Genomic DNA, 47,768 nt, shown 5'->3' with positions numbered 1-47,768 from the left:
GTTTTGCAAGCTTGGAATTTTGCTGCCTTACTTCATTGAATTGCTGTATCAATTCTTTCTGGTTTCCATAACATTGATTGAACAATAAAATCTCCGCTCTATCTTTCATTACCTGCTCTTGTTTTTGGTCCTGCAGCTTATTGGAAAATCCACGAGTATTGCCCCCCTTCCACCACATCTATTTAAACGTAAAATTGAATGGGGAATGAGGGTCGGGATTGCTGGTATTTCCACCATTAATGCAGATACCAGTAAAATGTGGGCGTTATTGATGAATTCGGTCAGGGGCAGTAATACAAAAGAAATATACGAAGCCTTACTGACTGAGAAAGAAAGATTTTTATTTTCTCAACAAGCTCAAATAAAAATGGCGATGATAAACGTTCAATGCCTGCATTGGGGTATGAGTAAATGGAGAATGGAGAATTGCTTTGTGCACTTCAATATTACGGAGGTGGTATGTTGGGAATGAACAAAAATATAATTTGTATATACAAAGACCTTGACGCGAAATTTAAATTGATACTTGCTGCATCAGCAACAGCCAATTTATAAATAAAAGTTACAGTTCCGGGTAATTAAATTGATAGGCATAAAAAAACACCTTTTTATTCAGTAATTACTGCTGTATTTTTGGCGCTTTCTATAAAGTACATATCCACGTCGCCTTTGTCCTTGGCTGCAATTTTTCCCCGGTACAGACAGGCAAAATTGTCCTTTATCAATTCATAAGTAGTTCCTGAAATATTTACTTTACCAGCCTCACCACTGCTCTCCATCCGGGAGGCAATATTTACCGTATCGCCCCAGATATCGTAGGCAAATTTTTTGGTACCTACAATACCCGCCACAACTGGGCCCGTATGTATTCCAATGCGCAATTCAAGAAAAAGCCCATCGCCGTTGCTTTTTTGCTGCTGCATAAATTCCTGTATTTCCAGCGCAGCCAGTGCTACATCACCTGCATGGGTATTATTTTCTTCGGGCAGGCCGCCGGCACATAAATATGCGTCGCCAATTGTTTTTATTTTTTCAAGATAATATTTGCTAATTACCTGGTCAAAAAAACTAAAATAGCGGTCTATTTCTCTTACCAGTTTTTCCGGATCAAGCCTTTCAGATAATTTGGTAAATCCTTTAAAATCTGTAAACATCACTGTTACCATGTTAAACCGTCTCGATTTTGCGGTGCCTGTTTGTTTCAATTCTTCGGCTGTTTCAAAAGGAAGAATATTCAGCAGCAGGTTATCTGATTTTTGTTTTTCCAGGGTAAGGCTTTCGTTTTTTAATGCCAGCAATTTTTCCTGTCTTGCATTTTCTGATTTATAATAATACATAATCATAAAAAGAATAACAAACATGGTAATATGATTGGCTACATAAATAGAATTGGCCTCGTCGCTGTAAAAAAATATGGGCTTTAAATGCGTAAAAGAATATTTTGCAAGGCTAAAAAAAAGCATGTTCAGCAAAAAATAAAGAAACACCACCCGTGGCTTTTTAAAAAACAACATGGCCGTAACGCTACTGGTAACAAAAATATATTCCACACCAGTTACTTTGCCGCCGCTCACACTTTGCTCCAGGTAAAAAAGAAGGTTAAAAATTGTAAAGAAGTGACATGCCAGGCTATGCTTTTTGTAATAGTTTATAATGATGGGCATGGCATATCCAATAACCCCGGCAACACTTTCATAAAATACAAACCTTACTTTTTTATCAGTGGCATATGTTATAACATAAATAAAAAATATTGCAAAGGCCCAGCTGCAAATGCCATTAATAAGCCGGGTTCGTTTTTTATCAAAGTCGCTTGTATTATTGTCTATACCGATATTTATAAGCCTGTTCCAGAAATGCTCTGCTTTTTTTACCAGGGTGTTGGCAAATATTTTATTTGTTGCCTTGTTGAGATCGCCATCCATTTTTTTTGTTTAAAATAATATAGTGTGAATGGTCAATGGTAAATGGTCAATGGTGAATATTTCACTAATGATCATCCTTTCTCCACCAATCGATGCTTCATCTTATTCTTATCTTTCATTCGCATGCAAAGATAATCCTATAAGCAAGGTATAAATCAGCTGCAACATTACTTAAGTTAATCCAAGGCGCCCCCGCCAGTAATCCGTTAAAAAAATCTTATGCGGATCCATTTGATCTCTCAGCGTTTTCCAGACGGACCATTTTGGATAGCAGTCAGTTAAATTAACTACTGCAGGAAGCGCCTTACCCCAATGTGGCCTGAAAGGGATATTGTTTTTATTTAATAGATCCCAGAATTGCTGAAAATAATCAGCCGGTATAACTTTAGATTTTTGAAAGTATAAAATATTTATCCTTACAGCGTCATTGCCATAAGCAGGGCTTAGCCAGCAATTACTTTTTTTTGCACCTAAAATTTCTACGGTATAAAAACTAGTGGCACTATATCCCTTTGTGTTATAATCATTTTCCAACACATTTACCAGTTGCATCGCCTTATCTGCAGACACCCACATTTCGCTGTAAGCAAGGTTAAATAAACTGCCGCTGTATTCAACTTTATCCATCGGTAAACTGTTAAGCCAGTTATCCCAAAATATCTGCGGCGGATTGGCGATTGTATTTACAGGAAAATAAAAATCCGTCAACAATGGATAAAAATAGGGAAACACTATTTCCAGGCCCAGTTCAAGCATCTTTTCTTTAAAGCTACTTTCGGCTCTGCTGTTACCATGCAGGGTGTATATCCAGTCGGGCCAGGTGGCTATTAGCTGAAACCCCGTAACAGCAACCGCTTCGGACGGAAGTGTACTGCCTAACAGTGCCGGAAACATGGGTTGATATGGTTTGGGTTTAAAACTGTCCACGCTTCCGGTGCCTGCAGTATAATCACCAGGCTGCATGGTTTTGGCCTTCCAGCTAATGGCACGTTTTAGCGATTTAACGGGCCACCATAAAATGCGTGAAAATTCTGTTTTCCTGATATACGTTTCTAAAGAAGGTTTATCAGTTGTGCCCGGCCCAAAAAAATCATAGGCACAATCTGCAACTGGGGTAGTAGCCTGTTCGCCGATAATATCAAATGCCGGTACACATTGCAGTGTAACCTGTGTAATAATACCCAGCAAGCCCATTGAAACCGGGATAGCATAAAAAGTATCATCAGTATTATCAGTTTTATTGAAAACATTTATTTTGCCTGTGCCATCAATGATGCGGATTGACAAAATACATTCATCAAAAGAATGCTGCATGGTTCCGGCAGAAGAACCTGTTGAAATAAAACCGGCAACCGTTTGGTGAATGGCCCCGCTTACATTAGGTATTGCCAGCCCTTTTTGATTTAACTGAAAAAATAAATTTTTATCCTGCGATAGTTCCGAAACACCGGAAGGATCAAACGGATCTGTACCAAGATTACAACCACCGCCCACCGTAACCTGGCTGTTACCCTCACCAAATGTTACGGTCCTCATCTGGTCCAATTCAATATTTATATTATTACCAAAGGCGCCGGTAGCAGCATTATAGCCATCGGCATACACGCCCTCAACAACAGATTGTGCTGCTCCCCTAACCCTTACCTGTAATTTATTTTGTATAGTATATTCAACCAGTTCAACAATATCGTTTTCATTTGCTGGATGGTATAAGCCATTGGCTGCAGGCTGTATCATAATTCATCATTTTATTCAATTGTAAAAAAACTTTTAACATTCCCACAATAGTTTAAGGAGTATCAATGTCAAGGTGATCCCGCCAGTAATCATTTACAAAAACCTGTTGAGGGTCCAGTTGCGTTCTCAGGTCTCTCCAGTTTTTCCATTTTGGATAATTGGCCTGCAGGTATTTTACGCCCTGGTCGCCTTTACTGTCGGGCAGGTATTTACCCCAGTGCGGACGAAAATTATATTTTTGTAAAAGAGTCCAGAATTTTTGATAAAATTTTACGGGGTCGCCGGTATTGTTGCCAAACCAAAAAACATCTATGCGTATCACATCCAGTTTGTAAGATGGACTCAGCCAGAAGTTATTGCTTTTGGCAGGATAAATTTCGAAGCTAAAGGCCCCGGTATTGTCTGTGCTTTTATTATAAAAATCAAGCAGATCCTTCATCACCTGTTGCGATTGCGATATATCTATCCACATTTCGGTAAACCAAACAGGCATCAGTTTATCACTCATCTGGTTATCCATCGGCAAGCCTGTCCACCATTCATTTGCAAAAAGCTGCGGGCCTTTATTTTTATTATCCGGTTTATCTACCGTAACAAATATATCCAGTATTTTAGGTAGCAATAATGGGTAAAACATCAGGTCAACAGCTGTCTTAATTACATTATATTCTAGGGTGTCGCCCAATAGTTCCTGCAGCTAATCGGGCCACCTGCCGATGGCTGTAAATAAAAAATCAGCGCCCATTGTAGCCAGTGCAGGACTATTAAAAACATAAGGTACTTCCTCATAAGGTTTTAAAAGTTTTGGCTCCTCGCCTCTTTTTTCATAGGCATTTTTGGCCCAGGCGTTTGCCTGCAGTTCAGTTGCCTGGCTCGCTTTCCATACCACCATTTTATGTACACCTTCCTGAGGCCACCACATTAAACGGGTATAATCTGTTGTTTTAAAAAATGTTTCCAGGCTGGGTTTTGCATCCTTACCCGTAATGTCGTTGCCAAAAAGATTTATTTCGCAATCTGCTTCATACGTGGTGGCTTCATCGCCGGTGATGTAAAATTTTGGTACACATTTAAAAGTAGCGGAAACAATAACACCGAACAAACCCATGGTAGCAATGGCTGCGCCGTAAAATGGATCATCCTCATTGCCATCCGCCGGTCTGCTGAATGTTTTTAAAGTAGCCACCCCACCTTCGCAGGTAACAATATCAACACTCATTAAAGCATCTTCAAAAGAAAATTTGGTTGAGCCGCCGGATGATGCAGTGCTTAAAAAACCGCCAATAGTTTGATGTGTAATGCCCCCAAGATCGGGAAGGGCGAGCCCCTTGTTATTGAGCTGAAACAATAAAGAATTCTCTTTATTGGAAACGCCCAAAGGATCCCAAGGATCGGGGCCAAGATGACAACCTGCATCAACTTTTACCAAATCATTTTCTAAAAACTTTATACCATACAGGTTGCTGAGCATTACATATTTGTAGGGCCTGCGGCCTGTTGAACCTTTTTCCAATGTATTGATAAGCGGGAAAGAGTGCGCTGCTCCACGAACACAGATGATTTCGCTTTTGGCTACGGCATCATTTACCAGCCATAGTACATCGTCGATTTTTGTTGGCAAGAAATAGTCTAACCCATTTACTTTTTGAGGATCCATTTTATTAAAGTTTACCTATAAAAATAATAATGACAGGGTAAACGGAATAGCTTGTTAAATGTAGGAATTATACCATACAAAGCGCTAAATATTTCAAACATGTTTTACAGTAAGAGAATCTATTTCACAAGAATTTGAAATGCTTAATAATGATTCTAATGTTACAGGATTTAAATTGCTTAATAAAAATGACAAACCTATAGTTCAAATACCAAAATAAATTTTACTGCTACTGTGGAAAATCCACGATTGTTGCCCCCCTTTCCATCACGCCAATTTAAACGGATAAATGAATGGGGAATGGGGTCGGGATAGCTGGTATTTCCATATCTGGTGTTATAAGGATTCATTCAGCAAACAAAGCAAAGGCCGATTCTTTGCCTTACCGTAATGAAATGGCAGAATATAAAATAAGGAAACTGTTTACCTATTGTGTAAATAAAAATTATAAAAATCTGGATGTAGTTAAGCTAACAGATCAGGTTAGTAAATTATAAAACATTCTTTCTACTTTAGTATATTAACTATTTTAAAGGCAATTGATAAACACTACAGAACGGCAGATAAAAATGCACAGATTCAGTAAATAAGCGTGCACAACTTCGGCAAATATGAATGCATGATCCGTTATTAAAAGTTACAGCTTTGGAGGCCACTAAAGGTCAATAAAAATGGATACAAAAATAGTTGAAGAATAGATCACGAATTGCGAAGTTCAACGATTACACAGGTAGAGATTACGTCATCGGTCAATAACTAATGTTTTAGCATTGAACAGGAGAACGGTAACAGGGTATTTATTGCTCAGTGAAGCTGATAGGAAGCTGATTAACTTAGTACGTATGGAAGTAAATTAAAAATAAAAAATTAGTTTCCTCATTAAACAACCATCATATGATCAAACTATTTTAGCTACCTTCATTTTTATTAAATAAAAATTGATTGTGATGAATTTTAAAAATAAGTTAGCCTTTACTACAAAAATCCTGTTTTCAGTTTTTCTCGGTGCCGCCTTATTAACTGCAAATTGTTATGCTCAAACAAAAGCTGCCGACAATGCTACAGGTGGTACTCTTATCACATTAGGAGGTACACCTACGCTTACTGTGGGGAAGTTACCAGCTGTTGGAACGCAGGTTAAAGATTTTAATTTAACCGGACTTGATCTTAAAGAAAAGACCTTATCCGATTTTAAGGATAAATATGTTATAATGAATATTTTCCCAAGTGTAAATACGGGTGTATGTTCCAAAGCAGTTAGAAAATTTAATGAAGAGGCTGCCAGCTTAAAGAATGCGACCGTACTTTGTATTTCTAAAGATTTACCCTTTGCTCAAAAACAATTTTGCGGCGCTGAAGGAATTAAAAATGTAGTAATGCTTTCAGATTTCAGGTCTGATTTTGGCAACACCTATGGTGTTCAGATTGCAGATGGTGTTATGCGTGGTTTACTGAGTCGTGCAGTAATTGTTGTTGACCAAAATGGCAAAATTGTATATGAGCAACAAGTGCCTGAAATAGGCCAGGAACCTGATTATGCAGCTGCAATTGCTGCTGTGAAATAAGTTATTTTTTCGGTCAGACATTTTCATTTCCCCACAACTCTTTATTGCGAAAAAGATGATTTTTCGAAAATATGTTAGCTTGTACACTTTAATGTTTACAGGCTTTTTTTAATTATAGTATTTAATTAAAACTATTGAACACTTGACCCGGTGCAACCGTGTAGCATACACGGGCGCTTAAATTAAAGAAAGTATTTTCCGGTAAGTCATTGTGCATAAAAATTACGGCCATTCAAACAATAATTTAAGTTGAATTTACAAACAGGAGTTTCCTTTTAAAATATTTTTTTGCTATTTTCAATAATGTGTTTAATTTACACATTAAACCATTGCGATATGAGAAAGATCATTCTTTCAATCAGTACTATATTTATAAGCTTTGCCGTAAGTGCCCAACTATTATCCTGGTCTCCACAATTTGCTTCAGATGTTTCAAGTATAACAATTACGGTAGATGCTACACAAGGTAACCAGGGTTTAATGGGCGTTACAACTCCCATTTACCTGCATTTCGGGATAATTACAAGTGCCAGCAAAGATTCAAAAGATTGGAAATATACGCCCACTACCTGGGCAACAACTACTGCTCCGGTTGCAACTTCATTGGGTAATAATAAATGGTCTTTTACCATACCAAATACCCGTACCTATTTTAATTCCGCAAATGGCGGTGTGCCTTTTGGGGAAACTATTTTAAGCATTGCCCTGTTATTTCGTACTGCCGATGGTAGCAAGGTGCAACGCAATGCCGATGGCTCAGATATGTATGTACCCATCTACAACATAGCATCCAATCATATTCAAATTATTCATCCTAATATTTTGCCTTTTTATACTGTTGCGCATGAGCCTGTTGTTGCCACCCTTAATCAGGCTATACCTTCAACTGCTGTGGCTTCCACCAATTTAGGTACATTAAATATGTATTTAAACGGAACAAAAGTTGCCGGTCCGATTACTACAAAAGATACCATTACCGCTAACCCCATAATTACTACCAGCGGCAACCAGGTATTGGTATCAGAACTGGTTATTGCCGGTGTTAGTTATTACGATTCGGCTAAATTTTATGTTGCGCCAACAGCGGTCGTTGCCCCATTGCCTGCAGGTGTTGCAGAAGGTATTAATTATGGTACAGATTGCAGTTCGGCAACCTTAGTACTTTTTGCACCCAATAAAAGTTCCGCTGTGGTACTCGGCGATTTTACTGGCAGCAATTGGCTTGCGCAGTCTCAATTTCAAATGAATAAAACACCCGATGGAAATTACTATTGGTTAACCATTTCCGGGCTTACTTCAGGTACCGAATATGCGTATCAGTATTTGGTAGATAACTCCATTTATATAGCAGATCCATATGCAGAAAAAATATTGGATCCTTTTAACGATCCGTCTATTCCCGCCGCTACTTATCCTGATTTGATGCCTTATCCTACCAATTCAAATGTTACTTCAAATAAAAATGGAATAGTTAGTGTGCTGCAACCTTGCGCACCTGCTTATATTTGGAAGCAAACCAATTATGTACGACCGGAAAAACGTAACCTGATAACCTACGAATTGCTGGTACGCGACTTTGGAAATGCCCGTAATTACCAGATGCTGATTGATACAATTGGTTATTTCAAACGCCTCGGAATTAATGCCATCGAATTAATGCCGGTAAGCGAATTTAGCGGAAATGATAGCTGGGGCTATAATCCAACTTTTTATTGCGCACTGGATAAAGCTTACGGAACCAAAAATAAATACAAAGAATTTATTGATCTCTGCCACCAAAATGGTATCGCTGTAATAATGGATGTAGTGTACAATCAAATGGACGCCTACAGTAATTCCGAAGGTAAATTATATTGGGATGCTGCCACAAATGGTCCTGCTGCAAATAGTCCCTGGTTTAACCAGAATGCTCCGCATCCTTATAGTGTTTTTAATGATTTAAACCATACTTCAGCAGCAACGCAATACCTGGTAGAAAGATCGATGGATTACTGGTTGTCGGAATTTAAAATAGATGGCTTTAGATTAGATCTTGCAAAGGGTTTTACTCAAACGAAAAGCGATGGAACAACGGTAGAAAATTATGATGCCAGCCGTGTTGCAAACCTAAACCGCTATTACGATCATGTAATTGCTACATATCCTGATACGTATATGATCCTGGAATTTTTAGGCGTCCAACGTACGGAAGAACAGGCTTATGCTGCCAAAGGATACTTACTTTGGGGTAATAATAACGGGGCCTACAACCAGGCTACGATGGGGTATGCAGGTAATTCTGATTTTTCTAAAATTGTTTATAACGATCCGCAGGAGGCATTTACAACTCCCGCTGAAATGGGCTATATGGAAAGTCATGATGAGGAAAGGTTGATGTACAAAAACTTGCAATACGGTAATGGCGCCGGTACATATAGTGTAAAAACTTTACCAACGGCCTTACAAAAGGAAGCTGCTGCTGCAGCAGTTTTCTTTACTGTGCCGGGTCCAAAATTACTTTGGCAGTTTGGCGAAAGAGGTTATGATATCAGCATTAATGATGGCTCAAGAACAGGAGCAAAACCGCCGCATTGGGAATATATGGCTGATGTAAATCGCCTCAATTTATACAATGTTTATGCAAAACTTATTAAGCTCAGACTTTCAAATCCATCTGTATTTAATAATTCAACTTTTAATTATGATTTCAATGATAACGGTGGATTGGTAAGGCGTTTTCAAATTGCAGATTCCATCGCCGGAGGCATAAATGTTACTGTAGTGGCAAATATGGATGTTGTTGCTCAAACAAGAACCGTAACATTTCAAAAAGCAGATGGCTGGTATAATTATGTAGCAAACGGAACAGGCACTGGTATAAATGGAGTAACCGATAGTTTTAATATTGCCAGTACAACTCAAAGTATTACTTTGCAACCCGGCGAATACCATGTTTACATAAGCTTAACCGGTTGCAATGCAGTTCCGGCTCCATCGGGGTTATTAGTTTCCAACATTACTAACAATAGTACCACGTTAAACTGGAATAGTCAAAATGGCTTATTTTATACAGTAGATTTTAAACCAACCGGCTCAACAGTATGGATGAATGAAGTTAAAAATACTACTACTGGAAGTATAACGTTATCTAATTTAAAGCCCGGTACAAATTACGATTGGAGGGTTAGCACGAATTGTACTGCAACGCCTGCTACGAATTATGTGCTGTCTAATTTTACTACCGGTTTCAATATTCCTGCTATCAGAAATTTAAAGGATGGATATGGCATTAAATTAACGCCCAATCCTGTTATTGGGCAGGTAGTAATTGATTATTTTATTGGCGGAACTGGTATGGTAAATCTAACCCTTGTAAACCCTTTGGGACAGCGGCTTAAAATTCTTTTCAGTGGAATGGCAACACCGGGTCAATACCAGTTGGTTTTACCAAATCAATTGAATGAGTTAACCACCGGAAATTATTTTATTTGGTTGGAGCAAAATGGCAAAGGAAACGTGTTTCATTTTATAAAAAATAAGCAATAACAGAAAGCGCATAAATGAAGTCTATTTTCACTCAAACTATTTTTTATCTCAACTCAATACCGTAAGAAATAGTTTAATCAACTGGAAATAGAAACTTACTGCATTTCGGTTAAGGTGAAGAAAACTTAAGTGGTCTGGCATAAAGCAGGACAGTTTAATTTACGCTAGGCTGAATGGTTTGGTGATCTAATTCTAAAAAACAACACATGATAACAGATGAAAAATTGTTGCCATCAAAAAATGCAAAATCATTACATGCCATACAATCTGAAGTAGAGAATATTAATAGGATTGCACTTTCTGTAGACTGTGTAATTTTTGGTTTTGATGAAAATAAGTTAAAGGTATTGTTGATAAGAAGTGATTTAAAAAAGTATGCCGGTAAATGGTCATTGCTGGGCGATTTGGTTTTTCCGAAGGAAGACCTGGATGCAGCTGCTTACCGAATATTAAAACAGCGTACCGGTTTAAGCGATGTGTATTTGGAACAGGTACATACATTTGGTGCTGTAAACCGGCATCCTGCCGGCAGGGTGGTTACCGTAACTTATTGTTCGCTTATAAATGTGCAGCACCATAAAATAAATATACTCGACAATGAATTGCATTGGCATGATGTAAAAAATGTGACAGACCTTGCTTTTGATCACCAGCAGATTTTTGATATCTGTTTAACGCAATTACAAAAAAGAGTACAAGAGCATCCACTTGGATTTAATTTATTACCCAAAAAATTTTCGCTTCGCGAACTGCAAAATTTATATGAAGCCATCTTAAATTTAAAAATGGATAGAAGAAATTTTAGAAAAAAATTCTTCTCCATGGATCTGTTAACCGACCTCAATGAAATGGAACAAGATGTGCCTCACCGGCCGGGAAAATTATATAAATTTAATTATGAAAAATATTCTAAAAGAGAAAAAAAATGGACCGGTATAGATTTTTAAATTTTTTTCAATAATAAAATATCATTTAAAACAAATTATTCTGGTAATGTGTAACAGGGGAATAATATAAAAATAAATTATCGAAGCCGGAATTAAAATATGCATACTCGTTTTATTTAACATGATATTACTTCAAACCAAAATCTTTCTTACCTAAATTAAATAATTAGTATATTTTTCTACAAATGTTTTTATAAAATGCAGCTAATAAAATAATTAAATTGTCTGCACATAATAAAAGTTTAAAATAACGACACACATTGTGTACAATTTACATGTTAATACAGTGTAAAAAATACACATTAAAAAAAGCTGTATTAAAAAACGGTGACTACTTGCCGGAATACTAACGAAATGCTACATATTAGATTACTCCAATGCCGCCCGGGATATGGAATCTTTCCACCAAGCATTTTTTAAATTATTTCGTAATCATTTTAAAAAATGAAACCAAATGCATAATATGAAAAAAAGAATTACAACAATTGCCCGTTATTTTGCAGGTACAATTGCAGTGATGCTGATAACAATGTCAGCCATTGCTCAAAACCAGCTAACCGGAAAGGTGAGCAACTCCAAAGATGATACCCCTGTATCAGGAGTAACGGTAACCGTAAAGGGTACAAAGGTATCAACCCAAACAATGCCTGATGGTAGTTTCAAAATAACTGCTCCGGCCGGTGCCACTGCATTGGTATTTACATCGGTAGGATTTGTTGGTCAGGAAAAAGCCATCAACGGACCTACTGTAGATGTTAGTTTTGTTAATAGTAGTCAGCAATTAAATGATGTAATTATTGTAGGGTATGGTTCTGTAAAGAAAAAGGATCTTACCGGATCTGTTTCTACCGTTTCGGCCAAAGATTTTAATAAAGGTTCGTTTGCATCGCCGGAGCAATTGATTGCTGGTAAGGCTGCAGGTGTTTCTGTTATTTCTAATGGAGGTGGTCCTGGTACAGGAAGCTCTATCCGCATAAGGGGCGGAGCCTCTTTAAATGCAAGTAACAATCCATTAATTGTAATAGATGGTGTACCCGTTGATGTAGATGGTGGCGTAAAAGGTGCGCCAAGTTTTTTATCTACCATTAACCCCAATGACATTGAATCATTTACTATTTTAAAAGATGCATCCTCTACCGCCATTTATGGTTCAAGGGCATCCAACGGCGTAATATTAATTACCACTAAAAAAGGCAGAAAAGGTAAACCCGTTTTTAATTTTAGTACACTCGCCTCTGCTTCTATGTTGATTAAAAAAGCGAATGTTTTAACAGCCGGTCAACTAAGAACACTTACCAATACAAATCCTGATGGAAAGGCATTTATACCTTCCTTAGGGATGGCAAATACAGATTGGCAAGATCAGATTTATAGAAATGCTTTAGGTACAGATAATAACTTTAGTGTTAGTGGGGCATTGGGCAATATGCCTTATCGTGCGTCCGTTGGTTACTATGCCCAGGATGGTATTCAAAAAGATAATAGTCTTAAAAGAGTTGCGGCTTCCCTTAATCTTAGTCCACACTTTTTTAATGATCATTTAAAGGTTGATATCAATCTTAAAGGATCCAGCTCTAACAGCGATTATGCGCCTGATGGTTTGGTAAGTAATGCCTTGAGTTTTAATCCTACACAACCAATATATTCCGGCAATAGCCGCTATGGTGGTTATTATCAGGATTTACTTTCTAATACTTTCACAGGTTTAAGAAACGGCGCACCCAACAACCCTGTTGGCTTATTAAATCAAAATAGTCATACAGCGGTTTCTCAACGCAGTATTGGCAATGCATTGATAGATTATAAATTTCATTTTTTACCCGATCTGCATGCAATCCTGAATGTTGGTTATGATATTTCGCAGGGAACAGAAAATTATTATTCTTCTGATAGTGCAGTTAACAGTTATAAATTTTCTGGTAGTGTTAGCCCTATTGATGGGAAATTTCATGGAGGAAATCAAAGTAAGGGGCACGAAACAAGTGCGAATAAATTATTGGAGTTTTACCTTACTTATGGCAAAGATCTAAAAGCAATCAACAGCCGTATCGATTTGGTTGGTGGTTATGCCTATCAAAATTTCTTAAAAACAGTTTATAATTACAGGGGTTATTATTTAGATGGCACGCCCAACGGAACAGGCGCACAACCGTTATATCCATACGATAAACCAGAGTATACTTTATTGTCTTATTATGGTCGTTTAAATTATGCCTACAAAGGGCGTTATTTATTAACCGGTACAATCCGTACGGATGGATCTTCCAGGTTTCCTGCTAATAACCGGTATGGTGTATTTCCTTCCGGTGCTATTGCCTGGAAAATTAAAGAAGAATCTTTCCTTAAAAACTCTTCCGTTCTATCCGATCTTAAGTTACGTATGGCCTATGGTATAACAGGTCAGCAGGATGGGTTGTCGAATTACTCATCTGTTATAAATTATTTTGCTACAGATATTAATTCCCAATATCAATTTGGAAATAGTTTTTACAGAGGGTATACCCTGGCTGGCTACAATACCAATATTAAATGGGAGCAGACAGCAACCTCAAACGCTGGTATTGACTTTGGATTTTTAAATAATCGCATAACCGGTAGTGCAGATGTTTATCTTAAAAAGACAACGGATCTTTTAAACCAGGTAGACATACCCGGTGGTACCAATCCTGCTAATAAATATGTATCTAATGTTGGCAGTATGGAGAATAAGGGTATAGAACTTAATATTAATGCCCAGGTTATTCGTACAACAGATATTACCTTAGATATGGGTTTTAATATTGCTTATAATAAAAATAAAATTACCAGATTAACCTTTGTTTCAGACCCTGCAAACCCCGGTAACAAATACAATCCTGATGGAACAAGTTTACCAGGTACCGGTGCAACTTTATTTATCAATTCTGTTAATCAGCTTCGCGGAGCATTTTATGTTTACCAGCAGGTTTATGATGCAGCAGGTAAACCAATTGAAGATATGTTTGTTGACAGAAACAGGGATGGTGTGATCAATGATAAAGATTTGTACCAATATAAAAGTGCCGATCCGGTAGTGTTTATGGGTTTCAACAGTAATTTCAGTTACAAAAAATGGAACGCAGGTTTTGTAATGCGTGCAAGTATTGGTAACTACATCTACAATAATGGTGCAGCCAATAACGGCAGAACCAGCTCCATATTTACCAGCAATAATACCGTATTAAGAAACGGTTCTACCGATGTTTTATATACCAATTTTAAAGGCGCCAGTGATAAATATTTTTTATCTGATTATTATGTGCAAAATGCATCTTTCTTAAAAATGGATATCATTAATATCGGTTATGCTTTTGGCAAAGTGTTCAATGGTAAAGCAAACCTGCGGGTAAATGTCAATCTGCAAAATGTATTCACCATCACAAAATATACAGGTGTCGACCCGGAAATTGGCAACGGGGTAGACAATAATTTTTATGCAAGGCCACGGATTTTATCCTTAGGCTTTAACCTTGGATTTTAATAAATAATAAATCTTTAAAAAAAATATTTTTATGATAAAAGAGAACATGATAAATAGGCTCCTGCTTTTTGGAGTTGTAGCGATGGGTTTATCTTCCTGTACAAAAAAACTGGATCTTGTACCTACTCATGGTACCAACAGCACCAATTTATTTACAAGCACCTCAGCCTATAAGCAAGTACTGGCAAAGGTATACGGCAGTTTTGCTACAACGGGTAGTAATGGTGCAGGTAGCGGCGATATACAAGGAATTGATGCAGGCACCTCCGATTTTTTAAGGTTGTATTGGAAGGCAGAAGAATTACCCACTGACGAAGCCGTTATTCAATGGGGTGATATCGGTATCCAGGATTTTCACAATATGGCTTGGACACCCAATAACCCATTCATCACTGGATTATATTATCGTAGTCTTTATCAGATTACCCTTGCCAATGACTTTATCAGGCAATCCAGCGATGCCAATCTTGCTTCGAAAAATATTACCGGCCAAAGTGCTGACAGCGTTAAATTATTTAGAAACGAGGCACGTTTTTTAAGGGCTTATCAGTATGCTATAATGATGGATATTTTTGCTAAACCTCCCTTTGTTGATGAAACACCTGTGGCGCAGGGAACTTATCCAAAACAAAAAAGCCGTGCTGAATTATTTACCTGGATTGAAGGCGAATTAAAAGCCATCGAACCAAATTTAGCTGCTGCAAGAACCAATGAATATGGTCGTGCTGATAAGGCTGCTGTATGGTCGCTTTTAGCAAGAATTTATCTGAATGCAAAAGTGTATACGGGTATAGACAGAAGTACAGATGCAATAACCTACAGTTCAAAAGTAATTGGTGCCGGTTATTCTTTAATAAACCAGTACAGTCAATTAATGCTAGCAGATAATAATTTAAATGCCAGCGAATTTATTTTTACTATTAATTACGATGGCAACTATACGCAGAATTATGGTGGTACTACTTTTTTAACACATGCACCTATTGGCGGAACAGCAAAAGCAAGCGATTATGGTGTAGACAATGCATGGTCTGGTTTGCGTACTACAAAGGCATTGGTAAACAAATTTCCGGGTGTGGGCGCACCTGATTTACGGGCCCAATTTTATACCAACGGCCAAAATTTAGAGATAGGTTCTCAAACAGTTTTTACCGATGGCTACATGATTGTAAAATACATAAACAAAACAAGGGCCGGCGCAAATGGATCTAATCAAACATTTGTTGATATTGATTTTCCTGTGTTTAGATTACCTGAAATGTATTTAATTTATGCAGAGGCAGTATTAAGAGGTGGCGCAGGTGGCGATAATGTCACAGCATTAAATTACGTAAATATTGTTCGCACCAGGGCTTACGGAAATGCAAGCGGAAACTGGGCCGCAGCCGACCTTACCCTTAATAATTTGTTAGACGAAAGAGCAAGGGAATTTTATTGGGAAGGGTTTCGTCGTACCGATTTAATAAGGTATGGTTTGTTTACAAATGCTACTTATTTGTGGCCTTTTAAAGGGGGTATTTCAGGTGGCACCGGGGTAGATGATTTCAGAAACATTTATCCTTTGCCATCTGCGGATATTACAGCAAACCCAAGTCTGCAACAAAACCCTGGTTATTAATCTTTATAAAATAATTAATTATGAAAAAAATATCATTTCTTTTAATATCCGCTTTTATGCTGGTAACACTCTTATGGTCTTGTAAAAAAGACGAACAACGGGTAGTTTTCGAAAATGGAACTGCACCGGTTTTATCTTCTGCAACTGCTACGGCAATCCCACTTAGTTTTGCAGGTGCTGCTAATGAGGCAATAAATTTAAGCTGGACAAACCCCAATTATCAATTCAATACCGGTTTAAGTTCATACGATGTTTCTTACCAGGTAGAGATTGATACTACAGGAGCAAATTTTACCAATCCAAATAAAAAAGTGATTGCTTTAAGTAAAGATCTCACGCTATCCATTACGCAAATTGCTTTTAACGACTTGCTTTTAAATCAATTGCAGTTAGCGCCTTCCATAGCCCATAATATAGAAATCAGGGTTAAATCTTTTTTGATAAACAGCACAGGTATTCAATATTCTAATGTGTTGAAATTTACAGCCAATCCTTATTCATTACCTCCAAAAGTTACACCACCTGCGTCGGGTACCTTGTATATAACCGGAAGTGCTGTACAAAGTAGCTGGGTAAATAATCCTCCGGCCTCGCAACAATTTACCAGGGTTTCACCAACATATTTTGTATTAAACAGTATTGCAATTTCTGGTGGTAATTCTTACACCTTTCTTTCAAATTTTAACTCCTGGGATTATAAATATAGTATCGCTGTAAAAAATGATCCTGCTACAGTTTACGGAGGCGATTTTCAATGGCAGGGTAATGATATTCTGGCTCCGCCGGTATCCGGTAATTATAAAATTGAAGTAGATTTTCAACGTGGAAAATTTAAACTCACCAAATTATAATTCAGCAGTTGCTTATTAAAATAATGGCTGCTAGCTTTTATTCGTTTGTACACAAATAAAAAAAACTATATGAAGTATTTTTCAAAAATATTATTTTTCATGGCGGTGACAGGAGCTTTTTTTACAGCTTGTAAAAAAGATACCTTGCCATTTTATACCCATGGTTCAGCCACAGTTTTAAGCGCTTCAACAAATGTAGTTGCGCCGGTTACGGCAGATTCCAATAAAAATGTAATTACTTTTTTGTGGTCAAATCCGCAGTATGCAACCGATTCCTCCACCATAAAATACATGGTTCAAATAGATTCTTCCGGTAGAAATTTTTCTAAGGCAGTCTCAAAAACCATCATTGGATCACGCACCTCAAATTACACGGCAAAAGAATTAAACGCCATTGTTTTGGCGATGGGTTTTAAGTTTAATGTAGCCTACGATGTAGATGTACGCCTGGTTTCCTCTTATGGCAATAACAACGACCAGTTTCAATCCAACATCGTAAAAATAAAAGTAACGCCGTATGTTACGCCACCAAAAGTAATGCCTCCGGCAGGTAAAATGTTATTTATAGTTGGTAATGCAACTGCTGGTGGATGGGGCAATCCGGTGCCTGTAGTAGCGCAACAATTTATATTGATTGATTCTGTTACTTACCAGGGAACCTTCTTTTTAAATGGTAGTAATAGTTATGTATTGTTACCGGTAAATGGTAAATGGGATGATAAATATAATATTGCAGACGCTTCTGTACCTAAAATTTCCGAAGGGGGTGTTTTCGGTGCAAATATGGGTAATACCAATATTCCTGCACCTGCGGCTACGGGTATGTATACCATCAAAGTAGATTTTCAGAATGGAATTTTTACGGTAACCAAGGCAAGTTTATTTGGATTGCTGTATGTGCCCGGCGATTACCAGGGTTGGACACCGGCAACTGCACCTGCTTTAGGTGCTCCGGCAAATGACGGTAATTTTGATGGATACGTAAATATTCCTGCGGGCGGTAGTTATGCCTTTAAGTTCACCACAAAACCCGATTGGAGCAATTCATTGGGCGATGGTGGAAACGGTACACTGATACCTGGGGGCGGTGGTAACTTAGCTGTTTCCGCTGGCGGATATTATCATATTTTAGGTAATACAGTTGCAAATACCTGGTCGGCCACTGCTACAACCTGGAGTTTAATTGGCAGTTTTGCAGCTAGTAGTTGGGGTAAAGATATTCCAATGATGTACGATGCAAATAATCATATCTGGACTGCAACAATAACAACCGCAGCCGGCGATCAATTTAAATTTAGAGCCAATAATGACTGGGGTTTAAATTACGGCGATCCCGGTAAGGGAAGCTTAGTTGTAAACGGTAATAATATTGGCGATCCTGCACATTCAGGAGCCATAATGCCGGGTACACATATCGTCACCTTATATTTAAACAACCCTGGTTATTACACCTACATGATTCAATAAAAATTTATAAATAATATTTAACAAAGAGGTTATCCGTAATTGGGTAGCCTCTTTTTGCATTGATAAAAATCGATCATAAGACAGGCTATGCTAAATTTTCTGTGGTGTAATCTTAGCCTCTAATCCGGCAGCATTTATCTGATAAAGATTTTCAAGATCTTTAGTATATTTTTAGTGGTAGCATTTATTTCTGACATGATATTTTTTTTGATTATCAACGGTAGTTTCTTTACGTTGGTTAAGTTCATTATAAAGTCTGCGGTGGAGTGCTTTTTATTTTATTTATTTGTTTAAATCCAGAAATATCTAATAAACAATTTGCGGAGCTCATGATCTAAAAAAAACATCCTTGCACGGCAGCAGCATTTAGCCACTTTGCTGTCAAACCCTGGCGGCCATCGACAACAAAAAGCATCTGGTAAGATTGTTTTTCGGCTAAAACAGGTTTGCAGAAGCCAATTGCTTCGGGTGTTAGGCGTATTTTAAAACGATAAATTTCTCAATACTGTTGATTATGAAGAAAATATGCCTAATAATAAATGATACCTTGTATATTCAATTATTTTTTCTACTACTTATTTTTAACAGTGTTATCATCTCTGGCAAACTGTAAAGTGTGTTCACAAAATATCAAATATCAAAACAATTAATGAAACCAATTTAAATAAAAGCTTGCTTTACTTTATTACTTTTAGAAAAAATAAAAATAATTAAATCAGCTCCTCCCGGATTAATGCCGGCTCAATACCTAATTAAAAATAGGGAATGGAAGAATAGATTTAAATAAACGAATTGCTAATTATAATGCAAATGCGATTTTTAGTTTCACTATTTATTTCACTTTCATTACTGGCTGCAAAAGAGCCGTTACAAAGCATGATACTCACGTTTTGCAATGCATCACTATTACGGGTGAAAGATTTACTGAGCAGATTTTATTTAGACGGAAAAGTGAGTTTACTGATTGCCAGTTTACCCGATATACCAAGGCTTAACATTGATAAATATTATCATGGTAGCGAGGCCTTACATGGTATTGTGTGGCCGGGGAAATGTACGATTTTTCTGCAGGCGATTGCCTTGGCCATTACCTGTAATCCGGAACCTCACAATGTGCTACGGCCTAATTGTATGAAGCACAAGCCCGCTGGAATGAATTGGAACAGGGTAAAAAGCAGCTGTTGGGTTTTAAAGGCTCTTATATTATTATGATGGGTGCATGTTTGCAAGATATTTGTTTAACGGAAACCTTTGTCTTGTAAAATATATTACTGCGCAAGTCCTGTATCGTTGGTTAACATCATTAAAATAATAAAATGAAAAAAGCGACATTCTTTACCGTACTTATCCTGGCACTTCAACTGGCGTTGCCTTCCCGTATTTACAGCCAGGCAGATGTTGCGGATGAATTCTTCACCAAACAATTTGAATATAACACACTGAGTGATTTTCAAAGAAAGATTTTCGATGATTTTGTTTTGGAAGAGCTACCCCAGGGAATACCCGTAGCAACAACGCTGAATGAGAAATCCGGTACCAGAAATAAAATGCGTTTGGCAGAAGCGCTATGCTTTCGTAACCAAAAGGGCGATTTTGAAAATGCGATGGTTATTATGCGATGGGTTTTTTCAATGCAGAATACTGACCTTGCCAATGAACGATATGGTGGGTTTAAAGGAGCAGTGAATGATAAGACTTATGATGATAATATGCGGGAGTTTATCGGCACGGATCTCATTACCATTTATGAAAAATTTAAAAATAAATTTTCCGCTGTTTTTAAAAAGGAGATAGAAACCTGTCTTATCCTTACAGCAAAAGGAGATATAAAGCGGAATGTAAATCCTGATTATAATAATATTGCCATCATGAGTTCGTTTATGCAGGATTATGTTGGAGCTAAGTTCAATATGCCTGATATGCAGGTCGCCGGTTTACAAAAAGCCAGGAAGATTTATGCCAATTTTCAGAAGTACAATACACTTTGCGAATACAATTCGCCCACCTACTACGGTGTTGATTTTACGGGTTTAGCTATGTGGCGTGAATTGTCTGTTTCCCCTCAATTCAAAGAAATGGGTAAGGTGCTGGAGAAAGAATTGTGGTTAGACCTATCGCAGTTTTACAATGCCCATCTGCAAAATATTTGTGGTCCCTACCTGAGAAGTTATGGTATGGACATGAAGAAATACACAGCAATTGCTGGCGTATGGATCGCAGCCGCAGTAGATGATCCACGCATTGCGACAGTACCGGCAAAAGAAGGTCCGCACAATGAATCTAACTTTATCGTTTGCGTTTTCGATCTCGGTATTTCCATGCCTAAAAAAGCATTGGAACAGTTTAAACATTTTACAGCGCCCCGTTTCTTGTCGAGAACTACTTCCAATTATTATGAAGGTGACCGGCTAAAAAAAGTAACCGCTTATATTCAGTCAAAATGGATGATGGGTGGCTTATGGGGCAACCGGAAAGTATCGCATATTTTAAGAACCGCTACCATGCACTGGCGCTCTTCCGGCAATGATATTGGCTGGCTGATGGTTCCTGGCGAAGGTAAAACCAATGTGGTGGTGGATGAAAAGCAAATGAAAATTTATCTGGCAGATACATCGGCGAAAACGTTTGAAATAATGGTGTATGCGAATGCGAAACTTCCGAAAAATTTTAAAGAGGATAGGTGGGATCTGGATACTATGCAGATAAATGTTACAACAACTATGCATAGAATAAATGCAGAAGTTATGGATAAGGAGTCTGTGCAAGACAATGTTGAAACAACTGTATACTATCCGTACATGTTTAAAATTACCTATCAAATTCCGCCCAACTGGGATGTAAAACAACCCCTGATTATTCTAACACCCCAATATTAAATGATGCTACGAAAAAAAAATCGCAAATTTATTTTACTGGCAGTATTCATCGCTGCCGGCTTGTTTACTATTTCTCTTTTCAGCCAGAATGTAAGCCACCGGGCCGATTTGCTGAAAGGCAATATTGATATACCCACTGAAAGAAAAATTAAATGGAACCAGCATTCTGTATTTGCAGATACAATCTATCAAACCTGGGCAAACCGTGCGTTAAACCCTGATGACTGTAAAGTAAACGCCCCCCGAATTATGCTAGGCAAACTTTTGTTGAAAAAGGATATTGCAGAAGTAAATGCGCTCATCCTTAAAACCCTTCCCTGGGGTGTAACGGGCTCGGTATGGGCACTGAATAAAAAGGGTGACTATGATTTTACCATGGCAATACTTTGCACCATCTTATATTTATTTGGCAACCAGCCTCATATTTTATATCCTGAAACCACACAGCACCTGGTAGATGTTTTACTGATTGAAGAAGGCGGAAAATTTCGTTACAAAACACCCAACACTGCCGGCATAGTGGATGAAACAGAAAATCATTTATTGATGACAGAGGGTTCCCGCTATTTAAAAAATCAATGGAAACGGACAAAGGGAAACAATAATCCGATGTATGATAATATCGCCAACGGAATGGAAAAGAAGTTATCCGAACTGCTCCATGAAATGCGTAATGCTGACTTATATGAATTTAATTCCATGCCTTATACAGGATATACCATTACAGGATTATTAAACCTCGAAGCATTTGCTTCAGAAAAAATCCGGAAAGATGCAAGGGATGTTTTGGACTATATGAACTACACCTATGCCATCGGCAGTTACCAGTTTAAACACTATCCTCCCATGCGCAGAAGATATGATAAAGCTTCTTTTAGTGAACTAACCAATGACTATCATTCCGTATTTATGAAATCATGGATGGCCTATCTGCCAAATCTTGCGCCAGGCCACAATGTAAATGGTTCTGATGTACATGCCATCATAGGCTCCTGTATGCCTTACAGGCCGGCAGATAAAGTGGTGGAGTTGTTATCTGATAAAGGAGATGGCTATTTTATTAAAATTGGCCATGGTGATAAAACATGTCCCGAAATTTATTCTGCCGGTAAAAAATATGTACTATCAGCAGGCGGAGCTAGCCGGGGAAAGGCTTCCGATATTGTTGCCCGGCCCATTGTGCTTTTTCTGGATGATCATACAGAAAGTTTGTCCCAATCATTCCATCTCTCAGGTCCCGGATCTGATTTTATGAAATGGAACAACACGGGTGTATATCAGAATTTTGCCTGTGCGGCTGGCCCGGTATCTGTTCCGGCAGAATATAAGCCGATAGTTGAAAATGAAAACTGGAAAATATTTAGTTACCAGTCTAATATTTTTATTGCTGTTTATTCTTCCGGTCACTGTGGAATAATTTGCCTCTTAACCGGAAACGATCCAAAGCAACTTTTAAAAAAAATAGTAGAGTCAAATGCTGATGCAAAATTATTGGGAACAAAATTTAATTTGCCCGAAAGTTATAGTATTGAATATGATTTGTTAGCATCCGATAACAAATGGGTAATTAAAGCAGTTGATGGCAAATCGGTTGACAGGGACTTTGATAAATGGCCTTTGATAGACGGAGTAATAAATAAATGACATAAGTAATTAAACTACTCAGGTTATAAATTGGTGAGTTTTTATTTTTTGCTCCCTATTGATACGATGTACAAGAGTGCGACGCCAATGAAGCTTAATTAAAAAACTATTGACGGGCTCATAAAAAACAATCACCATTTTAACCCTTGATTACTGTAATAAAATTTCAATTTAAAAATAAAACGTACATTAATATGCATACTTATTAACGAGATATCTCATCGCCTTTCACCCATCAATTTTTATGTTATGTAGGCGAAGGCATGCACACAAAAACAGGCAGAAACAATGATGCAGCGGAACAATTTCAACCCCGATGAATTTATGGAGAATGTATGATGCCCTCTACTGTTTTTTTGTAACCACCTGGGCAAAATCCCCCGGTATTCATTTACGCTTTCTACCAACCTATTCACCTAATCTTAATATTATTGAACAGCTTTGGAAATTTACAAAAAAGGAAATTCTCAATGCCCGGTATTATGATTCGCCAACATTATTTCATCAAACAATTAATACCTTCTTTCAAAACATCAACAAAGATTATTTACCTGATCTGCAAAAATTATTAACCCTCAATTTTCAGTTTTTTGATAATGACACTACACATTCTTATGAGGCGTAAAGTATAAAGTAATTATTTCTGTTTCACCTGAAATAAAACGGGCATATAATAAGGGAGGAAGGTTGTTGCTACATTTAACCAATCAAAATGAAAAAGAACCCAGAAGTAAGTCTGAAGTTACTGTTGGTGTGACTCCCGAAGATTGGGATCCAGCTACATCTTTTGTTATTGACACTAAAAGGAAAAATGTCCTAAACACCGGTATGGATAAAATGTCGGCGCATGTTGGGGAGAAATATTATTTCCAGGTTGTGTATAAGCAAAACATAACCGATGGAAACGAAAATGTAACTGGCAATTTATACAGCGAAGTAGATTCCATTCTGTTAACCCGTAGAACTACCCTTCACCTGGCATTACAAAAAATGATCCCGCCTTCAGTAATCATCAGTCACCCCTTCGTAAAATCAGTGGAGATTAAAAGCAATTATTTGGCAGATTTTTTTGGAAATCCCCGTTTCATTAAAGCAGCTATTTTACTGCCCTCCGGGTATTTTGATCATGCTGGGAAAATTTTCCCGATTTGTTATCGTGCGCCAGGCTTAAATGTAAGGGCCATTGCTTTAAACGGAATGATGAATAAAAAGGAATTTACCGATTGGTGGTTTTCCAAAGATGCACCACAGGTGATTTACGTGTTTCTTGATTCACAAGGACCTTATGGAGATACTTACCAGGTTGACTCCGAAAACAATGGTCCCTGTGGCAAAGCGTTAACCGAAGAATTAATTCCTGCTATCGAAAAACTGGTTCAGTATAACCCCGCAACAAAAATGCGCTACCTCACAGGTTATTCAACCGGTGGTTGGGTGGCACTTGCATTACAGATCTTTTATCCTGATTTTTTTGATGGTACCTGGTCTTATAGCCTGGATCGGTTGAATTTGAGCATTACGGGTTAATCAATATTTACCAGGATTCCACCATTTTCTACAACCGTTATGGATACTTACAACCCGGAAGAAGAACAACTTTAGGAGAACCTGCCTTTTCAATGAAAGACTGGATTGCCGGCGAGAATGTAAATAGCCGTACAAATGTTTACAGGGTTTCCGGTGGTGAGATTGGTGCCTATAATGCTGTATTCGGATCTAAAGGTGCCGATGGACTTCCTTCCCTGATGTTTGATCCGGTTACCGGAAAAATTGATCATGATATTGCCCGCCAGTGGGAGAAATATGACCTTAAAAAAGTGTTACAAAAAAACTGGAGTGTATTGGGGCCATAGCTTTAGGGAAAAATATGGATATGGACAGGAGATATGGATGGCCTGTATTCGAATGTTGCAACCAGGTTTTTTAAGGCCTTTATGGATTCAACGAAAAATCCAGTTTCTGATGCAAAAATATCTTTTACACCAATGGCAGGGCATACACAGGAGTGGAGTGATAAAGTGGTAATTTCAATGTTAGCGGAAAAAGCAGCGACTGCCAATAAATAAAATCTGTGCAGTGGATGGTTAGATGATCGACGCATTGCAGCAGTTATTTTGGACTTTAAATAACAGTGTATGCTTCCCTGGAAGCTAAAAAAATTAAAACAAAAAAGTATGAAAAAAATAACACTGATAATAATAGCAACGAATTGCATGGCATGTTCATTTTCCCAAATGGTTACCAAAGTAACTGATCCTGTTGAATGGGTAAATCCATTGATGGGTACAGATTCGAAAAGAGATTTTTCTAACGGTAATACTTATCCGGCCATTGCCTTACCCTGGGGCATGAATTTTTGGACACCACAAACAGGCAGCATGGGTAATGGCTGGCAATATACCTATTCGCCTGAAGTGTCACCATACGATCGTGAGGGAGTTCAAAACAAAATCAGGGGGTTTAAACAAACGCACCAGCCTTCTCCGTGGATGAATGATTACGGGCAGTTCTCCATAATGCCGGCGAGTGGAAAATTGAAGTTTACAGAAGAAGAACGGGCCAGTTGGTTTTCGCACAAAGCAGAAATAGCCAAACCTTACTACTATAGTGTTTACCTTGCTGATGCCGATATCATCACAGAAATTACACCTACGGAAAGAGCTGCACAATTTAGATTTACCTACCCAAAAGCTGACAGTTCATTCATAGTAATAGATGGGTATGCAAACGGATCTTATATTAAGGTGCTTCCCAAAGAACAAAAGATAATCGGCTATTCTACTAAGGCAACCCGAAGCGCTATTAATGGTACCAAAAACTATTTTGTAATCTATATTGATAAGCCATTCAAGGTTAGTTATACCTGGCATGATAATACACTGGCGAAAGATTCGCTTGAAATTACATCCAGCCATTCAGGAGCTGTGATCGGTTTTAGCACGCATAGGGGCGAGAAGGTGCATTTAAAAGTAGCTTCTTCCTTTATTAGCATTGAGCAGGCCGATATCAGTTTAAAAAGAGAGTTGGCCAATGATGATTTTGAAGCAACCAAACTAAAAGCAAAAAATATCTGGAACAAAACGCTGGGCCATATTGCGGTAGAAGGCGGTACGGTTGACCAGGTACGTACTTTCTATTCCTGCATGTACCGGGCTTTGTTTTTTCCCAATAAATTGTACGAGATAGATGCCAATAATCAAATCATTCATTACAGTCAGTACAATGGTAAAATTTTACCGGGGTATATGTATGGTGGTACCGGTTTCTGGGATACTTTCCGTGCATTGTATCCATTCTTAAACCTGGTATATCCTTCTGTAAATAAAGAGATGCAGGAAGGTTTGATCAACGATTATAAAGAAGGCGGATGGTTGCCGGAATGGTCAAGTCCCGGTTATGCCAACACGATGATTGGCAACAACTCTGCTTCGGTAGTATCGGAAGCTTACATTAAAGGACTTCGCGGTTACGATATCAATACTTTATATGAAGCATTATTAAAAGACGCCAACAACGAAGGCCCCATACGGGCAGTAGGCCGTGCCGGTTTTAAAATTTATAATGAACTGGGCTATTTGCCTTTTGATGGAACAGTGAAAGAATCAGCCGCCTGTACATTGGAATACGCTTATGATGATTATGCCATTTATAAACTGGCCAAAGCATTGAACAGGCCAAAGGAAGAGATTGAATTATATGCAAGGCGCAGCCAGAACTACCGCAATCTTTTTGATCCGCAAAGCAAACTGATGCGTGGTAAAAACAAAGATGGCAGCTTTCAGTCTCCTTTCAATCCTTTTAAATGGGGTGGTGCTTTTACGGAAGGAAACAGTTGGCATTATTCCTGGTCGGTTTTTCATGATGTACAAGGTTTAATTGACCTGATGGGAGGAAAGAAAATATTTACAGATATGCTTGATTCTGTGTTTGTGATGCCGCCGGTATTTGATGAAAGTGCATACGGCAGAGTGATTCATGAAATACGTGAAATGCAGGTGGCCGGTATGGGGCAGTATGCACATGGCAATCAACCCATTCAGCACATGATTTACCTGTACAACTATGCGGGTGAGCCCTGGAAAACACAATATTGGGCAAGAGAAGTAATGAACAAATTGTATAAACCCACGCCGGATGGCTATTGTGGTGATGAAGACAATGGACAAACTTCTGCCTGGTATCTGTTTTCGGCTCTTGGCTTTTATCCTGTTTGCCCGGCCAGTGATCAATACGTGTTGGGTGCGCCGTTATTTAAAAAAGCAACGATCACATTGGAAAATGGAAAAAAAATAGTGATCAATGCATTAGCAAACAGTGCAGTTAATTTGTATGTTCAAAAGCTGCAGGTAAACAACCTACCCTATAACAAAAACTGGCTCAGTCACAGCGGGTTGCAAAATGGTGCACAATTAAACTTTACCATGGGAGCTGCACCTGAAAAAACAAGGGGTACGAAGGCTGTTTCAGTTCCTTATTCTTTTTCAACTGATACTGAAAATCCATTGCGTAAAAAATAAACCAGTAAGAAAGGTTTAGCTAAAAGCGAGCAATGCTTTCATCAGATATCTTTTAAATGACATACTTTGCTATTGTAAACTTAAAAGACTTTGAGTTTTTTTAATTATTTCGATGTGTAGTCATTCGCTGGATCAACCATTCGGTTAGCTTTTTTGTGTTAATGCGTTTTTGTATTATCTGTTTAGCAGTTCGTTTACAATATACCCGTTGCAGATACATGGGTCGTCTATGGCAAATACAGTTCCCTTGCCATATTGGGAAGTTGCCTGAATGATATTCAATTTGTCTTCAACCAACGCCTGCTCTGGTGGTTTTACAGAAAGTATCGAAATCACTTTTAGCCCAGATAGCAGCATTCACTCGTGTATTTCTCGGCGTTATAATCAGGTAATTGCGTTAGCTGGTCACAAACTCTTTTTTATAAGTAAGTGGACTTTTACCGGTAATTTTTTTAAAGTATTGGTGAAAGCTGGTAAAATTGTGAAAGCCGCTTTCGAAGCACACTTGCTTGATGCTGAAGTTATCTTCTATCAGTAATTTGCAGGCATGCCCTACACGCAGCTCAATCAGGAATTGCGAATAAGTTTTACGCGTACGCGATTTGAAGAAGCGGCAAAATGAGTGAGGGCTTATGTTTGCTACGCCTGCAATTTCACTCAGCGCAATCTTATCCCTAAAATTTTTCACAGAATATTCATAGATATCGTTGATCCTGTTCTTTTCACTATCAACAAGATCATAGCTGAAACCGATGGAAGATAGCGTGGTAACATCCTTGCACCTGGCAATCAAGTCAAGTGCAGTTAGCAGCAATACAAGGCGTTGAGGGCCTTCGGCTTCTAACAATTGTTGCATCAGCATGGCTACTTTTTTTGCCGTTTCGCCATAAATATGTAAGCCATGTTTCCCCTTCTCCACCATTATTTTGATAGAGGCATTTTCCGGCAGTTGTAAAAAATTATCACCCCAGAAGTCTTCACAAAAATGCACTACCCTGGTATCTGCATAGCGTGTTGGCTGGTCGCCAAAATACTCATCATCGAAGCGCCAGTAATGCGGCAGGTTAGATCCTACCAGTACCAGGTCGCCATCGTTGAAACGCTCAATGCTGTCTCCTACAAATTGCATTCCTTTTCCTTTATCAAAGTGAATAAGTTCCACTTCTGTGTGGTAATGCCAACGGTTGTTTACATGCGGCACAAGGTCGCGCCGTACACTGAATGAATAGTTAGGCTCTTTAAAAACCTTTAGTAATTGTGGCAGCATTCAATAATTTTTGGGAAAAGATGAACAATTATATCTATTCCAATTTACCTTTTTTTAATACAATCTGCTTAATTTTTTATTGAGTAAAAAATGGATAATCAGCCATTTGGTATCAAACGAATGATTTCCGTATTTTGAAATGTGCTGATGGTCAATTGTTTTGTGGGGTAATATTTACTTTTAAACACAAAACCATTGTCATCTCAACACTGGTTTCGATGATATTTAATTTCATGGATGGCCTATCAGCAAGGTTTGTAGCGATCGCGTTGATTCCAATACATTATAATTACACATCTAAACTGCGCTGCTGCATAAAAACTACCTGCACCATTCGTTATTAATCATTTAAAAAACAAGAATTGACAGTGTGTGTATTTGTCTTTTTGCACTTGTCTTTTTAGTAAAATATCTTCTTTCTTTTATTACCTTTTCTTAAACACCTTGCTGATATAGCTTACAAATTTGCGACTACTGCTAAATTTTTAAAGCCATGCTAATTCAATTATAATAAAAGAACCCATGGTGTAATATCCTGAAACCGCTTTCCACAAAGCGTTACAGCTTTATCTGTTTAAATACGGAACAATAGTTCCAGACCAGCACACCTTTAAATAATTCTAAAAAAAACCGAAAAGTACGCGTTCTTGCAAAAAATTGGCAATTCATTAAGCTAAATAATCAACTGCTTGGAAATGGATTTTGAATACTTTATTTTTATTGAACGATTGATATTTAAAGTTTTGTTGCGATGATTGTAAGTTTAAAAGCTGTAATGATCATTTTCATTTTTCCACCAAAAATAAATTGCTATGAAAATTTTTTTGATGCCCGGCTTACGGACAGTTCTAAAAAAGGCAGCGATGAATCGTCGCTTCCGTCTCCAGATGCTCTTGCTGATCTTCCCTTTTTTCTTCTTTTCCAGCCTCCAGGCGCAACAATCCGTTACAGGTAAAGTCATTGCTGGCGATAGGGCAGCTATGGGCGCTACCATATTGGTAAAAGGCTCTTTAATAACTACGCAAACAGACGACAACGGGGTATTCACCATCAGTGCGCCTGCCAATGCTACTTTGGTAGTAACGTTTGTAGGTTTCGGTTCAGAAGAAGTGAAGGTGACAAAGGCACCCCTCAATATAGAGCTACAAGCTTTGAACCAGCAAATGAACGAAGTAGTGGTAATTGGGTATGGCTCGGCAAAAAAGCGTGACCTTACTGGTGCGGTAGCAAGCATTAAAGGAGACGATCTTAGAACTGGTACCGCGGCAGATGCATCTGGTTTATTGCAAGGTAAAGCTGCAGGCGTGGTAGTACAGAATAGTGGTGGTGCTCCCGGCCAGGCACCAGCTATAGTTATCAGGGGTTCTGGTACTTTTGGCAATGATCAGCCATTGTACATCATTGATGGTATGATTGCTTCTTCCATGTCTTTTATCAACCCCAATGATATTGCTTCTATCGAAGTGTTGAAAGATGCATCGGCAGCTGCTATCTATGGCAGCCGGGCTGCAAACGGGGTTGTGTTGGTTACTACAAAAAGTGGCACTACCGGTGAAATTAAAATAAACTTCAGTGCAAAATATGGTTCGCAAAGTCCTACCAATAAATTGAATTTTTTAAATGCCCGCCAGTATGCCGATTGGAACAACCAGGCGCATGACAATGATGGTACGCCACGTGGCCCGCTGAACGATAATCTTTTTAACCCTAAAATAAATACAGACTGGCAAAGCCTTTCCTTAGGCAAAGCGCCATTGAGCGATTATAACTTAAGTGTTTCGGGTGGTGGCCAGTTTTCCAGATTTTTTTTATCTGGAGAATATTTTGATCAGAAAGGTATCGTAGTAGATTCACGTTTTAAACGGTACGCAGTAAGAGCCAACTCTTCTTTTACCAAAGGAAAGTTTAAGCTCACCGAAGCATTGTCTATATCAAGGTCTGTTAATAACCCCAATACTTATTTTGGCAGAGAAAGAGGGGAGTTGCCCATTATGCCAGTGTACGATAGCACCAAATTAGGTGGCTTTGCCGGGCTGGAACCCGCAGCAGCAGGCGTTAACAGAATCATCAACTGGTATGGCAGGGCCTTGCTGGATAATAACCTTTACACCACCGACCAGGCATTGGGCAACGTAGGGCTCGAATATGAAATCATCAAAGGATTGAAATATAAGATGAACCTCGGCATAGATTATTCCATGTATCATGCATTCGATTATTCGCCCGCTTTTTTCATGAGTACTTCACAGGAAGCCAGTCAGGATCAGTCTACGTTGAATGAAGGCTTTACCCGCAGTCTTACTACTTTAGTAGAGCATACGTTGAACTACTCCAATTCTTTTGGCTACCATCACCTGGAATTATTGGCAGGCTATACTTCGCAAACAGGCAATGCACGTACTGTTGGCGCCAATGCCGATACTTATCCTTCAAATCTGTTGCAAGTAGTTGATGCGGCATCCAACAGGCTTGCCAATGGCAACTTGCAGGAAGCGGGACTTCAATCCATTTTAGGCAGGTTTACCTACAATTATAAATCAAAGTATTTGTTAACGGCAACGTTACGGCGTGATGGTTCTTCTAAGTTCCGTTATCCTGCAAATACCTACGGCAACTATCCTTCGTTCTCTGTTGGCTGGCGACCTACCGAAGAGAAGTTTTTTCCGGAGAACAGCATCATTAGTGACCTCAAATTGAGAGGTAGTTATGGCACTTTGGGATCTCAGAATATTGATAACTACATCACTAGTTCAACACTCAACATCAACTCTGGCTATTATTTTGCAGGTGGCGTACAGAATGGTGTGGGTCTTACTAATTTTTCTAACCCGGATATCAAATGGGAGTCTTCAAGAACGACAGATTTTGGTACAGACATCAGTTTGCTGAAAGGGAAGATACTAATCACGGCAGATTATTTTAACAGGCGTTCTTACGATATTCTTGCGAGTATACCGATACCAATCTATGGTGGCGCAGGCAGCAGTCTTACAAAAAATGCGGCTTCAGTAAGCAACAAAGGTTTCGAATTATCTGCCACCTACAATCATCAGAACGGCAACAAAGGCGATTTTAAATATTCCATCACCGGCATCTTTACTGCCATTAAAAACAATGTGATAGCACTGGGCGATGGCGTTAGCCCTATTACAGGTGGTGGCTTTACTCAAGAAAGTCTTACTGCTACCCGTACGGATGTTGGCCACCCCATTGGAAGCTTTTGGGGATACCAGGTGTTGGGTATTTATCAAACAGCAGACGAAGTTGCCAAGGACGGGCGCACGGATGCAAGGCCCGGTGACTTTAGGTTTAGTAAAGACCAGACCTGGCTGGGCAGCCCTTTCCCTAAGTTTGACTATGGCATAACTTTCAATGCATCTTACAAAAATTTTGATATGAATATGTTTTGGCAGGGCGTACAAGGCAACAAAGTATGGAACGCTAAAAGGGCCTGGCAATATACCTTTGATTACGGCAGCGGAAAGTTGACAGACGTGATGAGCGCATGGACTCCGCAAAATACCAATACAAATATGCCCAGGGCATCTTTCATTGATCCTGCAAACAATAAAAGATCTTCTTCTTTTTATGTAGAAGATGGCTCTTATTTAAGGTTGAAGACCTTTAGCATCGGTTACAATCTTCCGGCCACTGCAGTAAATAAATTAAAGATCACCAGCGCACGTTTTTATATCAGCGCACAGAACCTGATTACCCTCACGAAGTACAGAGGATACGATCCTGAAGTTGGCCGCAGCGACCTGACAGGGCTGTTCAGTGTTGGCGTGGATGTGTCCGCTTATCCGCAGGCAAAATTAATTAGTGCAGGTATTGATCTATCATTCTAAATAAGTGTTTTATGAAAAAAATATTTTTAAGTAACAAAGTTTTCAGGCTCTTTATAATTTTTATATGCCTGGTTGCTATGCCTGCATTATTGCAGAACTGTAGCAAAAAAAATCTGGATGTAACCAATCCGAATGCCTTGCCAATAACCGCTTTTTGGAAAACAGAAAGTGATGCCGAAAAAGGATTAGTGGCCTGTTATGGTCCGCTTACAAGCATACAGGGATGGGGCCGCATGTTAGGCGCTATCCTCACCATACAAAGGGGCGATGACGTGAATCCCTTTCCCAGTACAGGTGTACAGGATGTAGGTACTTTTTTATCCACGCCCGTAGATGGCCGTGTAGGCGAAGGATGGGGCGAGTTAAACGCTATTGTTGCACGTGCCAATGCCGTTATTTTCAATGTGCCAAACATTGCGATGGAGGATGCCGTGAAGACAAGGATATTAGGCGAAGCTTATTTTATGAGAGGTCTTGCACATTTTTATTTGCTCAACATGTGGGGCAATATTCCGCTCATTTTAAAACCTATCCAGGCCGTGAACGACCTTTTTATTACTCAGGCGCCACAGGCCGATGTTTGGGCTTCTATTACAGCGGATTTTAAAGATGCACAAAGCCGTTTGCCTGAAACAGTAGCCGCAAAAGATATCGGCAGGGCAACCTGGGGTGCGGCTACTGCCATGCTTGGCAAGGCTTACCTGTTTACAAAAAAATGGACAGATGCTGCAGCGGAGTTCAAGAAGATAATTGATAAGCAGGCGTTGTATCAACTGGTACCGAATTACCAGGATAATTTTTTGGAAACCACCAACAACAATGCAGAATCAATTTGGGAGTTGCAGTATCAAAGTACGCCTACCGGCAACTGGGGAACAAGCGGTACGGCCAATCCGTTACGGGGCCAGGCATGGGAGGCCGATGTTGCTCCGGTAGGGTATACCAGCCAGGGAACCACCACCGTTAATCAATGGGTTTTCGACCTGTTCATGGAACAAAAAACAAAGGATAATAAAATTGATCCAAGGGCTTACGCTACTATCAACTGGGATTACCCGGGAGCAAAAGTTTATCAGGATGATTTTCAAAAAGCATTGAATGGTGCCAATAGAAACAAAATATGGATACGCAAATATCTTAACTACGAAAGAACAAGTTCGCTTACGCCGGGCAGTTGGGGCTATGCCAACAATAACCGCAGAATGATACGTTTAGCCGATGTGCTGCTAATGTATGCAGAAGCTGTAAATGAGGCTGGTAGCGCCGATACAGATGCTTACGGTGCAATTAACAGGGTGAGGGCAAGGGCCAACATGCCAGATATTACGCCGGCGCTGGGGCAAGATGCGTTTCGTACAGCGGTAAGAAGAGAGCGTGCACTTGAGCTTTCACTGGAAGGCGACCGGGTGTTTGATTTGTTGAGATGGGGTACTATGGCGGATGTGTTTGCGGCACATCCTGAATACCGTTCCAACAGTGGTGGCATATTTATAAAAGGCAAACACGAGTACCTGCCGATACCTCAAAACGACATCAGTGCTAATCCAAAAATTAAACAAAATAACGGGTATAATTGATGGTTGATGGTTGATGGTATGTAGGTTCAACAATTGGGTATACTGCAAGGGACAACTGCGGTAAACTGTTACCTAAGATGAATATATTTCGCATTGAAGCACCAGGGATAGAAGCAAGTACCCCGTAAAGCGCCGTATATTTTTTGATAAAAAAGTAAACTGTTCAATGGGCGCTGCGGAGTACTTGTGGATAGCCCGCCCGGGTGCCCGGATAAAACTTCTCTTTATTTGCTGTAGATTTAACTGGTTGGAAAGTTTCTTATTTTAATGGTTACCCGTCGTATTTTTTACTGGCCTGGATTTCAAATAAGGGTTGATAAAACTACAGATGTAAAGCGCAGTAATTAATATACTTAAATGACTCTTATGAAAAAAATACAAAGACTTTTTTCTTTACTGTTTTTGTTGATGGCGTTGTTATTTACCGGAATATCGGTGAATGCGCAAGCCAAACTTTCTATCGGCAGGGAGACTGCCCGGCAAAAGGAAAAACGCATGCAATGGTGGACAGAAGGGCGTTTCGGCATGTTCATACACTGGGGACTGTATGCGTTGCCTGCACGCCACGAATGGGTAAAGAACCGTGAACGAATTAACAATGAAACGTACCAGAAATATTTTGACGAGTTCAATCCTGATTTATTTGAACCAAAAAAATGGGCCAAAGAAGCCAGAGCGGCAGGTATGAAATATGCAGTGCTTACCACCAAGCACCATGAAGGATTTTGTTTGTTCGATAGCAAGTACACAGATTATAAAGCAACCAACACAAGCGCTAAACGCGACCTTGTAAAAGAGTATGTAGATGCCTTTAGGGCCGAAGGGATAAAGATTGGTTTTTATTATTCACTGATAGATTGGCACCATCCGGATTTTACCATCGACAAGTACCATCCGCTAAGACCTGCCAACGACGACGATACTGCCGCTTACCCTGCATTGAACAAAGGAAGAAACATGGCCATCTATCGTAAATATCTTTACAATCAGGTAACAGAACTGTTGAGCAATTATGGCAAGATAGATATCCTCTGGCTTGATTTTTCTTATCCTGGTAAATTAGGAAAGGGCAAAGATGACTGGGATGCGGTAAACCTGTTAAAACAGATAAGGAAACTACAGCCTGGAATTATTGTAGACAACAGGCTTAACCTGGAAGATTATACAGATGGTGCAGACTTTGTAACGCCGGAACAAGTAAGCACGAAAGAGCTTGAAAAGTATAAAGGCAAAGTGTGGGAAACTTGTCAAACGTTTTCCGGTTCCTGGGGTTATTATCGGGATGAAGATACCTGGAAAACACATCGGCAGCTTCTTGATTTATTAATTACTTCTACCAGCAATGGCGGCAACCTTATTTTAAATGTTGGCCCTACTGCCCGGGGCGAATTTGATTACCGTGCCAACAATGCATTGGATAGTATGGCGCAATGGATGCATGCCAACAGTAAAGCTATTTACAATTGTACCTATGCACCAGAAACATTTTTAGTTCCGGATAACGATAAACTTACGTATAACGCAGCCACAAAGCGACTGTACGTGCACCTCTTCGAATATCCTGCTTCCGGTACGCTTACCTTGAAAGGGTATAAAGGCAAGATAAAATATGCGCAGTTTCTTCACGATGATTCTGAGTTGCAATACAAAGAAGACGGTAACGACCTGATACTAACCATTCCAATAAAGAAGCCACGCTTTGAGATACCTGTGGTGGAACTGGTGTTGAATTAAGTATGCTGGAATTACTATCTATCTATCTTTTTAAGTACATTCAGCAATGCTTTAATGTAACATCATGAAAAGTAAATTTTTGCATTTTTATTTGCTAGCTGTCATGGTGCTTTTTTTATGTACTTGTAAAAACGGAGAGGATGCGCTTTTTAAAAAACGATCACCTGGCAGCACAGGCATTCATTTTTCCAATACCATCACCGAAAATGATTCGGTCAATATCCTTAGCTATTATTATTGTTACAATGGCGGCGGCGCAGGTATCGGCGATTTTAATAATGATGGTCTGCAGGATGTATTTTTTACCGGTAATATGGTTTCCTCAAAATTATACCTCAATAAAGGCAAACTGCAGTTTGAAGATGTAACGCAGGCTGCCGGGGTATCTACCAGCGACTGGATAATGGGCGTATCTGTAGTAGACATCAATAACGATGGCTGGCTGGATATATACCTGAACGTTGCCGGGCCCAACAATATGCACAAGCACCATAACCTTTTGTTTATTAACCAGGGGTTAAAAAATGGGGCTATTTCTTTTAAAGAGGAAGCCACTGCCTATGGTTTAAACGATAGTTCTTTTTGCGTGCAGTCTGCATTTTTTGATTACGACAGGGATGGCGACCTTGATATGTACCTGCTTACAAATGATGTGGATGGGGTTGAAAAAACTTTTGTGAATCCGTCTGCTTATCCCATTACCAGAGGCCGCACGGCCGACCGCTTGTATGAGAATATTGGTGACTCAGACGGCCATCCTATCTATAGGAATGTGTCTAAACAGGCAGGCGTAACCGAAGAAGGTTATGGTCTTGGGTTGGCCATTGCAGACTTCAATGGAGATGGCTGGCCCGATGTATACGCCTCTAATGATTTTATGCCAAACGACCAGTTGCTCATCAACCAAAAAAATAAAACTTTTAAGGAATGCGCAGCACAAAGTATGCGGCACCAGACTTACAATGGCATGGGTGTAGATGTGGCTGATATTAACAACGATGCAAAGCCTGATATTATGGTATTGGATATGTTGCCACAAAACAACGAGCGCAGGAAAACAATGATTGCGCGGACGGATAACGAGAATTTTTTGTTGCGGCAAAAAGCTGGTTATGTAGATGAATATATGCGCAACACATTGCAGTTGAACCAGGGAAACGATGCAACAGGCACTACTTATTTTTCAGACATTGCGCAGCTTGCCGGCGTTAACGCAACAGACTGGAGCTGGAGTGTTTTACTGGCAGATTTTGACAATGATGGCTGGCGTGATAGCTACGTTACCAATGGGTTTGCAAAGAATATAACCGACCTTGATTTTTTAAGTTACAATGCGGATAATAACACTTTTGGTACCGTGGAAAACAAAATAAAAAGTACCAGAGATATGCTGGATAAATTGAAAGGAATACATATATCCAACTATATTTTCCGGAACAATCAGCATTTAGGTTTTGACGACGTAACAGAAAAATGGGGCTTACAAAATGCTTCTTATTCCAACGGGGCCGTCTATGCGGATCTTGACAATGATGGTGACCTTGATTTAATAACCAACAATATCAACGAAGCCGCATCGGTATATGAAAACAAAGCAAACGAAAAAGAAGATAAAAATAATTACCTGCAGATTGCACTGAAGGGAAACAATAAAAATCTAAATGGCATTGGTGCCACCATCAATCTTTATTGTGGCAGCGAAAGATTCTATGCGTACAATTCACCTGTTAAAGGCTACCTGTCCAGCATGAATGCGCCGCTTAATTTTGGAGTTGGCAAACATACTATCGTTGATTCAGCCATCATTACCTGGCAAGATGGAAAGGTAGAGCTGCTAAAGAATGTAAAGGTGAATCAGTTATTAAAAATTGAGTACAGCATGGCTCAGGAAAAGCAGACACCGAATCTTACTGAACAACCTTTCTTTGTTGCAGCCGGCAGCCGGTATAATATCCATTATAAGCATATCGGAAACGGGTACAATAACTTTAATGAAGGGTCTTTGTTGCCTGGCGTTTATTCAAAGAAAGGACCAGGTATTGCCGTTGGAAGGGTGGGTGACAGGAATGGGCCAGGATTTTTTATTGGAAGTGCTGTTGGTAATGCAGGCACTTTATTTACGCTGGCAAACACTGGCATCTTTACACAAAAAAAATTAGATACCGCAGATATAAAACATGAAGACATGGGATCTTTATTTTTTGATGCTGACAATGATGGAGATGACGATTTGTATGTAGTAAGCGGGGGCAATGAGTTTAAACAAGCGCCTGGCGCATACCAGGATAGATTGTACCTCAATGATGGAAAGGGCAACTTTACTAAAAATGAACAGGCATTGCCACCAATATTATCCAGCGGTAGTTGTATTGTTGGTGCTGATTTTGACAAAGATGGCGACATTGATTTATTCAGGGCGGGTGGTATTGTACCAGGAGCATATCCACAGGCGCCGCGTAGTTATTTGTTAAGAAACGATCATGGAAAATTTGTTGACGTTACCCAGGAAATTGCTCCGGAACTGATGGAAATAGGCATGGTGACCTCGGCAGTATGGAGCGATTTTGATAATGATGGATGGGTAGATTTGATTGTAGTGGGCGAGTGGATGGCACCCACTTTTTTTAAAAATGAAAAGGGTAAACTTGTAAACATCAGTAAGTATACCGGGCTTAAAAATACAAACGGCTGGTGGTCGAGCATCTACCCGGTAGATATTGATAATGATGGGGACATAGATTATATTATTGGCAATATGGGCACCAATATCGATTACAAGCCATCTAAGCATGAACCGTTGGAATTGTTTTATGATGATTTTGCTGGTAACGGAAAAAAGCAGGCGGTCATGTCTTCTTACGTCATGGATGAAGCCGGAGAAAAAAAGCGTTACCCATTCAGTTTTCGGGATGACCTTTTTAGGGTGATGCCTGCATTAAAAAAGCAATTCTGGAACTACGGCTTATTTGGCAGCGCAACACTGGATGATATTTTTAAGCCGGAAGCTTTAGCAAAAGCGGCCCATTTTCAGGCAGATCTTTTTGATAACTGCATCCTTGAAAATAAAGGTGGTGGAAAGTTCGCTATCAGGCCATTGCCTGTAGAAGCACAGCTATCCTGCATTAATGGCATTATGGCAAGCGACTATGATGGTGATGGCAATATAGATTTAATAGTGGCGGGCAATACGCACTCCAGCGAAGTGGTATATGGCTGGATGGACGCTTCTTTAGGAGTACTGTTAAAAGGGGATGGCAAGGGTAATTTTGCTGCGGTGCCGCCACAGCAAAGCGGTTTGTTTTTAAGTGGCGATACAAAGGGTATTGCACGTTTGTATGATAATAAGGGCAACCAAATAATTATTGTGGCAGTAAATGGCGATAGCCTTAAAGTAATATGTCCGGCAAAAAACGCAACAGCAAAAATATTTTATGCAGCTCCGCTGGATGCTTACGCAACCATCACTTTTAAAGATGGGCACGTAGCCCGGCAGGAGTTTTATTACGGAGATGGTTACCTGTCGCAATCAGCAAGAGCCATTCAAATAAATGGTCTTATAAAGTCAATAGCAGTAACCAATTCAAAAGGCAATAACCGAAATATTCAATTTTAACTTATCACGCTTAAAATACAAAAAAATGAAAAAAACAGGCTTACTTTTTTTAGTGCTTTGCTCCGTTTGTATAGCTACTGCACAACAGTTTGAGCCAAATTGGGCATCGCTTAATAAACGTAAAATGCCGGAATGGTTCCAGCAGGATAAGTTTGGGATTTTTATCCATTGGGGCGTGTATTCAGTTCCATCTTTTGCACCTGTAATACCTAATAGCGGGCTTAGTTATGCAGAGTGGTATTGGTACCAGCTGAATGCAAAACAAAAAGATTTTGTGGCTTTTCATAACAAGAATTATGGGGAAGATTTTCAATACCCACAATTTGAGAAACAGTTTAAGGCAGAGATGTTTAATCCGGAGCAATGGGCCGATGTGTTCAAAAAATCAGGCGCTAAGTATGTGGTGCTTACATCCAAGCATCATGAGGGGTATTGCTTATGGAACAGTGCCGAAGCCGACCGGGATTGGGGCCACCCGTGGAACGCTGTAACAGGTTCGCCAAAGCGGGATCTATTGGGCGATTTAAGTACCGCGGTAAGGGCTGCAGGCTTAAAGATGGGCTACTATTATTCGCTGTATGAATGGTTTAATCCGTTATGGCTGAGTGACAAAAAAAAGTATGTATCCCAGCACATGATACCGCAGTTTAAAGACCTGGTTACAAAATATAAGCCGTCCATTATTTTCTCTGATGGAGAATGGGAACTTTCTGACACAGCCTGGAAAAGCGAAGAGCTATTGGCCTGGTTGTACAATGAATCGCCGGTGGCAAAAGAAGTAGTAGTCGACGATCGGTGGGGAAGCAATACCCGTGGCAAGAATACCGGTGCAACTTACACCACTTCAGAATATGGCAGCGGCATGGATGCAAGCGTAACCTGGGAAGAAAGCCAGGGCATCGGCCATTCGTATGGTTATAACAGAAACGAAAAACTGGAAGATTATAAAAGCAGTCACGACATTATTTTAGTGTTAGCAGATATCGTTTCGAGAGGTGGTAATTTATTGTTAGACATTGGGCCCACTGCAGATGGACGCATACCTGTTATCATGCAACAGCGCCTTACTGATATGGGTACATGGCTACAAACCAATGGCGAAGCAATCTATGGTACCAGGGCCTATAAACAATCTTACCAGTGGAGCCCGGGCAAAAAGCCGGAGAAGCAGGGCGAGGCTTTCATGTCGGGCTATAGCATCAGCGATTTAATAAAGCCTGCTAAAGACAAAGCGCACATCGAATTATTTTTTACCACCAGGGGCAAGGATTTGTATTGTGTGGTGCCGGCTTATACTCCTCAAATAAGGCTGAGAAATTTCAAGGCTTCAGCCGGTGCCGTGGCAAGCATATTGGGTTGCAACAAACCGTTGGTGTTGAAACAATCCGGCAATGATTGTGTCATCGATATTTCCAGGTTAGCACCAGGCGATATACCTGCAGAATTATTTGTGGTGAAAATTAAAAACACCTTGTAGGCTATAATAATTGTTACAGATATTTTATTAAATTTATCTTCCCGTATCTTTTAAATTTTTAATGATGGCTAACTATAAAGTTAATGGGGTACGTAAATGTTTACAATACCTGACCACCATGGACAGGATGGTAAATGTGATCCCCAATTTATTACCGGCTACGCTATTAATAATGGCCATAGAATGAATACAACCGATAAGCTGGAAGCCACCTTTCATCAAATAAAAAAGCAGGTAAACACTATACCTGTTATACAGCTTACTACATCACCAGCAGAAAATTATTTTCCTGATAAAAATCAATTATATGCCTTCAATCACCAGCAAGTCGTACCGTTTTGCTTTCATTCTTATTACCTCTTTATTTTTTTTATGGGGCTTTGCGCATAACCTGGATCCTGTGCTGATACCACATCTAAAAAGATCGTTTACACTTACTACCACTCAGTCTACATTAGTTGATTCAGCAGTTTTTATAGCCTATTTTATTATGGCACTACCGGCCGGGTTTATCATGAAAAAGTATGGTTATAAGATAGGCATCATTACAGGTTTATTGCTTTTTGCAATTGGCTGTTTCTTATTCATACCCGCAGCAAATACCCAATTGTACAGTTTCTTTTTAGTGGCCCTGTTCATCATTGCTTGTGGATTAACTATTTTAGAAACGGCTGCGAATCCTTATGCGTCTTCATTAGGACCGCCAGAAACCTCTACGCTACGACTTAATTTTTCTCAATCATTCAATGGGCTTGCAACAGCATTAGCACCTGCAATTGGGGTAAGAATAATATTGACTAAGGGCTTTTCGGACGAGCAGTTAAATGCCATGACCGAATCTGCAAGGAAAATAGCATTGGCATCAGAAGCATCCAGCGTTAAACTGCCTTACTTTATTTTGGGATCAATATTGGTTTTAGTAGCTGTTATTTTTGCTTTTACCAAGTTGCCTGTTATTCAAAAGGCAGAAGGCCATGTTGCAGGAAAAAATATTTTACATGCCTTTAAGTATCGGCACCTTTCCTGGGCTGTGGCATCGCAGTTTGCTTATGTGGGCGCACAGGTTTGTGTTTTCAGTCTGTTTATTTTATATGCTCCAAAATCTGCAGGAATTACTCAGGTGGAGGCAGGTGATTATTTATCTGTGTGTGGAATAGCGTTTTTGATTGGCCGGTTCCTGGGAACTTTTTTAATGAAATACATCCAGCCTCAAAAGCTGCTTGCTTTGTATGCTGTTATCAATGTTCTGTTGTGTATAGTAGCTATTGCAGGACACGGCTTCGTAACTGTTTATGCCGTTATTGGCATCTGTTTTTTCATGTCCATCATGTTCCCTACAATTTTTGCCCTGGGTATAAAAGATTTAAAAGGCGATACCGAATTTGGCAGCAGCCTCATCATCATGAGTATTGTCGGAGGTGCTATATTGCCACGAATATTCGGTTATATCAGCGATGGTACAGGTAATATTCAGTATGGCTACATCGTGCCACTGGTATGCTTTATTGTGATTTTTTTCTTTGGATGGAAAGGGTATCGGGTGATTGAAAAAAGCCAATTGTAAAATTTGCACTCAACATCAAATACTATCTCCTGAATTTAAATCTATAAAGGAAATTATGTAAAAAAACGCTACCTCATAACTGGTATTTATAAATTTACGTTTGATGTGCTGAATTGTATGCACTCGCTTAATGCCTGCCTGCTGTAACCAACCTTTAAAATTGCTTGCCACAAGGCCAGGCAATGGGATTATTTCAACCATCCAGTTTGTTGGCATAAATTAAAAAGTATCCAGTGCTCTATTTATTGTATAAGTCATGCGATTAAATTGGTTAATTTGAATTGAAAGAATACAAAAAATTATAAAATATTGAGCCAAATTTCTCCCATAAGTATTCTATAATTCTTTAAATTTTATTCCTCCCCATCTCATCTGGATACAATTGATATACCGGATCACTTTGCCAATATTGTTTGGTATCAATATCCATCATGCTTAGTTTACCCGTAAAGGCAGCACCGGTATCTAAGTTCCATACATCGCAGGCCTGCATGGGTGTGTCTGTATCATAATACAAGGTGGGTGTATGACCAATATAAATTTCATGAAAGAGCTTGAGTCTTTTTGGAAAGAAAATAGAACCAGGTTTTATATGTTTGTTTAAAGAGATAGCCGTTTCCCACAGTGTTCTGTCTAAAGTTACATTAGCGGGATTCAATTCTTTTTGCGGACCATAGTTAGCAGTAAAGCCGGCATGAACGAATAACCTGTTTTGTTCATCAATTAAATAGTAGGGCATTTGTTCAAAAAAAATAAGATGATTATTCCTGGTGGCAGCATTGGTATCCGCATAACTGTTCAATGTTTCTTCACCTCCATGCATAAGCCAGGTAGTGTCTATTGTACCGCCACTCAACCATTCCTCACACCATATATCATGATTGCCTTTTATAAATATACATTCATGACTTTTTTTAAGGGCAAGCAGGAAGTCCACTACCGCAGCAGATTCACTCCATCCATCTACATAATCGCCGAGAAAGATGAGTTTATCGGCAACCACAACATTGGCTTTTTCCAATAACTGGCGCAAAGCCTTCAATCCTCCATGTATATCTCCTATTACTAAAGTTCGTTTCATTTTTTAAGTATTCAGAAGGTATCACATTTGCATTGTAAATTGAATTGGAGCGTTGCAAATGAAATACCAATCATCTTCCTGCATAACTTTAATAGCAGAATAACCGCATGGTATTTCTGCTTAAGCGCATAAAATTATTTCTTTATAAAATTACACCACGATTGTTATTTTATTCACAGTTGTTAGGGTCCTGCAAACCCCGGGTTTTTGACGCACTTGCGTCTGTTTAAAAGATGCATCTTTTGGTGCAAATTTTCAAATGTCTGTAGAACAGATAAAACAATCACAACAGGCATCATCCCGGATACTTTATAATTTTTTGATCAGAAGGCTCAAAAATAAATAATTCTTAAAAAGCTTTTTGGTAGATGATTTGATGGATGGTACGTAGATAAAAAAATAATTATGAAAAATACAATCTTCATCGCCATGTGTACCAGTATAGTTTTAGCTGCATGCGGCAACCAGACTTCAGATAATCATTCTAATGCTGTTAATAGCAGCGGTATGGAAACCGATACTGTACAAAAAGGAAAAACGTCTATCGGAACCGGTAATCCAGGTGTTCGAAATGACGGCAATACAGCGTCAGGTACCAGCAATGCCACAGGTAATGATACCTCCGCAATTGGCACCAACCGCTCTGTTACAAAAGATAGTATTAATATGAAAGACACCGGTAGAAATAAACTCAGCAATTCAAAACCTAAAAAATATTAAAACGCTTTTTTAAAAAAAGCACTTAGGAAATATAAAAAAAGTTTAAAAAATACTGCCCTGTCAACATCAGATTTGGAGGTATGTATGTGTATATAAAATAACCTCAGCCAACTTTTAATAAAAACCAAAAGTTTATCGCAGTCTTTTAAAAAGCTTCCGCTAATTAAATTTAAAAAAAGTGCTTTCACATAATTAACAGAAGATGATTTATTCTTAAACTATACAATATGCGGTGTTTTAAATTCTATTAAAATAATACTGATGCTGTATAACTTTTTACTGCCAGCTGATATTTGATTAGCTCTATATTCATTTCTTCCTTACACAGGTAAGTATTATTTCTTGAAATTTTATTTTCTAAAAAAAGAAACGATGTCTTATTCTGCTATAGTAATTAATTATTTAAAAGAGGTACCACAACAATTCAACCGCTTCTGAAAGAGTAAGGGATGTGTTTGTAGAAAAATTTCCTCGGAATGATTTAGGCAGAGAGTTTTTTTTATCAATTGTTATTCAGGTAAACAATAAAAAAAGGAGGCATAAAACTTTCTAGTAAAATAGAAAGTTGTAAAAAATATGGAAGTTATTGCGGAAGAAGTTTTAAAAATATCCAAAAGAAAGATCAGGAGTATAATTGGCGATCCGGAAAAAACAGCAGAAGCCATTCATCTTATTTATGTGCACGACACACAGCCCGGCATAAAGCGTATAAAAAAAGGAAATAATTTTGACTATGTTACCGCTGAAGCTAAGGAGATTATAGACGAATTGAATTTACAAAGAATCAGGAGCCTGGTGATACCACCCGCCTGGGAAAATGTTTGGATATGTGAACTCGAAAATGGACATCTGCAGGCAACAGGAATAGACGTAAAAAAAAGGAAGCAATACAAATATCACGTGCTATGGAATGCGTTGCGAAACCATACAAAATATTTTCGTTTGTACCAGTTTGGTAAAGTATTGCCTGCAATCCGGTTGCAGGTAGAAAGAGATCTGTCATTACCCGGACTACCCGTTGAAAAAGTGCTGGCATTGGTTGTTAGGTTAATAGAAACAACCAACATAAGAGTGGGTAATACCAACTATGAAAGGTTATACGGTTCGTTTGGATTAACTACTTTAAAAAACAAACATGTAAATATCAGCGGTAATGAACTAAAGTTTTCTTTTAGGGGTAAAAAGGGTATTCATCATGATATAAGTTTACGTAATAAAAAATTATCCGCTCTTGTAAAAAGATGCAAGGATATTCCTGGTAAGGAATTATTTCAATATTATACTACGGAAGGCGACCGCAGATCTGTAGATTCGGGCATGGTGAATGACTACATAAAAAAATTAAGTGGCGGCGATTTTACTGCGAAAGATTTTAGAACCTGGTCAGGAACCCTGCATGCTTTTTTGGCGTTTAAGGAACTTGGATTTTTTGATACCGCCACTGAAGCTAAAAAGAAAATTGTAGTAGCGCTGGACATGGTTTCCATTCAATTGGGAAATACAAGAACTGTTTGTAAAAAATATTATGTGCACCCGGCTATTTTATCTCTATATGAAAATAAATCGCTGGAAAAATACTTGAAGCAACTGGATAACACAGAAGTGAATAACAATAAAACGCACCTTACTGCCGAAGAACAAATTATAATGAAGATTTTAGAATCAAACTAAATTGGCGGCTGGTGTGATTAACAAAGAATTGTGTACCGTTTAAATTTTAAATTATGCGACCTATATGGACAGGGGCTATAGGATTTGGCCTGGTAAATATTCCGGTAAAACTATTTAGTGCAACGCAAGGCAGCGAACTGGATTTGGACATGCTGGATAAAAAGGATCTGTCTAATATTCGTTTTATGCGGGTGAATGAAAAAACAGGAAAGGAAGTTGCATGGGCAAATATTGTAAAAGGCTATATGCTTAACAATAAATACGTGGTGCTGGATGACAAGGATTTTGCTTCGGCCAATGCGGTAAAAACCAAAGTAATTGAAATAAGTGATTTTGTAAAGGAGGCAGAAATTAACAGCATCTATTATGAAACACCTTATTATCTTGTACCCGAAAAATCGGGTGTAAGAGCGTATGCTTTGTTGAAGGAAGCGTTGCTGAAAACGGGCAAAGTGGGTGTATCAACTTTTGTGATGCGCAATAAGGAACACCTCGCCATTGTAAGGGCAACAGAAAATATAATGGTACTGAACCAACTGCGTTTTTCAGAAGAGATACGGGATACAAAAGACCTTGAATTACCTACCGCAGCAGTAAAACCCGGCGAGCTTAAAATGGCCATTTCGCTCATTAACCAGTTATCCGGAAATTTTAATATTGCATCTTACAAAGACAATTATACCCAGCAATTATTAAAACTGATAAAGGCGAAAGCAAAAGGAAACAAACCTGCAGCTACACATTTAAAAGTGGTGCATAGTAAGGCCAAAGACCTTATGGAACAATTAAAAGCAAGCCTGTCTGTAAAAACAAAAAAAGCATCCTGATATGAGTCTAACAAAATATACAGAGAAAAGAAATTTCAACAAATCTCCCGAACCTGCAGCGAAGCTTAATAAAAGCAGCAGGCAATTATCTTTTGTGGTACAACGGCATAAAGCGTCGCACCTGCATTACGATTTCAGGTTAGAGGTAGACGGTGTTTTAAAAAGCTGGGCCGTGCCTAAAGGTCCATCAATGAACCCGGCAGATAAACGGCTGGCCATGATGGTAGAAGATCATCCGTACGCCTATAAAGATTTTAAAGGCGTGATTCCCGAAGGCTATGGAGCAGGCATTGTAGAAATATGGGATAAAGGAACCTATACCACTATTGAAAATGAATCAGGCCCATTGGCCGAAAAAAAATTGCTGGCTGGTATTAAAGCAGGTAGCCTTAAAATTACTTTGCACGGTAAAAAATTAAGGGGCGAATTTGCTTTGGTAAAATTAAAAGGCAAACAGGAAAATGCCTGGCTGCTGCTGAAGCACAATGATAAGTATGCGGTAGATGAATACAATAGTGAAAAGGAAACACAGGCATCTTCACCCATCAATAAATGGTTAGC

Annotated in this window: 34 protein-coding genes; 27 read left to right on the top strand and 7 right to left on the bottom strand. The window is 39.0% G+C overall.

Annotated elements, in window-relative coordinates; genetic code table 11:
* Nucleotides 1-205 precede the first annotated feature (205 nt).
* A complete protein-coding gene (locus tag H7254_RS02580) occupies nt 206-472 on the top strand; it encodes a hypothetical protein (protein ID WP_301931503.1) in 267 nt (88 codons plus the stop codon).
* A gap of 136 nt (nt 473-608) precedes the next feature.
* On the opposite strand, the gene H7254_RS02575 is transcribed toward H7254_RS02580, so the two are convergent.
* The 4 genes from H7254_RS02575 to H7254_RS02560 all read right to left on the bottom strand — a co-directional run bounded on the left by H7254_RS02575 (nt 609) and on the right by H7254_RS02560 (nt 5,319).
* Nucleotides 609-1,925: an adenylate/guanylate cyclase domain-containing protein gene (locus tag H7254_RS02575; RefSeq protein ID WP_301931502.1), complete on the bottom strand. Its 1,317-nt coding sequence runs from the start codon at nt 1,923-1,925 to the stop codon at nt 609-611.
* Nucleotides 1,926-2,096: 171 nt separating this feature from the next.
* Entirely contained in the window at nt 2,097-3,662 is a 1,566-nt protein-coding gene (locus H7254_RS02570; RefSeq protein WP_301931501.1) for a D-arabinono-1,4-lactone oxidase, read from the bottom strand.
* 52 nt (nt 3,663-3,714) lie between these two features.
* Nucleotides 3,715-4,347: a D-arabinono-1,4-lactone oxidase gene (locus tag H7254_RS02565; RefSeq protein WP_301931500.1), complete on the bottom strand. Its 633-nt coding sequence runs from the start codon at nt 4,345-4,347 to the stop codon at nt 3,715-3,717.
* 12 nt (nt 4,348-4,359) lie between these two features.
* The gene (locus H7254_RS02560; protein WP_301931499.1) at nt 4,360-5,319 is read right to left on the bottom strand and encodes a hypothetical protein; all 960 of its coding nucleotides are present in this window, start codon (nt 5,317-5,319) and stop codon (nt 4,360-4,362) included.
* A gap of 947 nt (nt 5,320-6,266) precedes the next feature.
* Between H7254_RS02560 and tpx the strand changes: the two genes are divergently transcribed.
* The 15 genes from tpx (at nt 6,267) to H7254_RS02485 (ending at nt 27,828) form a co-directional block, all read left to right on the top strand.
* On the top strand, nt 6,267-6,884 hold the full coding sequence (gene tpx / locus H7254_RS02555; protein ID WP_301931498.1) for a thiol peroxidase: 618 nt from the start codon (nt 6,267-6,269) through the stop codon (nt 6,882-6,884).
* 336 nt (nt 6,885-7,220) lie between these two features.
* The gene (locus H7254_RS02550) at nt 7,221-10,409 is read left to right on the top strand and encodes an alpha-amylase family glycosyl hydrolase (RefSeq protein ID WP_301931497.1); all 3,189 of its coding nucleotides are present in this window, start codon (nt 7,221-7,223) and stop codon (nt 10,407-10,409) included.
* Between the two features lie 206 nt (nt 10,410-10,615).
* Entirely contained in the window at nt 10,616-11,356 is a 741-nt protein-coding gene (locus H7254_RS02545; RefSeq protein WP_301931496.1) for an NUDIX domain-containing protein, read from the top strand.
* Between the two features lie 463 nt (nt 11,357-11,819).
* On the top strand, nt 11,820-14,855 hold the full coding sequence (locus H7254_RS02540) for a SusC/RagA family TonB-linked outer membrane protein (protein ID WP_301931495.1): 3,036 nt from the start codon (nt 11,820-11,822) through the stop codon (nt 14,853-14,855).
* Nucleotides 14,856-14,901: 46 nt separating this feature from the next.
* Complete coding sequence (locus tag H7254_RS02535) at nt 14,902-16,473, top strand: RagB/SusD family nutrient uptake outer membrane protein (RefSeq protein WP_301931494.1); 1,572 nt, start codon at nt 14,902-14,904, stop codon at nt 16,471-16,473.
* Nucleotides 16,474-16,493: 20 nt separating this feature from the next.
* The gene (locus H7254_RS02530) at nt 16,494-17,324 is read left to right on the top strand and encodes a SusE domain-containing protein (protein ID WP_301931493.1); all 831 of its coding nucleotides are present in this window, start codon (nt 16,494-16,496) and stop codon (nt 17,322-17,324) included.
* Nucleotides 17,325-17,393: 69 nt separating this feature from the next.
* Nucleotides 17,394-18,791: a SusE domain-containing protein gene (locus tag H7254_RS02525; protein ID WP_301931492.1), complete on the top strand. Its 1,398-nt coding sequence runs from the start codon at nt 17,394-17,396 to the stop codon at nt 18,789-18,791.
* An 810-nt stretch (nt 18,792-19,601) separates the two neighbouring features.
* On the top strand, nt 19,602-20,003 hold the full coding sequence (locus H7254_RS02520) for a hypothetical protein (RefSeq protein ID WP_301931491.1): 402 nt from the start codon (nt 19,602-19,604) through the stop codon (nt 20,001-20,003).
* 104 nt (nt 20,004-20,107) lie between these two features.
* Nucleotides 20,108-21,667 (top strand): hypothetical protein, encoded by a 1,560-nt coding sequence (locus tag H7254_RS02515; protein WP_301931490.1) that lies wholly within the window; start codon nt 20,108-20,110, stop codon nt 21,665-21,667.
* The gene (locus tag H7254_RS02510; RefSeq protein WP_301931489.1) at nt 21,668-23,311 is read left to right on the top strand and encodes a hypothetical protein; all 1,644 of its coding nucleotides are present in this window, start codon (nt 21,668-21,670) and stop codon (nt 23,309-23,311) included. It begins immediately after the preceding gene.
* A gap of 316 nt (nt 23,312-23,627) precedes the next feature.
* Nucleotides 23,628-23,936 (top strand): transposase, encoded by a 309-nt coding sequence (locus H7254_RS02505; RefSeq protein WP_301931488.1) that lies wholly within the window; start codon nt 23,628-23,630, stop codon nt 23,934-23,936.
* Between the two features lie 62 nt (nt 23,937-23,998).
* Nucleotides 23,999-24,838: an alpha/beta hydrolase-fold protein gene (locus tag H7254_RS02500; protein WP_301931487.1), complete on the top strand. Its 840-nt coding sequence runs from the start codon at nt 23,999-24,001 to the stop codon at nt 24,836-24,838.
* Between the two features lie 92 nt (nt 24,839-24,930).
* Nucleotides 24,931-25,164: a hypothetical protein gene (locus tag H7254_RS02495; RefSeq protein ID WP_301931486.1), complete on the top strand. Its 234-nt coding sequence runs from the start codon at nt 24,931-24,933 to the stop codon at nt 25,162-25,164.
* An 81-nt stretch (nt 25,165-25,245) separates the two neighbouring features.
* A complete protein-coding gene (locus H7254_RS02490) occupies nt 25,246-25,377 on the top strand; it encodes a hypothetical protein (RefSeq protein WP_301931485.1) in 132 nt (43 codons plus the stop codon).
* A gap of 108 nt (nt 25,378-25,485) precedes the next feature.
* Nucleotides 25,486-27,828, top strand: a complete 2,343-nt coding sequence (locus H7254_RS02485; protein ID WP_301931484.1) for a GH92 family glycosyl hydrolase — start codon at nt 25,486-25,488, stop codon at nt 27,826-27,828.
* A gap of 174 nt (nt 27,829-28,002) precedes the next feature.
* On the opposite strand, the gene H7254_RS02480 is transcribed toward H7254_RS02485, so the two are convergent.
* Nucleotides 28,003-28,185, bottom strand: coding sequence for a hypothetical protein (locus H7254_RS02480; protein ID WP_301931483.1), 183 nt, complete (start codon nt 28,183-28,185; stop codon nt 28,003-28,005).
* Nucleotides 28,186-28,225: 40 nt separating this feature from the next.
* The gene (locus H7254_RS02475; protein ID WP_301931482.1) at nt 28,226-29,095 is read right to left on the bottom strand and encodes an AraC family transcriptional regulator; all 870 of its coding nucleotides are present in this window, start codon (nt 29,093-29,095) and stop codon (nt 28,226-28,228) included.
* Nucleotides 29,096-29,907: 812 nt separating this feature from the next.
* Between H7254_RS02475 and H7254_RS02470 the strand changes: the two genes are divergently transcribed.
* The 7 genes from H7254_RS02470 (at nt 29,908) to fucP (ending at nt 42,908) form a co-directional block, all read left to right on the top strand.
* Entirely contained in the window at nt 29,908-32,943 is a 3,036-nt protein-coding gene (locus H7254_RS02470) for a TonB-dependent receptor (protein ID WP_301931481.1), read from the top strand.
* An 11-nt stretch (nt 32,944-32,954) separates the two neighbouring features.
* On the top strand, nt 32,955-34,520 hold the full coding sequence (locus H7254_RS02465) for a RagB/SusD family nutrient uptake outer membrane protein (protein ID WP_301931480.1): 1,566 nt from the start codon (nt 32,955-32,957) through the stop codon (nt 34,518-34,520).
* A gap of 366 nt (nt 34,521-34,886) precedes the next feature.
* The gene (locus H7254_RS02460) at nt 34,887-36,254 is read left to right on the top strand and encodes an alpha-L-fucosidase (RefSeq protein WP_301931479.1); all 1,368 of its coding nucleotides are present in this window, start codon (nt 34,887-34,889) and stop codon (nt 36,252-36,254) included.
* Nucleotides 36,255-36,318: 64 nt separating this feature from the next.
* Entirely contained in the window at nt 36,319-39,867 is a 3,549-nt protein-coding gene (locus H7254_RS02455; protein ID WP_301931478.1) for a VCBS repeat-containing protein, read from the top strand.
* Between the two features lie 25 nt (nt 39,868-39,892).
* Nucleotides 39,893-41,344, top strand: a complete 1,452-nt coding sequence (locus H7254_RS02450) for an alpha-L-fucosidase (RefSeq protein ID WP_301931477.1) — start codon at nt 39,893-39,895, stop codon at nt 41,342-41,344.
* A 96-nt stretch (nt 41,345-41,440) separates the two neighbouring features.
* Complete coding sequence (locus H7254_RS02445) at nt 41,441-41,734, top strand: hypothetical protein (protein ID WP_301931476.1); 294 nt, start codon at nt 41,441-41,443, stop codon at nt 41,732-41,734.
* Nucleotides 41,652-42,908, top strand: coding sequence for an L-fucose:H+ symporter permease (gene fucP, locus H7254_RS02440; RefSeq protein ID WP_301931475.1), 1,257 nt, complete (start codon nt 41,652-41,654; stop codon nt 42,906-42,908). Before H7254_RS02445 ends, fucP begins: the two co-directional genes overlap by 83 nt.
* A gap of 346 nt (nt 42,909-43,254) precedes the next feature.
* Here the strand turns inward: fucP and H7254_RS02435 are convergent, their stop codons facing one another.
* Nucleotides 43,255-43,989, bottom strand: coding sequence for a metallophosphoesterase family protein (locus H7254_RS02435; RefSeq protein ID WP_301931474.1), 735 nt, complete (start codon nt 43,987-43,989; stop codon nt 43,255-43,257).
* A 405-nt stretch (nt 43,990-44,394) separates the two neighbouring features.
* On the opposite strand from H7254_RS02435, the gene H7254_RS02430 reads away from it, so the two are divergent.
* From H7254_RS02430 to H7254_RS02415, 4 genes are all read left to right on the top strand, one after another.
* Nucleotides 44,395-44,709, top strand: coding sequence for a hypothetical protein (locus H7254_RS02430; protein ID WP_301931473.1), 315 nt, complete (start codon nt 44,395-44,397; stop codon nt 44,707-44,709).
* 576 nt (nt 44,710-45,285) lie between these two features.
* Complete coding sequence (locus H7254_RS02425) at nt 45,286-46,380, top strand: DNA topoisomerase IB (protein WP_301931472.1); 1,095 nt, start codon at nt 45,286-45,288, stop codon at nt 46,378-46,380.
* Between the two features lie 53 nt (nt 46,381-46,433).
* On the top strand, nt 46,434-47,207 hold the full coding sequence (locus H7254_RS02420) for a Ku protein (RefSeq protein WP_301931471.1): 774 nt from the start codon (nt 46,434-46,436) through the stop codon (nt 47,205-47,207).
* A 1-nt stretch (nt 47,208) separates the two neighbouring features.
* Nucleotides 47,209-47,768: DNA polymerase ligase N-terminal domain-containing protein (locus H7254_RS02415; protein ID WP_301931470.1), on the top strand; the 560-nt coding region annotated here is incomplete at its 3' end.

Origin of the sequence: Ferruginibacter sp. (assembly GCF_014377975.1) — a bacterium.
Taxonomy (GTDB): Bacteria; Bacteroidota; Bacteroidia; order Chitinophagales; family Chitinophagaceae; genus Ferruginibacter.
Note: the sequence above shows the minus strand (reverse complement) of the source record. Positions and strands in the feature narration are given on the sequence as shown.

Coding starts and splice junctions, on each gene's coding strand:
- H7254_RS02480 (WP_301931483.1), bottom strand. CDS start 28,185: ATGCTGCTATCTGGGCTAAAAGTGATTTCGATACTTTCTGTAAAACCA.
- H7254_RS02490 (WP_301931485.1), top strand. CDS start 25,246: ATGGATTCAACGAAAAATCCAGTTTCTGATGCAAAAATATCTTTTACA.
- H7254_RS02520 (WP_301931491.1), top strand. CDS start 19,602: ATGCGATTTTTAGTTTCACTATTTATTTCACTTTCATTACTGGCTGCA.
- H7254_RS02470 (WP_301931481.1), top strand. CDS start 29,908: ATGAAAATTTTTTTGATGCCCGGCTTACGGACAGTTCTAAAAAAGGCA.
- fucP (WP_301931475.1), top strand. CDS start 41,652: ATGCCTTCAATCACCAGCAAGTCGTACCGTTTTGCTTTCATTCTTATT.
- H7254_RS02430 (WP_301931473.1), top strand. CDS start 44,395: ATGAAAAATACAATCTTCATCGCCATGTGTACCAGTATAGTTTTAGCT.
- H7254_RS02455 (WP_301931478.1), top strand. CDS start 36,319: ATGAAAAGTAAATTTTTGCATTTTTATTTGCTAGCTGTCATGGTGCTT.
- H7254_RS02560 (WP_301931499.1), bottom strand. CDS start 5,319: ATGGATCCTCAAAAAGTAAATGGGTTAGACTATTTCTTGCCAACAAAA.
- H7254_RS02505 (WP_301931488.1), top strand. CDS start 23,628: ATGAATTTATGGAGAATGTATGATGCCCTCTACTGTTTTTTTGTAACC.
- tpx (WP_301931498.1), top strand. CDS start 6,267: ATGAATTTTAAAAATAAGTTAGCCTTTACTACAAAAATCCTGTTTTCA.
- H7254_RS02575 (WP_301931502.1), bottom strand. CDS start 1,925: ATGGATGGCGATCTCAACAAGGCAACAAATAAAATATTTGCCAACACC.
- H7254_RS02510 (WP_301931489.1), top strand. CDS start 21,668: ATGATGCTACGAAAAAAAAATCGCAAATTTATTTTACTGGCAGTATTC.
- H7254_RS02445 (WP_301931476.1), top strand. CDS start 41,441: ATGTTTACAATACCTGACCACCATGGACAGGATGGTAAATGTGATCCC.
- H7254_RS02580 (WP_301931503.1), top strand. CDS start 206: ATGAGGGTCGGGATTGCTGGTATTTCCACCATTAATGCAGATACCAGT.
- H7254_RS02465 (WP_301931480.1), top strand. CDS start 32,955: ATGAAAAAAATATTTTTAAGTAACAAAGTTTTCAGGCTCTTTATAATT.
- H7254_RS02535 (WP_301931494.1), top strand. CDS start 14,902: ATGATAAATAGGCTCCTGCTTTTTGGAGTTGTAGCGATGGGTTTATCT.
- H7254_RS02495 (WP_301931486.1), top strand. CDS start 24,931: ATGAAAGACTGGATTGCCGGCGAGAATGTAAATAGCCGTACAAATGTT.
- H7254_RS02435 (WP_301931474.1), bottom strand. CDS start 43,989: ATGAAACGAACTTTAGTAATAGGAGATATACATGGAGGATTGAAGGCT.
- H7254_RS02550 (WP_301931497.1), top strand. CDS start 7,221: ATGAGAAAGATCATTCTTTCAATCAGTACTATATTTATAAGCTTTGCC.
- H7254_RS02450 (WP_301931477.1), top strand. CDS start 39,893: ATGAAAAAAACAGGCTTACTTTTTTTAGTGCTTTGCTCCGTTTGTATA.
- H7254_RS02545 (WP_301931496.1), top strand. CDS start 10,616: ATGATAACAGATGAAAAATTGTTGCCATCAAAAAATGCAAAATCATTA.
- H7254_RS02460 (WP_301931479.1), top strand. CDS start 34,887: ATGAAAAAAATACAAAGACTTTTTTCTTTACTGTTTTTGTTGATGGCG.
- H7254_RS02420 (WP_301931471.1), top strand. CDS start 46,434: ATGCGACCTATATGGACAGGGGCTATAGGATTTGGCCTGGTAAATATT.
- H7254_RS02485 (WP_301931484.1), top strand. CDS start 25,486: ATGAAAAAAATAACACTGATAATAATAGCAACGAATTGCATGGCATGT.
- H7254_RS02525 (WP_301931492.1), top strand. CDS start 17,394: ATGAAGTATTTTTCAAAAATATTATTTTTCATGGCGGTGACAGGAGCT.
- H7254_RS02475 (WP_301931482.1), bottom strand. CDS start 29,095: ATGCTGCCACAATTACTAAAGGTTTTTAAAGAGCCTAACTATTCATTC.
- H7254_RS02530 (WP_301931493.1), top strand. CDS start 16,494: ATGAAAAAAATATCATTTCTTTTAATATCCGCTTTTATGCTGGTAACA.
- H7254_RS02425 (WP_301931472.1), top strand. CDS start 45,286: ATGGAAGTTATTGCGGAAGAAGTTTTAAAAATATCCAAAAGAAAGATC.
- H7254_RS02570 (WP_301931501.1), bottom strand. CDS start 3,662: ATGATACAGCCTGCAGCCAATGGCTTATACCATCCAGCAAATGAAAAC.
- H7254_RS02515 (WP_301931490.1), top strand. CDS start 20,108: ATGAAAAAAGCGACATTCTTTACCGTACTTATCCTGGCACTTCAACTG.
- H7254_RS02540 (WP_301931495.1), top strand. CDS start 11,820: ATGAAAAAAAGAATTACAACAATTGCCCGTTATTTTGCAGGTACAATT.